The organism is SAR202 cluster bacterium (genome assembly GCA_009392515.1).
Lineage (GTDB): Bacteria > Chloroflexota > Dehalococcoidia > Lucifugimonadales > UBA6952 > UBA6952.
In genome coordinates this window covers 1-57,671 of sequence record VFGE01000033.1, presented here as the reverse complement: position 1 = coordinate 57,671, position 57,671 = coordinate 1, and the positions used below count along the sequence as shown (strand labels likewise).

Here is a 57,671-nt window from a genome sequence, read left to right as displayed (position 1 = left end):
AGATATACAAGATAATATTGTAGATATCTATATAGAGTCTGAAATTACACGATTATTCAATTTGAGAAACTATTGGCTTGCTCATGCCAACAAACAACGAACCTATGAAGGTCCTCAAAGTTCTTTCTACAGAAAAACATCTGCTTTAAGAATTGCAGAAAAGATATTAGATATCCTAGGCCCGTATGCAATAACAAACGACGAAAAATGGGGTTTGTATGATGGAGCAATAGAATTGCAACATCGTGGTGCAATAGTTGGATTACATCCAGGTGGTACTACAGATATACAAAGAGTCATTATGTCTAGAAGAATTGGTATAGGTCGTGAAATAAAAGAGCAAGCAGGAACATTATCCTAGGAGGATTCGAATGGATTTATCACTATCTCCCGATCAAGAATTAATAAAAAACACAGCAAGAGAATTTGTTAGTCAAGAATTTTCTAAAGAAACAATATTAGAATTAGATCTTACTGAATCAGGATTTAACAAAGATTTATGGGACAGCGTGTGTGAAATTGGATGGCTAGGAATTTTGGTTCCAGAAAAATATGGTGGATCAGAAAACTCTTTAACAGATGCAGCAGTTCTTTACGAAGAACTTGGACGAGGACCAGTTCCCGGACCTTTTTTTTCATCTGGAATATTGTCCGTAAATATTCTTCTTCAAACTGCAAATGAAAAACAAAAGGCCGAAATTTTGCCCAAAATTGCTTCTGGTGAATATATAGTCACTCCAGCAATTACTGAACCAAGTTATGGATGGGATAAAAAATATATAAACCTTTCCATAGAAAATAATTCTTTGACTGGCACAAAGCTTTTTGTACAAGACGGATTAAGTGCAACCCATATCCTATGTGCTGTTAGATCTGAAAAAAATAAAGATTCCATATCAATTGTTTTTATTGATGTCAATTCTGAAGGTATTGAAAGAAAACAATTAGAAGGTTTTCTTAGTGCATCTTCAGAAATCTCTTTTGAATCTGTCAAAATTACTGACGATATGATTTTGGGAGATATTAATACTGACCAATGGGATAGCCTATATACAGGTATCTTAAATTCTTTACCAATACTATGTTCATACCAAGTTGGTGGTTCTCAAGCAGTATTCGATCTCTCGGTCGAATATAGCAGAACTAGAAAACAATTTGGGCAATCTATTGGTAGATTTCAAAGAGTACAGGACCATATCATAGAAATAGTAAATCACCTGGATGCAGCTAGATGGACAACATATGAAGCTTTATGGAAACTTGAATCAAATATGGATTCAAATACAAGTATTCATCTTGCAAGTGCAGTTTCCAGTGAAGCCTATTTAAAAGCTTGTGACGGTGGGCATACAGTACATGCTGGAATAGGATCATTGCGAGAATATGGGCTTACCTTACACACACAAATGTCCAGAACTCTCTATCATTTCCTAGGTGATCCCAAATTCCACAAACGCAAAATTGCAAAAAGCTTAAATTTTTAATTACATATTTGAAATATATTTTCCTAAGAACTTTGCAGTCCTTTCGAGGGACTCCTCACGATTATCTCCTACAGTAAGTATGGAAAATAAAAGCTCTGATATTCCTGTATCAAACATTGCTTCAATTTTGGCAGAAGCTTGTTCTTCCGTACCAGATATGACTAAGTCGTCTGCCATTCTATCACTCCAGACTTTAGTATGCTCTACCTCCTCATAACCACAATCCATTAACATTCTGTTGTAGAAAGGTAAGGTAGGATATATTCCCATTTGGGATCTAAGAGCATCCCTGACCAATTCTTTCTCCTCTGATATACAAATTGGGGCATGCACGATTAATGGGGGAACACTATCACGATTAGCTTGTAAAGCTCCATTTTCAATTGAAGGTATTGCTACATTTTTTACATGAGACATTGGACAAACCCAAGTTATAATACCATCGGATATTTTTCCGCATAATTCAAAAGCTTTTTGTCGTAATGCGGAAGACATTATTGGAATATCTGCATGTAATCCATCTTGAGAATGTGCTTGATAATATTTCCCACTAAAATCAACTCCGTCACCCTGAATAATATCTTTGAGAATTATTAAGTACTCTTCTAAATGCCCTAATGGATCACGAAAATTAACGCCAAACATACCTTCCATATTTGGTTTGTGGCTGGGACCTATACCTAAACGAAATCGTGAAGGAGCAAGCTCAGATATCACTTTTACTTGTTGGAATATTGAAATAGGATGTCTCGGCCATGTAGGAATAATTGATGTCCCCATCAATATATTTTCTGTTTGAACAGCTGCAGCAGAAAAAACTGTCAAAGCATCAGCTCTTGCACCACCCGTAGTCAGCCATGCAGCATCAAGCCCAAAAATTTCTAATTGATTGATTCTTTGTAACACCCCATTTGCAGTAGATTCATTAACTGCAACACCAATACGATTATTAGATCTCATAAAACTTCCCCTCATTAAAATGTAGCTAATCCTAATTGACTAGCATATATGGTTAAAGTATATTGAAGCCACTAAAGTAACGCAACAAAATTAATTTACACAGGAGATAAAAAATGAAATGGTGTAGACTAGAAATTAATAACGAACCTTTATACGGTATAATTGAAAATAACAACATAACTCCTGTATTAGGAACCCCTTTTACAAATTATGAAAAAACTTCTCAAAGTATCCCATTTACGGAAGCAAAATTGCTTGTACCTGTGGTTCCATCAACATTTTATGCAGCTGGAATTAATTATATGGGTCATGTAATTAAAATGGCAGAAATTACAGGAAGAGAAGGATCTCCACCCCCAGCAGCAGATATAGGATATCGAGCTAATAATGCTTTAATTGCTCATAATGAAACAATAATTATCCCAAAAGATGCAACAGATAAAGTTCAATATGAAGGAGAGCTTGTTGTGGTTATAGGCAAAACTGCAAAAAACCTTACCCCAACGAATCTTTGGGATTATATTTTGGGATATACAATTGGTAATGATGTGAGTGAAAGAACATGGCAAGGTAATGATAGAACCCTTTGGAGAGCAAAAAATACGGACACATTCAAACCAATGGGGCCTTGGATAGAAACTGATGTTAACCCAGAAGATATGACCACTACTGTGAAAGTAAATAACGAAATTCAAGATCAATTTAAAACAAATAATATGATATTTGGAATTACAGAATATCTTTGCAATATGACAAAATACTTAACGTTACATCCAGGAGATGTTGTATGGATGGGAACAGATGATGTTCCTATCGATATAAAAGACGGCGATGTGGTAGATATAGAAATAACTGGAATTGGTACTTTAAGCAATCCTGTAAAAAGATCAACAGAGTAAGGAATCATATGGAACTCGGAATTAAAAATAAAACAGCACTTATTACTGGTGCTTCAAAAGGATTGGGGTTTTTTATTGCGTCAGCCCTTGCTAAAGAGGGATGTAATATAGGAATCTGTGCTCGTAATAAAGAAGAAATAAAATCTGCAGAAAAAAAGTTAACAAATCTAGGCGTAAAAGTATTAGGTATAGAAGCTGATGTTACGACTAACGAAGGTACAAATGAAGCATATAGCGCAACGGTCAAATCTATTGGCCCCATTGATATCCTTATAAATAATGTGGGAGGATCTACTGGAAGAACTTTTGATACAACTACAGATGAAGATTGGAAAAACACGTTTGATCTAAACCTTCTATCAGGAGTACAACTAATCCGCCTATGTTTACCAGATATGAAAAATAAATCTTGGGGAAGAATAATCAATATTTCTTCAATTTATGGACGCGAATATGGAGGTGGATTAACATATATGGCCACAAAGTCAGCTTTAATATCGATGTCAAAACACCTTGCTTTAGATTTAGCTGGCACAGGGATTACTGTAAACACTATCGCCCCAGGTTCAATTTATTTTGAAGGTGGACGATGGGAGCGATTTCAAAAAGAAAATACAAAAGAATTTGTTGAAGATTTTATTAAAAATAACCTCCCTATGGGAAAATTTGGCTGGCCTGAACCTGTAGCAGACTTGGCGACGTTCTTGGCATCAAATAATGCAGACCTAATTACTGGGACTTCGATAAACGTAGATGGTGGACAATCTAAAAGTTTATTTTAGCTAATAGAATAAACTATCCGTTTTAATTCATTCCTTATGTCATAAGTATATGAAGGTACAAACTGGGTCATAAATATACAAATCAAGTCTACCTGTGGATCTATCCAAAAATATGTGCTTGCAGCTCCACCCCATCCATATTGTCCTTTAGAACCTTCAGATGTATCAGCAGTCTGTGTTGAAAAACCTAAACCAAACCCAACGTCTTCGAAGCTGGACTCAGCCCAACGTATACCAGTCATCGCAAACTGGTTCAAATCGTTATTATTAGGAATATGATTCTGAGTCATTAATTCTACAGTTTCAGGATTTAGAATAAAAGCATCGCCTAACCCGCCCTTATTTAACAACATTCTTGAAAAATTCATATAATCATCTAAAGTAGAAACTAATCCTCCTCCTCCAGATAAATAAGCTGGCTTCTCTCCATAAATACTCTCTAAAGGATCATCTATTAATCGTAATCCTTCAGATTCAGAAAAATTTTCTTCCGAGGAGTAATTTGAAGGCACTGAAACATAATTTGCAGCCAACCTATGTATTTTTTCATCGGGGACATAAAAATCTGTATCTTTCATTTCTAAAGGATCAAAAATATATTTCTTTAAATAATCGTCAAAATCCATATCTGATATTATTGAAATTAAAAATCCTAAAACATCTGTTGATAAAGAATAATTCCATGCACTACCTGGGGTAAATAACAATGGGAGATTAGATAACACCTCAATAAGGTCTTCAAGCGTACCGGAGTTAGGATCTGATAAATTTATCAAAGTTCTATAGGCTTGATCTACCTTAGTATCACTCATAATCCCATAAGAAAGTCCTGATTGATGTGTTAGTAAATGCTTAATAGTCATTGGCTGGGAAGGAGGTATACCAAAGAAATTATTCAAATTTCCTGACTGGTATACAATTAGATCTTTCCATGATGGAATAAATTTATGTACAGGGTCATCTAGTGATACCAAACCTAATTCATAAAGTCGCATAAATGCAACAGATGTAATAGGTTTAGTCATCGAAAATATACGAAAAATGGTATCTCGTGTTACATGTTTGCCTCTCTCTATATCCATCAAGCCCAACAAAGGACCATCTATTACTTCACCCTTATGGTAATAAAGGGTAGCTCCACAAGAAAAACGCCCAGTTTGTATATAATTTTCCTGAATGTGATTTTCGATATAAGTTAATTTTTTTTCAGTCAATTCAAAATTCATATTAACTCATCATATCACAAAATCAATTTAGAATTGTTTTATCTTTAAGAAACTTTTTATCCAATCTAATTTGATTGTTTTTGGTTTCTTTAAGCAAAATACTTATAAATGTATCAATTTGAGATTTCAATGATGGATTTTCAAGTATTTTTTGCTTTTCTATATTTGGTATTTCTAGAATAGACATCCCATAAGTAAATAATGGATTTAATTCTAAAGGAGCCTTTCTATCAGATATCCATTCTCCTCTAAAACCTGCCACACTATTTATATAATCAGTTAAATATTTCATAACTTGTCTTTTTTCATTTAGAGTAAATTCAACTTCCAGATTACGATCTTTAAGCATAGATATTTTAGCCTTAAGATACAAATCATCATGAATTAATTTTATAATTTTGAAGGTATTAATACCTTCAACTTTTATATCATACCTCCCATCAGGCAATTCATATATTTCTGTGAATTCCACAAAGGTACCTATTTCAAAAGGAGTAGTCTCTGAGTCCCCTACCTCTTCTCCGTTTTTAATTAGACAAATTCCAAAACCAGTATTATTTTGAACACAATATTTCATCATTTGCCTATATCTTGGTTCAAATATATGTAAATTTATTTTACTACCTGGAAACACCACAAGATTGAGAGGGAAAATAGGTATTTCAATTTCTTCTTCCATGTTTTTTGCTCTAATTTATCTTATAAATATATGAAATGAATTTGCCTTAAGTGTATAATAGATATATTGAACCTATTACCCGCTTACTGTCAAATAATATAGAAACATCAAAATGAGCTATGCAAAGTATGACTTCGGTCAAATATCAAAATTAAGTGCAGAATCCGTAGGTGAGCCAGGTCAGCGTACTTTCCATATAATTATAGAGTCATCTAATGAAAGTTCTGCAATCATATGGTTAGAAAAAGAACAATTATTTAATATGGCTGTAGCTTTAAAACGAACTGTTTCTACTATTGAGGTTGAATCTCCTAGTAATTCAATAAAACATTTTGAAGATCAGCCTTTATCTAATATTGAACCATACTTAAAAGTTGAGTTTAAGGCAAGTGAACTAGAAGTAGGCTATGATAAAGATTCAGATCTCTATTTCGTTTCTTTTTATGATGCAAATGAATTTGATATTGATGCTCCAAAAGTGAATTTCTATACTGATGGCGACATAATTGATCAACTTGCTGAAGATAGTTTTGCTGTCTGTGCTGCAGGTAGGCCACTATGTCCTCTATGTTTAGTTCCTACTAAAGATAGTTCTTGTGTATGGGAAGAATGTTTTAGAAAAAATTAAACTCTAGAAACCTCAATATTGTAATGAAAAACAGCGAATTACCATTTGATGTAGTTTTAAGATTGTTATCATTTGGTGAAATAACAAAGTGTACTTCAACTGAAACTGGTTCCAATTATACATTTTATTTGAATTTGTCAGATAACAGCGGAAACAGTTGCGAGGCTGTATACAAACCAATGTTAGGTGAAGTACCTTTATGGGATTTCGAACCTGAAACTTTGTATCTAAGAGAATATGCAAGCTATCTTGTCAGTGAAGCATTAGATTGGAACCTAATACCCCCTACTACTATACGTATAGGGCCTTTTGGGATTGGATCAGTACAGTATCGGGTTGATTATCTTAATGATGAGAATTTCTTTACCTTACGAGACGACTATCCAGATATTATGAAAAAGATTTGTTTATTCGATATCATAACGAATAATGCAGACCGAAAAGGAAGTCATTGTATTCAAGATAGCAATAATTCAATTTGGTCTATAGATCACGGGATATGTTTTAATGAAGAATATAAGCTTAGAACAGTAATTTGGGACTATATGCTTGAAATAATCCCTACAGAGCTTTTAAAAGATATACAGGACCTAGATGACTCTTTCCATAATAAAAATGGGCTGAAGAGCATACTAAATACCTATTTATCTAAAAGTGAAGTAGATGCTTTTGAAATGAGACTAAAAAAAGTTTTAGAAGAAAAAGTTTATATTGAGCCTCAAGATGATCGAAGACCTTACCCATGGCCTTTACTATAATTACGTTAATCCTAATTTCCATCGGGTACGACGAATAAACATATCTAAAAAAGAACGTCTTTTAATATTCTTTGAAACATAGTCAATCAAATTAGATGGGCCAGCAAGTATTGAAAGATTCCAATTATATAAAGTGGGATACGTATCAAATTCAGAATTGAGAAATACAGTTGGTGAAGTAATCCATTTATTTGGTTTCACTTCCATCATAATCTCTCCTCCTGCTTCTTTTACAATAGTTATACCAGCTGCGATATCCCAGATTTTAGGATGATTAAAAACTGCTAATTGTAAGGAAGAAGTAGCAATCAGACTTATTTCATATGCTGTACTCCCTATACTTCTAAAATCACCTGTATTTTTTGCCAGCTCTCTCTTTGCTTTATAACGTGATCTTGCAAACCGTATGTTTGCCAAACCTGTTTGTAGAGGTTCATTATTAGACACTACATTAACTTTTTGATCATCCAAATATGCCCCATTTCCTTTACGAGCTCTGATAATTGAAGAAGATTGCCACGGTAGATTTCGTAGTAGTATGACTCCAACCACAGGTTCGCCCTTATAAAGAATTCCTATAGATATCGAATAAAATGGGAATTTGTTTAAAAAATTATTTGTACCATCCAAAGGATCAATTACCCAACAGTATTCAGAATTAGAAACAATGTGAGGATCATTTTCCTCTGAAATAATTGAATGTTCAGGAAACTTTTCTCTTATTAGGTTGCGTATTAAAAGATCTGCTTCTATATCAGCTGTTGTAACAGGATCTGAAGACCCCTCGGACTTATAGTTTATGTCAAATGTAGAATGAAAGTATTTTTCAACAAGTTCACCCGCTGAATTAGCAACTTTCACCGCATGATTTTCAACATCTTCTAATATTTGCGAATTTGTTTCCAAATTATTTCCTTTAAATAAAAACCATCTTGCCTATAAGACAAGATGGTTTGTTATTTCTTTTATGTTGTTAGAATTACTTAATTCTAGCTTCTGCTCTTCTTCTAAATATAAAGAATGAACTCATGATTATAAGCAATGTTCCAGCTAAACCTGTAACAATCAATAAATTGTTTGAAGGAGTTGTTCCACCAGCTTTAGGTAATTCTGGGACTGGTGTTGCTGTTGGAATTGCAGCTGGTGCTGCAGTCGCAGTTGTTGCAGAACTTGTAGTTTGATCGAGTTTAAATCCTACGTTAGCCATTGCATTCAATTCTGTAGTATTTGTTGGATTATTTGATTTAAATGTATCAACACTTGTACCACTTGTTGTTTTCACAACATGAATACCGACTTTAGTAGAAGCAGAAATAGCACCTGGACTACACTTTTCATCACATGTGAAGAGTAAGTCTAATTGATTCCCTGTAGGGAAGAAACCATTATTTCCCATTCTAAACGTTGCATTTGGCTTCTTGGAAGCAGCAGCTGTTTCACCAGTTTCTGCTACAGCAGGATTAACAAATACCTCAATTGCTGAAACTTCATTAGCCCAGCCAGAATTCAAACCAACGGTAACCTTCACTGTTCTACCAGCATTTGTCCAGTTCCATCCAAAATGTTTGTTAGGATCTTTACCCCAACCGTAACATAATTCGTAATTACCTGGTACTAATACTTGGCCAGCACCCATTGTAACTCTAAGTGTGTTTGTATCAACAACAGAAGTCGTAGTGTTTGCTACTGCATTAGAAGCACATGTACCAGCATCAGCAACAACTCTATGTAATCCATTTGCTGTTAACATTGGGACATGATCTGCGTTAGATATATCTATATCTGTTGTTGCGGCATCTGAATAGCCTCCATATGCATACACTAATTCATAATCTGTAGCATTTTCTAATCTACCACCTGACATAGTGATTCTCACTGTATTAGCGTCAACTTTAGTGACCGCTGAGTTAGCAACTGCTGCAGTAGAAACAGTTCCACCATCCGCAACGAGTTTCATACCTGAGTATGTACCAGCTGCAACAGCAAGTAGTGGTGTATGAGCAGCATTACTAATGTCTACATCAACAGTTCCACCATCTACAAGTCCTCCCCAGTCATAAACTAACTCAAAGTCAGTATTAACAGCCAAAGCTCCACCAGACATTGATATTCGAAGAGTTTGTGCGTCAACTCTCGTAACTGTAGAGTTTGCAATTGCTCCACTACCAGAATTTCCACCATTAGCAACTAGTTTATAAGCACCATTTAATGAACGATGCGCAGCATTAGATATTGTAACATCTTGAGAACCACCGTCTAATATTCCACCAACGGTTCTATAACAGAGTTCATAATCACCAGCAGTTAAAGCTCCACCACCCATAGTGATAGTTACTGTTCCATTAATTCTATGAGCAGCACTCGCGACAGTACCAGTAGAGTTTGCTACTGCTCCACTGTCACAATTTCCACCATCAGCTACAATCTTAGGGAAACCAGCTTCATGAGCTTTGAGCATTTTTACAGATGTTGTAATGGTCGTTGCAGCTCCATCTGCAACAGCTGGGAGTGTAACAGCTTGAACATTAGCGTTATTAAGGTTATCAGAAGTGAACGCTTGAGTTGCTCCATCAGCACCTAGACTTGCATAAGCTTGGGTCTGCCCAACGGCTCCAGCCACAGTAAGTGCTTGAGTTGAGTGTTCAAAATGATTTTGCTTGAAAGCAAATGTTGTATCATCAGTAATGGCTCCATCTGCATCACCAGCATACGCTGTACTATAGAATAGTCCAAATGTAGCGAGAGCAATTATTAGTGAAATCCCGATTATCGATCTACTGTTTCTTAGTAGCATGCGGGCTACCTCCATATTTGGCCTTTGAAGCCGTTTATCTATTATATGTGGTGCTCGAACGAGCATATAAGCGCGTGTATTCCAGCGCAACTCACCGAATCGTAGCATTGCTATGCTTGAGTGTCAAGTGCTATAAATAGGAAAAATATTAAATTTAAGTTAAGTATTTTGTCGTTTATTTATTCTAAATTACGTAATTCCGATAATATTCTGTTATTTTCTTCTATACTAAACCCATCAACAGAATATTGTTTTTTGGGTATTAATCCATCTACTGCACCTTGATCTACCATACGTATAATAAGGTTAGAATTTTCTTCTTCTGTAGGAAGGAGATCTTTATTTGTGATTTTAGCTAATGCATATATAAGACCATAACAACCCCAGTTTGAAACACTAGCAATAATTAAATCATCAGTTGGTGTTATGCATGGCTTATCAGGTAATTTATCGTATCCAGCCACTTCTTTAGCAAGTTTGCCCATACCAATTTCATTACCGCCGTCCCCTACACCGATAGTATATATGTTGTTTGTATTACCATATTCATAGAGACTGTCTAGTCGCGCAGTATATTCTCCAACATCTACACCTCTCATATTAAGAAATGAGCCATCTTCAGTAAGACCGCAGCGCTCAACACTTATAAGTGTATCTGGTTTTCTGTCAACTATTACTTGTGTTGCAAAAATGTCGCTATCTTCCTTATTGGTAATAGGAAAATTTATTATTTGATTAGTATCAAATAATTCTTCAAACAAAAAGCAACCATATTTATCGCTAACAATCGAAACATCAAACCCTAGAGTTTGTAATGCTTTAGCTAAAAACGCTACACCAACAGGTCCATCAGTTTCTGGAGCATCGAGGCTATAAATATAGAAACCTGTTCCTATAATCACTTTGGAACCATTATTTAATAACTTTTGTGCAGTTTCCATGCAAAAATTTTCTGGAAGATGTTTACGTAATTGAGAAACACCTCTATTGTCATTTTGCAAAATAATATCTTCTATCGACATATAACCCTACTTTATATCATCAGAAACTAAATCTGTAACAAACATATGACCGGGACTATGAGTAATCATTAAAGATGGTTTACTATCTAGTGCTACTGCTTGAGGAGTAACTCCACATGCCCAAAAAACTGGTTCTTCATCATCCGCAATATCTACAAATTCTCCGTAGTCAGGATTTGCAATATCTTTTATTCCAATTTCTTCAGGACTACCAATATGAAGAGGAGCACCGTGTGCTCTTTCTAATTTTGAAGTAATAACAACTGAATCAATAATTCTATCTTTCTTTATTGGTCTCATAGATACAACCAAAGGACCATGAAATTTTCCTGAGGTTTCAGTAGAGATATTTGTCTTATACATGGCAACATTTTTACTTTGTTCAATATGCCTAAGATGTATTCCTGACTGTAAAAGTGCATGCTCGAATGTAAAGCTGCACCCCAGAAGAAATGTCACCAAATCATCAGTCCAATACTTTTCTATAGAAAACACTTCTTCTATGAATACTCCATCTCTATATATATTATATCTAGGAATATCAGTTCTTATATCAGCCTGTGGTGCTGAATTTATTGGTTCAAATTGACCTGGATTTAAGACTTCTATAATCGGACAAGATTTTGGATTTCTTTGGCAGAAGAGTAAAAAGTCAAATGCATACTCCTTGGGTAAAATCACAACATTCGTTTGCACTATGTCATATTCAACACCAGATGTCTGGCTTACCCATTCCCCTGTCCTGACTTTTTGGCGAAATTCTTTAGTCGATTGCATATATTGACCTCTTACTATATGAATATAGTGTATAATTTACGAATTGTAACAATATTCTTTTATCAATACAATTATCAAAATTTATTACAATATTAACCTAAAGAGGAAATATGAAAAACCAAAAGGAATTAATAGATAAAATACTAGATGAATCCAAAAATATTGCTGTTGTTGGTATATCAAAAAATACCGAAAAAGATAGTTATAAAGTTGCGTGGTATCTAGAAAATGCTGGATACAATGTTATACCTGTAAACCCTGCGGTTTCTGAAGTACTCAATAAAAAATGTTACCCATCATTAACTGATATCCCTGACGATATACAAATCGATCTTGTTGATATTTTTCGAAGACCTGAATTCGTTGCCCCAATAGTTGATGATGCAATCAAAATAGGAACCAAAACAATCTGGATGCAAGATACTATTGAAGATCAAGAATCTGCTGAAAAAGCTTCACAAAAAGGGATCCAGGTAATTATGAATAATTGCACGATGCGTGAGCACAAAAAGCGCAATAATATATTAGATTCCTGAATATCAAATTTGTACTCTTTTCATATTTACGTTACTATATGATTTTTCTTAATTCTATATTTAGAAAACAAAGAGGTATATTATGGATTTGGAATTAAATGGTAAAGTTGCAATTATTACAGGTGGTAGTGAAGGAATTGGGAAAGCATCTGCCAAAATAATGTGTGAAGAAGGTGCTAATGTTGTTATCTGTGCAAGAAGGCAAGAACTTCTAGACAGTGCAGTAAATGAAATTAAAGCCACTGCTAAAGGTGAAATTATTGGAATTTCAGCTGACGTGACAAATCCAGATGACATAAAAAATGTCGTAGAATCATGCATAACCAAATTTGGTAGAATTGATATCCTTGTAAATAATGCAGGAACATCTAATGCTAACAATTTTGAAACTGTAGATGATGATGTCTGGCAACACGACCTTGACCTCAAATTTTTTGCAGCAATACGATTTTCACGACTAGCAATAGAACAAATGAAAAAAGTCGGTGGTGGAAGAATCATCAATGTTACAAATCTAGGGGCAAAACAGCCTGGAGCTAATTCTGTCCCTACTTCTGTAAGTAGAGCCGCTGGAATTGCATTAACAAAAGCTATGTCAAAAGATTTAGCTCAATATAATATATTAGTGAACACTGTACTTATCGGATTAATTAAAAGTGGACAACATCAAAATCGGTTTCATAATGAAAAAGGTGTAGATATTGAACAGTATTATGAGGAAAGAAGTGGGAATATACCCTTAAAGCGATTCGGTGAAGCAGAAGAAGCAGGAAACATCATTTCCTTCTTAGCTTCCGGTAAAGCAAGTTATATAACAGGAACATCAATGAACATAGATGGTGGAACATCAGGAGTACTTTAGTGAGCAACAATAAGTTTTCAAAATTAAACATAACCCCAAAACTCCTTTTAGGAGCTGGCCCCAGTAATCCTAATCCTGAAGTCTTAGAAGCTATGACACAGCCAGTGGTAGGTCATTTAGACCCCACTTTTCTAGGAATAATGGATGATGTGCATGAAATGTTGAAATTTGCATTCCAAACATCAAATCCTATGACATTACCATTATCAGGAACTGGAACAGCCGGCATGGAATCATGTATTCTTAACGTGGTAGAACCAGGAGATACTGTTCTCGGAATAGAAAACGGTTATTTTGGACATAGAATGATAGAAGTTGCAAAACGAAGTAGAGCAAATATTATCCCATTAGCTTTCGAATGGGGTAAACCTGTTGAATTAGAAGTTATAGAAGAGGCTTTGAAAAATAATCCAAGTATTAATGTCGTCCTCGCTGTTCATGCAGAAACCTCAACTGGAGTGCTTAATCCAATAAAAGATATTGCTGATTTAGCTCATAAATATGACAGTTTGATTGTTGCAGATACAGTTACTTCTCTAGGAGGAGTTGACTTACAAATAGACAATTGGAATATCGATTTATCCTACAGTGTCACTCAAAAATGTCTGGGTTGCCCTCCAGGACTGGCCCCAGTCACTGCCAACCAAGCAAGTATAGAAAAAATTGAACGAAGATCTGTCCCCCCAAATACTTGGTACTATGATTTATTACTACTTCAAAAAACCTATTGGGGCGCAACGCAAAGAACATATCATCATACCGCCCCTATCACTATGATTTATGGTTTACGTGAAGGTTTACGGCTTTTAGTCGAAGAAGGAATAGAAGAAAGAATACAAAAACATACGGATAACTGTAATACTCTTCGCAAAGGTTTAGAAATTATGGGTTTAGAAATGCTTGTACCAGAAGGCAATAATGTTTCAAGCCTTACAACAGTTAAGATACCAGAAAAAATTAATGATCAACAATTAAGATCTTCGTTATTAACAAATCACAATATCGAAATATCTGCTGGTCTTGGCACATTATCTGGACAAGTTTGGAGAATAGGCCTTATGGGCGAAAATTCAAAAAGAGAAAATGTATTCAGATTCTTAGAAGCTTTAGAAATAGAGCTTAAAGCTCAAGGTATGAATGTTTCAGCAAAAGAAGCAATTAATCAACTAGGATAAGTATACGCTTCATCTAAAATATCAACTAAATGCATAACTTTAATCGAAGATTTTCTCTTACTAGCCTCACCATTAATTTGTATCATGCATCCAGGATTACCGCTTATAACAACATCTGCTCTTGTAGATTCTATAGAATCCATTTTCGATCCTGCGAGAACTGATGACATTTCTTTATGAAATAGTGAATAAACTCCAGCTGCTCCACAACATTTATTATCTTCCATCTCAATAATGGTTATACCTTCTATTTCTTCTAAAAGTTTTCTGGGTGGCGTAGTTATCTTTTGAACATTAGATAGATGACATGAATCTTGATAGGTAACATTATAATTTAATTTTTTTTCAGGCTTTATTATAGGTATTTCTATAAGGTATTCTGCTATGTCTTTCACTTTGCTTGAAAACTTAATAGCCTTCTCTAAGTAATCTGGATCATTTTGGAATAGATCATAATATTCTTTCATTATCGCACCACAACCACCAGATACTACAATTATTGCTTCAATATCTAACTCTATGAATGCATCTATATTAGCCTTGGCTAATGATTTTGCTCCTTCTAGATCGCCTCCATGAATATTCAAAGCACCACAACATTTCTGTAGTTCGGGCACAAATACGTCACATCCGTTTTTATTCAAAACACGCACAGTAGCTCTCATGGTGTCAGATTGGACAATAGGCATGACACATCCAGACAATAATGCAACACTTTTCTTATTATCAGTTGTACTTGAATAAAAAACAGATCCTTCAGCCCGAAATACTTCTTTAGGTGTATCTGTAATCATTTTATCCAAAGGGGTCATAAAAGTAGGTTTTATTATTCTAATTTTGTGTATTTGAAGAGATTTATAAACTTTTATTGCAATAGAAGTTAACGAAAGTATAAATGGTTTTGGAAAAACAATTTTATAAAGAAATTTATTGATAACAGAACGGAAAAATGAATATTTTTTTTGATTAACTATATATGATTTTGTGTGCTCCATAAGTCGTCCGAATGGTACTCCTGATGGGCAAACTGACTCACAGGCTCTACATTGCAAACAAGAGTCTAAATGAGAAACAATACGTGGAGTAAGGTCAGTCTTTTCTTCATATATTGCCTTCATGTAAGCAATTCTACCTCTAGGAGAGTCAGTTTCTTTACCCAGAACCGTATAAGTCGGACAAGAACTTAAACATAATCCACAATGAACGCATTTATATAAATCTTGGATATCCATTTGCGTACCAGTGAATATTGTGTTTTTTCGTTTAATTTCCATCCCCATATTTATATACCACCAATAAATCGACCTGAATTTAAAATATGAACTGGATCAAATTCAGACTTCAATTTTTTCATCAAAGGAAATGATTCAGGAATATCTCCCCATATATTTAATTTACCTTTATCAAAAGTTGTAGAATTTTCTATTACAGTATAGCCATTATATTTTCGAACTTTCTCTCTGATATTCTGAATCATTTGAATTATATCTTCAATATTATCTGTACTTATTTTATATTTGATCACTCCTCGTTTAGGATTCGTAAGAGTGTCAATTGTTTGGTTTTTACTCTTGGGAACATCGTGTTTTAGTTGCTGCAATATCTTTATGGTATCTGTTGGCAAACAATTTATTCTACCCAAAACAAAATCACCTCTATCTATCCACCCAAAATCTTGAATATTTAACCACTCTTCCTCTTCAATTTCATTAAGAGAAAGATCCTGATCGTGATCAAATAAAACAGTTTTAATCTCTAATAGTTTTTCATTAACAATCTTATCTGTTCCCACACAAGTCATATAAATGCGAGTAGCTCCACAATTGTCTATTAATAACTCAGAAACCCCATAAGACTGTAAAATAGTATTTAATGACGAAATCAAATCAATCAACACATCGGTATTTTCATTATCTATTTTAAAATACATCTGACACTCTGGTAGAGGAATAATCTTAAATGATGCCTCTGTTATAATCCCAAGAGTACCAAGTGCCCCAACGTGCAATCTAGTAAGATCAAACCCAGTAACATTTTTTACAACTGTCCCTCCACTCTTTGTGATTTGCCCAAATGGCGTGGCTGTCTTCATTCCTATGACGTAGTCTCGAATGTAACCGAAACAAGCATTTAAAGATCCGGGTAAATTACAAGCTAATAATCCACCAATACTTTGTTCATCAATTCGAGGTGAATCTAATGGTAAACATTGTTTTTTTTCCTTTAATTTTAAACTTAATTCTCTAAAGCTGATATTACTACTACAAGTAACAGTTAGATCTTCTGAATTATGTTCAATATATTTTGGCATCTCGTTTAAATCTAAAGCTATATCATAACCATTTGGAATCGAGCCAATATTCATCATGTTACCAAAGCCAAAGGGAATAACATTCCACCTGTTTTCTGATGCGATTCTTAAGAGATCTGCAAGTGATTCAGGAGATTTTGGTGATATTTTTTTTGACGGTATAAAACCATCCACCTTATATTTTTCTAAATCATAATCAATTGATACCATCAAAACTACCTTAAGATTTAAAACTGTTGTAGTTACCCATATCAAAACATTTAGGGCCTCCTGGGAACACTTTACCAGGGTTAAGGCGACCATTAGGTGCAAAAGAACTTTTTAACCGTAACATTTGATCTAAATCTGAATTAGAGAAAATTTTATACATAAACTCTTTTTTTTCAAATCCCACACCATGTTCTCCTGTTAATGTCCCACCAACATCCACACATGCCTGTAAGATTTCTCCTCCAGCTCCTAAAACTTTTTCAGCCATACCAGTCTCTTGTTCATCAAACAAAATGCAAGGGTGCAAATTACCATCTCCTGCATGAAAAACATTTGCAATAGGTAAATCAATTTTTTCACTTATTTTAGAAATTGTTTGTAATGTTTCCGGCAACTTGGTTCTGGGAACCACTCCATCAACTAAAAAGTAATTTGGTGCTAAAGAACCTAAAGCTCCTAACGCACCTTTGCGACCTCGCCATAATGCATTTCGTTCTTCCAGACTAGCTGCCACGCTAATGTCTTGACATTCCAAGCTATTACATATGTCCATAATTTGTTTAGATTGCTCATTTACCTCTTCATTTCCTCCATCTAATTCAATCAACAAAACAGCTCCAGCTGTATCTGGATAACCACATTTAACAACATTTTCAACAGCTTCTATTGTTAATTTATCCATCATTTCTATAGCACTTGGAATTAAACCTGAAGATATAACACTACTGACTGCAAAACTAGCTTGTTCTATAGTTGCAAAAGATGCTAAATGTGTTTTTACAGATTGAGGAATAGGTAATAAATTAACAATAATTTTTGTGGCAATACCCATCATCCCTTCTGAACCAACAAATCCCCCAAGCAAATCATACCCAGGAACATTACGAAATCTATCGCCTAGCCAAATTATGTCTCCACTTTCTGTAACAATTTCACATGCTAAAACATGATTAGTTGTTACCCCATATTTTAAACAATGAGGCCCCCCTGAATTTTCTGCTATATTACCTCCAATGGTACAGGAAATCTGACTAGAAGGGTCTGGTGCATAAAACAAGCCCATTGAATAAACGTATTTCGATAAGTCTAAATTAACCACCCCTGGCTCAACTAGCGCCAATCTATTTTCGACATCAATAGATAATATTGAATTCATTCGTGTGAGAACTAATTCTATTCCTCCATACATTGGAACAGCACCCCCTGACAAACCTGTACCTGCACCTCGAGGAATTATATATTGGTCGTACTTATTAGCTAATTTGACAATCGAACTTATGTCTTCTGAAGATTTTGGAAAAACCACAACATCCGGTAAAGATTTATCAGTAGATCCATCGTACTGAAAAACCAATAATTCATCTGGATGATGCATGACATAATCATCACCAACTATTTTTTTTAATTCTTTAATGAGTCCGGAGTTAATCATAGAATACAGCTCAATTGATTTTCAAATACATAAAATTGTTACGTTTCATAAAATTTTACCATATAATACTTATAAATTATCACATCTAATATTTAAGGTAACTATGAACTTTGTAGAGTCAATTTATAAAGAAACAAAAAATATTCAAACTGCTATTATGAACCATCCTTTTACCCAAGGTATAGGAGATGGAACTTTAAATAAGGATAGTTTCAAGTTTTTTATTGAACAAGATTATCTCTTTTTAATCGAATACAGTAAAATTCTTGCTTTAGCAACCGCAAAGTCTCCAGACTATAAAACAATGAGTAGTTTTAGTAAATTACTAGAAGAAACACTAAATAATGAAATCACCCTTCACATAGGATATTGTGAAAAATTCGAAATAACTTTGTCAGATTTACAAAACACTCAACCTGCTCCTGCAATGGAATCGTATACTAATTTCTTAGTAAAGGTTGCTTATGAAGGAGAATTTCCAGAGATAATAGCTGCCCTATTACCATGTATGTTAACCTATGCAGAAATAGGTTTGGAATTAAAAAGAAACAAAATAAAAAACAACGATCCTTTATATAATGAATGGATCGAAATGTATTCGAATCCAGAATTTGTTGATTTAGCTCACTGGCTTAGAGACTTGGTTAATACCATAGCATCCAATTCTAGTGATTTCCAAATTAAAAAAATGAAAAAAGCTTATATTGACAGCTGTAGGTTTGAATTAGACTTCTGGACAATGTCTTTAAACCGAACAAGTTGGTCTGTGTAATTTATGACCAAAGACCAAAATTATCACTACCGGTAATTGAGGCTACTGCCTTTCCTGTTCTATCTCTTCCCGCACTACAATGAATTAATACTGGCTTTTCAAGCTCAGAATATGTCTTTACAACTTTATCAACCTCTGATTGGTTTAAAGGTGGATTTTTGTAGTCCTCAACATTCATATGATGTACTGTTAAACCATTGTTTTTATAAAAACTAAAAAGACCATCCTCAATATTATCTATGCCATTATATTTATTTACTTGGTTTTGATCCATTATACATATGATACTTTTAATTCCTAATGATAAAACTGTTTCCATCCATTCATTCATAAGTGAAAAAGAAGGTTTATCTTTTGGGTAACCAGGTCGTTGTGAACGCGCAAGTTCCCCTTCTATAACCCATTCAGGTTTATATAATTCAGGTGGTGATGGTCGATTATACATTTTGTACTCTTTCGTAATTTAGATAAACAAATAGATATTTTAAATAAAAACTCTAATCAAATCAAATATTGTTTGAATATACTATAAAACCTCTGGGGGAAATTACATTTCCAATATTAAATAGAGGGTGATAGGATAAATTAATTGAAATATAAATTTCACACCTGACATTTTTATCTTTTGTTCGTTTAAAGCTATGTAACTAGAAGTGTGATAAATATAATTGGTTCATTGTAGGTTCTTATGGCAAACAATTTTACCGAAAATGATATAGCAAATCTGTTTGAAAACAACTACGAAAAAGTAGTTAATTATATAGCAGTAAGAATCTCAAATTTTAGCGAGGCAGAAGAGTTAGCGTCCGATGTATTCATCAAAGCTCTAGAACATATAGATGGGTTTAAAAATAAGGGGATACCTCTTGAAGTATGGATTTATAAAATTGCCCATAATATTACTATTGATTACTACAGAAAGAAAAAATATCCAACGATTAATATAGAAGATGTTATTAATATGGAAAGTTTTAATAATACCGAAAAAAAAGTTTTAGAAAACCTAGATAAAGAAGAAATCAAATTAGCTTTAACTAAACTTTCCACATTACAGCAACAAGTCATACAACTCCGACTTGTAAGTGGATTACGTTCAAAAGAAGTAGCGCAAATTATGGAAAAATCTGACGGAGCAATTAGAGAATTACAACGAAGTGGTTTAAAAGCACTTCGTGAAATTTTACAGACAAACAACTTATATATAACAGAAGACTTGGGGCGTTGAAATGCAAAATTACAACAAAATCCTGGATGAATGTATCGATCTAATATTAAATCAAAACTATAGTATCAAAGATTGTCTGGTAAAGTATCCTGAATTACAAAACGATTTATCACAAGACTTGCTTCTGGCAACTAGTGTTAATGAAAAATTCAAACGCACAATAAATGAAGAAACAAAGACAAAATCAAAAACACTTTTGCTTAAAAAATTTAATGATAAAGAAAAATACCAATCAATATCTCTGAATAAAATTTCAGGTAAATTTGTTAAAGCTATTCCATCAATAATTTCCCGATGGAGTTCTATTGCTGCAGCAATACTTATATTTTCAACCATTGGAACTACAACTTTAGTGTCTGCGTCTTCAGATAGTAATCCAGATGAAAATTTATACCCTGTTAAAAGAGCTGTCGAAAACATGCGATTAACACTTACTTTCAATTCTGAAAAGAAAAATGAACTTCGAATGGGATATTCAAATAAACGAATCGAAGAAATGACTAGCATGGCCAACAAAGGTGTTTTTGAAAAGATAGAAATATTGCAACAAGACCTTGAAAAAAATATCGAAATAATATCTAACAATGATAGTGAAACAGTCAAAGAAAAAATATTTCAAGAATTAAAAGAGGGGTTTCTAACGAAAGAAGAAGCCGAAACATTCTTACAACAAGAAAATATTAACTATGAAATCACTGCAAAAGAAAATAATCAAACAGATATAACTTACCCTAGAAAAGAAAGAATAATGAAGCTCAAGCATTATATAGAAAATAAAGAATTAAAAATAAAAGAACTTTGTGAAAAAATGGAAAAATTTGATAGTCCAGAATTTCAAGAAAAGATGAATAAAATTGAAAAAAACAATCCTGAACGATGGAACAAAATGAAAAATAGACAAGAAACCTTGTTATTAAATTGTCAAAAACACATAGAAAAACATGCGATTTACAAAGAAAAGTTAGCCAACTTAATGTCAGAAAAAGTAACTAAGAAGTATATCTTGCCTTAATTCTAACTATTGACCGTGTCCCCCTACTATGCTAACGTTCGTTTTTTATAGAGTTATCCTATGAGAAAGGCAGCAAATGACACAAGTCTATCTTTATGACACTACCTTAAGGGATGGCGCACAACAAGAAGGCATTTCTCTTTCTTTAGATGATAAGTTAAAGATTACAAAAAAACTTGATGAAGCAGGTATCTCCTATATAGAGGGTGGATGGCCTGGCTCCAATCCAAAAGATGAAGAATATTTCAAAGAAGTCAGAAAACTCAAATTAAACAATTCTATCGTTACATCTTTTGGATCAACAAGAAAAGTACAATCACAAGCACATAATGACTCCAATCTACTTTCTTTGGTAGATTCGGAAACAAAAGTTGCAACCATTGTTGGGAAAACTTGGGACCTCCATGTCACAGATATCCTAAATACAGATTTGACGGAAGGTTTAAATATGATTTCTGAATCTATTGCATTTCTGAAATCGAAAGGTCAAAGAGTATTTTTAGACGCAGAACATTTTTTTGATGGTTTTAAATCAAATAAAGATTTCACATTACAGTGCCTTAAGAAAGCAGTTGAATCTGGAGTTGAATGTATCGTACTTTGCGATACAAATGGTGGATCAATGCCATTTGAAATTCAAAAAATTATCCAAGAAGTGAAAAATAATCTAGATACAGAACTAGGTATCCATACACACAATGATTGTGAACTAGCTGTAGCTAACAGCTTAATTGCAGTAGATTCAGGTGTAACCCAAGTTCAAGGAACACTAAATGGATATGGTGAAAGATGCGGTAATGCTAATATTCTTAGCATTGCAGCAAATCTTTCTTTAAAGTTAAATAGAGCAGTTTTAAATCAATCAGAATTAAGCAAACTTACTGAATTACATAAATTTGCAAGCGAAATTATAAATATTCCTCCTAATAATTTTCAACCGTATGTTGGAGCTAATGCTTTTAATCATAAAGGTGGACTACATGCATCTGCGGTAATGAAACTCGCTGACAGTTACCAACATATCAAGCCAGAATTAGTAGGAAACACAACTGGGATGACTGTTTCTGAGCTTTCAGGTAGAGGTAACATTGCCTTCAAATTACAGGAACTTGGATTTCCTTCAAACAAAATATCTGAAAATGTAGCTGAATTATCAAAAGAAATTAAATTTCGCGAAAGTAAAGGTCATCAATATGAAGGAGCTGAGGCATCTTTTGAATTGCTTGCACATAGGAAAATAAATGATGTTGTGCCAATGTTCGAACTGATTGACTATAGAGTAATTGTTGAAAGTAAAAGTTCCTTGATTGAAGACACTCTAACAGAAGCCACTGTTAAATTGAGAATAGGATCTGAAATTAGACATACTGCATCGGTAGGAAATGGCCCTGTAAATGCTATTGACCTTGCATTGAGAAAAGCTTTAATAGAAGATTATCCTAACTTAAATACTGTACGGCTTACTGACTATAAAGTCAGGGTCATTGACCAAGGATCAGGCACAGAAGCTTTTGTTCGAGTATTAATTGATTCAACTGATGGCAATCAGTCTTGGCAAACAATGGGGGCATCAACTAATATTATAGAGGCAAGCTGGATTGCTGTTGTAGATAGTCTTGAATATTGGAATTTATATTTCAATAAATAAAAATGCCAGCTTATAATTCTTATTCACCATATATCAAAGGAGTGTAATGAGTACCTCAATTGAAAAAAACAAACCTTATCGAGTTATTGGAACAACACCTATAAGACATGATGGTTATGAAAAAGTAACAGGTAAAGCAAAATATGGTGCTGATATCGACCTTCCAGGAATGTTGTACGGTAAAATACTACGAAGTCCTCATGCGCATGCAAAAATTTTATCAATCGATACAAAGAAGGCAGAAGCTATACCTGGAGTTAAAGCGGTCACCACAGCAAATGATTTTCCACTACTCACAAATGCCGATATTGATTTTTCGCAAGTTCAAAGAAATCCACGTATGATTGCAGAAAACACATTAGCAAAAAATAAGGTGCTTTACATTGGCCATGCAATAGCTGCTGTAGCAGCTAATAACCCAGCAATAGCAGAAGAAGCTCTTAAAGCTATTGAAGTTAAATATGAAATTTTACCTGCAGTTGTTAGTCTAAAAGAAGCAATGGCAGAAAATGCCCCTCTTCTTCATGATAGCCTTACTACTGTTTTTAGAGAAGATAGGTTTTCAGCAGGTGAAGATACTGGGAAAAATAGTAATATTGCGGGGCATATTCAATTTCAAAGAGGAGACTTAGAAAAAGGTTTTGAAGAAGCTGACCTCATTATAGAAAGAGAATTCAATACCGAAACTGTACATCAGGGATACATAGAACCTTTTGCAGCAACCGCTGATTGGAATAATGAGGGTAGATTAACTATTTGGACATGCACACAAGGGAGTTTTAATGTCCGATCTATTACTGCAAATATACTTGATATTCCAGAATCCACAGTTAAAGTCATTCCAACCGAAATTGGAGGAGGATTTGGTGGAAAGGGAGTAGGATATTTAGAACCTGTCGTAGCTATATTGTCAAAAAAATCAGGGCTCCCAGTCAAAATTATTATGAGCAGAAAAGAAGTTTTTGAAGGTACAGGGCCAACATCTGCAACCTATAGTAAGTGTAAAATTGGAGTAACTTCGAATGGTATAATAACTGCAGGATACCATTATATGGCATATGAAGCTGGTGCTTTCCCTGGTTCTCCAGTTGGAGGTGGCGCTATGACAAGTTTTGGACCATATAAAATAGAGAATTTTTTAGTAGATGGGTACGATGTAGTTTGTAACAAACAAAAAGTCCAAGCATATAGAGCTCCGGGACAACCAACTGCCGCTTTTGCCGTTGAATGCATAATTGATGAAATCGCTGAAAAACTAGATATGGACCCTCTTGAACTAAGATTACTAAACGTTGCCCGCAAAGGCGACAGAATGCCAAGTGGTCCTATATTGCCTGAAGTAGGAACCGAAGAAATAGAAAAGGCTATGAAAAACCACCCTCATTATAATACTCCACTAGAAGGCCCTAATCGAGGGCGAGGTATAGCCGTAGGATTTCGTTCACAGGCAGGAGGAACTGGATCTTCAGCCACTCTAAATGTCAACTCAAATGGGACTGTAAATCTAATCACTGGGTCAATTGATTTATCTGGCACTCGACTAAGCTTAGCAATGCAAGCTGCTGAAATATTAGGGATAAATGCAGAAGATATTAATCCCTCTGTAGTTGATACCGACTCTGTAGGTTGGACTGGAGGAACAGGGGGAAGCAGGATTACTTTTGATACAGGATTAGCAGTAATAAGTGCATCGTATGAAATTATAAAACAGATGAGTCAAAGAGCTGCAATTTTATGGGAGGCTAAACCAGAAGATATTAAGTTTGAAAACGGTGTATTTTCTTTTGGCAATGACTCATATACCTTCAAAGAATTATCAGGAAAATTAATGGCCACTGGAGGGCCAATAACTTGCTCTGCTTCAGATACCCAAGGCGGTCTAGGGCCAATCGTTGCTGGAAACATTATTGATGTTGAAGTTGATCCAGAAACTGGGAAAGTAGATATAATCAGATGTACTGCATTTATTGATGCTGGAACCGCAATGCAACCCGCTTATGTAGATGGGCAAGTTCAAGGTGCTACAGTACAGGGTATCGGATGGGCTTTAAATGAAGAGTTCTTTTATACACCTGATGGAACAATTGCCAATTCGACTTTGTTAGACTACAGAATGCCCACAACTCTTGATTTACCTATGATTGACAGTGTTATTGTTGAGGTTCCAAATCCACGTCACCCTTTTGGTGTAAGAGGAGTTGGCGAAGCACCCATTATTCCTCCATTAGCAGCTATAGCCAATGCTATATCTAATGCTACTAATGTCAGAATGACTAACCTCCCTCTAACTCCTTCTTCAATATTAAAAACGTTAAATAAAATATAAATCACACTTAAAATATGACATTTATTACGGATATTATTGCTAATGTACCAGAACTTTCTACATTAGAATTTTTCCTTCTTTGTTTAGCAAGTTTTTTCACTTCAACAATTACTGCCTCTTTTGGGCTGGGTGGTGGAGCAATGTTAATTATTATAATGGTTTCATTTATGAATCCATTAGTAATCATACCTATCCATGCTGTAATACAAATGAGTTCAAATATATCTAGAGCATTAATGTTGTGGCGACACATAACAGTTGCTTATATGGCTCCATTTATCATAGGAACTATTATAGGCGTGGCTATTGGAGGCCAAATAATTGTTGATTTACCCAAATATTTACTTCAATCATTTATTGGGGTATTTATTCTATATTCCCTTTATGGACCAATTGCAAAAAATGTTAAAGCAAGTAATATAAAATTCATTGGGCTTGGTGCATTTTCATCATTTGTAACAATGTTTGTAGGTGGAACAGGTCCAATAATTGCCCCATTTATCCGTGCAATTACAAAAGAAAGAAAATCAACAGTAGCGACACATGCAGCATTTATGACGTGGAAGCATGGTGTGAAAATTATAACTTTTGGATTATTGGGATTTTCCTTTTCCAATTATATCCCTTTAATAATTGGTATGATTATTTTTGGGATAATTGGAACATGGTCAGGTAAGATTATTCTTTTCTGGATGCCAGAAAAAGTATTTTCAAAAGCCTTTAACATTGTCCTTACAATTTTGGCATTAAGACTCCTATTTGAAGGTTTAATGCAAATAATATAGCTCTTGATAAGTACATGGGTAGTTATTGTTAAATAATATCAGCAAAATAAAGTTTTATTGACTTGCTAGTTTGTTGTTTATTTGTTAGCATCTCACCGTTTGAATAGAAATAACTTTTCTTGAGGTTGCTATGGCTATAGAAAAACAAAACGAACAGCGTTTAGAAGACTTGCATAAGAGAAGAGCAAGAGGGAAACGCGGTGGTGGAAGAAATAAAATTGCAAGTCAGCACGAAAAAGGTAAACTAACTGCACGTGAGCGAATAGATTTTTTTCTCGATCCTGACACTTTCGAAGAACTAGACCCATTTGTAACACATTGGTCCGGCGACACGGGCCCAGAAGGTAGAAAATATGATGGAGACTCCGTAGTCACTGGATTTGGCAAAGTTGGCGGGAGATTAACCTATGTTTATGCACAAGACTTTACCGTATTTGGAGGGTCTCTATCAGAAGCTTCTGCAGAAAAGATTTGCAAAGTAATGGATCTATCAATTAAAAATGGTGCTCCAGTTATCGGTTTAACTGATTCTGGAGGTGCAAGGATACAAGAAGGAGTAGTAAGCCTTGCAGGTTATGGAGATATATTTCTAAGAAATACCCTGGCCTCAGGTGTTGTACCACAAATTTCCGTTGTACTAGGTCCTTGTGCTGGAGGAGCAGTATATTCTCCAGCAATAACGGACTTCATTTTTATGGTTGAAGAAATTGGCCAAATGTATATAACTGGACCTTCAGTTGTTGAAGCTGCAACTGGTGAGGTTGTCACTCATGAACAGCTTGGGGGAGCATCTACCCACGCAACTACTAGTGGTGTTGCTCACTTTGCTTATTCCTCAGAACAAGAATGTTTAGAACAAGTTCGAAGATTATTAAGCTTTCTTCCTCAAAACAATATGGATGACGTACCTAATAATGGTGCAATTGATGATATTAATAGAATGGACCCAGAGCTACAAAATATTGTTCCTGATGATCATGTCAAACCATACAATATGAAACAAATAATTGCCAGAATTATTGATAATGGTGACTTTATGGAAATACAGGAAAAGTTTGCAGAAAATATTATTATCGGATTGGCTAGAATGAACGGAAAATCTGTAGGTATTGTTGCCCAACAGCCAATGATTAAAGCTGGTGTTTTAGATATTGATGCTTCCGAAAAAGCTGCAAGATTTGTTAGATTCTGCGATTGTTTCAACATACCTGTCATAACTCTAGTTGATGTTTCAGGATTTTTACCAGGTTTAGATCAAGAGCATAGAGGAATTATCAGGCATGGAGCCAAATTGATATATGCTTATGCTGAAGCCACTGTCCCCAAAATAACAATTCTTACAAGAAAAGCTTATGGTGGCGCATATTTAGTTATGGGTAGTAAACATTTAAGAGCAGATATTAACTATGCATGGCCATCTGCTGAAATAGCAGTTATGGGGCCAGAAGGTGCTGTTAATATTTTACAAAGAGCTGCTCTTTCTAAAAGTGAAAATCCTGACGAACTACGTTCTCAACTTGTACAAGAATATAGGAATAAATGGGCTAACCCATATTTGGCAGCTGGGCGAGGTTATATTGATGATATCATTGATCCCATCGAAACTCGTCCAAAAATCATAAAAGCACTTGAAATGTTACAAAATAAACGTGACTCGACTCCACCTAAAAAGCATGGTAATATTCCTCTGTGATACAACCTATGTTAAGGATATAATTACTCCAACACAATAGAGCAGATATCTTATAATTAGACTACCTTTATGCCTTTTTTGTCTAATTAAATAAATAAATAAACACAAGTGAGGAAATGGATGAGAAAGAAAGTTTCTATAGTTGGCGCTGGCCAAGTTGGTGCAACAACTGCTCAGAGAATTTTTGAAAAACAGTATGCAGATGTAGTATTGATTGATATCGTTGAAGGTTTACCTCAAGGTAAAGCTCTAGATATGCTTGAATCAGGCCCCGTAGTCGGAAGCGATGCACAAGTAATAGGCACAAACGATTATAAAGATACTAGTAATTCAGATATTGTAGTAATAACTTCAGGTGTTGCAAGAAAACCAGGAATGAGCCGAGATGATTTACTATTTACAAATATGAAAATTATGGATTCAGTCACATCAGAAATAGTAAAATATTCTCCCGATACCATAATTATTGTTGTTACTAATCCCCTAGATGCTATGGCCCAAAGGGTATATCAATCGAGTGGTCTTCCACGCGAAAAAGTTATAGGCCAATCTGGTGTACTTGATACAGCAAGATTCAGAACTTTTCTAGCTCAAGAATTGAATGTTTCCATACGAGATATTCAAGCATATGTCCTAGGTGGACACGGAGATACTATGGTTCCTGTTCTTGGCTACACAACTGTTGGAGGTGTACCGGTTAGTGAACTAATTTCAAAAGAAAAATTAGACGAAATAATCAAACGAACTCAAGACGGAGGAGCTGAAATAGTGTCTCTTCTCAAAACTGGTTCTGCTTATTATGCACCTTCTGCAGGCGTTGCAGAAATGGTTGATTCAATTATATTAGACCAGCATAGAATATTACCTTGTGCTGCCTATTTGACCGGAGAATATGGAATCAATGACTTATATGTTGGTGTTCCAGTAAAGATTGGGGCATCAGGAATAGAAGAAATAATTCAAATTGAACTGTCCAATGAAGAACAATCAAGCCTCAATGCATCAGCTAATGCAGTCCAAGAACTTATTGACGTAATGAGCAAGCAATAGTAACTTAGTAATATGTATAACAGAAAACCACAAAGTAAACAGGAACAAATATCAGAAGAATTAGCTAATAAATACATGCCTGCTGGTAATCTCGGCAACATGTCGAGTAAGTTTGAGCAGGGCTTTATTGTAAGTCATGGCAAAGGTTCGAAGATATATGATTTAAGTGGAAACGAGTATATAGATTACCTTATTGGTTCTGGCCCAATGATACTTGGACATGCAAATGAATCTGTTGTTAAAGCTGTACAAACGCAAATGGAAAAAGGTTCTACATTCTTCCTAAACAACGAATCTATCATTGAGTTAGCTGAGGAAGTATGTTCAGCAGTACCTTGCGCTGAAATGATAAGATTCACCACTAGTGGTACTGATGCTACATTCCAATGTTTACGTGTTGCAAGAGCATATACTGGCAAAGATAAGATATTAAAATTTGAGGGTGGCTACCATGGTTCCCATGATTATGCTCTCATGAGCCAAGTTCCAACTTTAGATAAAGAATTCCCAGAACCTGAACCTGACTCAGCTGGAATACCAAAAGTAATAGCTGAAACAGTTTTAATTGCCCCATACAATGATATTGAAACCACTGAATCTATTATCAAAAAAGAAAAAGATAATATAGCTGCAGTTATTGTTGAACCAGTACAAAGAATTATTTCCCCAACTGAAGGGTTTCTAAAACAGTTGAGAGAATTAACGATCAAATATAATATACCTTTAATTTTTGATGAAGTTGTTACTGGGTTCAGACTATCATACGGAGGTGCTCAAGAATTCTTTGGCGTAGTTCCTGACTTGGCATCATTTGGCAAAATTGTCGGAGGTGGTTTTCCACTTGCAGCAGTGGCTGGGAAAAAAGAAATTATGGAACACTATGATGGTGCGTTACATCAAAACAACTATATTCCGCAAACTGGTACCCTAAATGGAAACCCTATTGCAGCTGTTGCTGGTTTAGCTACATTAAAACAATTAAAAGATCCTTCTGCTTATAATAGACTGCATGAAATTGGTACTAAGCTCAAAAAAGCTTTAGCAGACTCCATGCAACAATATGAAATAGAAGCACAGATTACTGGGGACAATACGGTATTTGATATTGTATTTACCAATAAAGAAATAAATAACTACCGTGATCTCGCCACAGGGAATAGTGCCCTATTAAGTAAATTCAATAATTTAATGTTGAATCAAGGGATACTGAAACCAGGGAACAAGTTGTATATGTCATTGGCTTTAACAGATGAGGATATAGAAAAAACAATTAAAGCTTTCTCATATTCTGCATCAAAGCTACGTGACTAAACAGCGTTAGTTTCTTTAAGAACCTTATTGATAGCTTCTGTCGAAACTATATGTCGTTCTAATCCCATCTCTTTAGGGCTAAACCCTAAAGCAATTCCTATCATTTGTGGGAGATGCAATATCGGCATATGTATTGAAACTCCTGATTGTTTTCTTGCTTTAGGTTGATATCCGTCTAAATTTAGATGACAAAGAGGACAAGGGGTTACCATAGCGTCTGCACCTAATTCTTGAACAGTTGATGTATGTTTGGCAACCATCGATACAGAATTCTTTTCATTTATCGTTAAAATAGGAAATCCACAACAACGAGTCTTACCTTCAAAGTCTACAACTTCAGCTCCTACAGCTTCGATTAATATTTCTAGTGATTGCTGTCGATCAGGATTATCTTCAAAATCTAAAGCCCAAGAGGGTCTTACAATATAACATCCATAGAAAGGTGCGATTTTTAAGTCACTCAATTTTCTAACAAATAGAGATTTTACATGTTCCACACCGAAATCTTCTACTAATATCCATAAAATATGTTTAATTACAGTTGTACCTTTATATTCAAGTCCTTCTTCTTTTAGAAATGTATTAACCTCTTCTAAATACTGTGGATTATCAGGATCTGTTAAACGTTTATTTGCTTGAGCCATTACACCTTGGCATGTTGAACAAATGGTCATTATAGGAAGATTTTTTTGTTCTGCCATTGCAAATGTACGTGCGTTTAAAACATCACCAAGCAATCTATCTTTCTCTTGAAGTACGCCAGAACCAGTACATGATGCGCCTTCAAGTTCATCTAATTCAATTCCTAATTTTTCACAAATTTTCAAAGTGGCAGGATACAATTCAGGGCATCCGCCCTTTGAAACACAACCTGGATAAAAAGCAACTTTCATCTTATGCACCCAATTTCTTAAATATATTTTTTATGTATGAAACTCCAGCAATCTTATGATGGAATACCGGTGGTAGTTTATTTTTTCTCAATGCTCTAAAAGCAACAGGCAATAAACCAAATAATGCTTTAATGTTCTTTAATGCAACAATAGGATTGAAGACACCAAATGTTTTAATAACTAACTGAGTTTCATCCAATGTCCCATATTTTTTCACAATAGATGCAAATCCTTCAGCATGCCTTGCACCATTAGTATTCTTTATTCCAGCATTTATTATTTGGTCTCTAATAGACATTATGCGATCCATAGGAGCAACACCCTTCGGACATACTTGAACACAAGCCATACATCTTGTACAATCCCATACGCCTGTATATTGATTAAGTTGAGCAAAGCGTTCTGAATTCATTTCATCACGAGGATCGTCTATAAAACGTGAAGCTTTTGCTAATGCTGCAGGACCTATAAAATTACTATCAACTTCAAGAACTGTACAATCAGAAACACATGCTCCACACATTATACAACCAACCGGTTTTACTAAATCTAGCATAGCTTGTTGTGGTGCAATATATTCATCTTCAGGTTCAGGACCTTTAGTTTGTAAAAAAGGTTTTATCTCTCGAACCTTACTCCAAAAAGGTTGCATATCTACTACTAAATCTTTCACTACTGGTAAATTACCAGCAGGGTCGACTTTTACCGAACCATCTTTCTTTATAACGTCCACAATTTTTGTGTTACACCCTAAACCAGATGTCCCATTAATTTTCATCGCACAAGATCCACAAATAGAAGCTCTACATGAACATCTCATAGCAAGGGAAGGATCTTCATAATCTCTAACTTGCATTAAAGCATCTAAAACGGTGTAATATTCTTCTACTTCTAAATCAAATTCCTGTCGAAAACTTTTATCTCCTTCAGATTCAGGATTAAAACGACCAACATCTAATTTTACTTTCATATTAATAACTCCTAATCTGTGGTTCCCAACGAGTGATAGTAACTGGAGAGAAATCTACTGCAGGCATATCTTCGCCTGTATTTTGTACTAAAATATGTTTCATCCAATTTTCATCATCACGTTCAGGCATATCAGTTCTGTAATGTGCTCCCCTACTTTCTTTTCTAGCCAAAGCACTTACACAAATAGTTTCTGCAGTATCTAGCATAAAACCTAATTCAAATGCAAATAATAAGTTAGTATTAAATATTTTCCCACTATCATGAACACCTAATCGCTTATATCTATCTTTTAATTCTAAAATAGTTTTATATGCTGCTTGCATTCCTTCTTCATCTCTAAAAACTGCAACTCCTTCGTTCATAGCTTGCCCCATGGCTAATCTAATCGTTGCTGGAGTATCTGTATTATCTTTTTTATCAAAAAAGGATTTAATTCTGCCTTCGTCTAGAGAAACTATAGAGTCAGGAACATTAATTTGTTCGATTTGTTTAGAATAATCTGCCGCATGGATCCCTGCTCTTTTACCAAATACAACGGTATCTAGTAAAGAATTTGCACCCAGTCTATTTCCACCATGAACGCTAACATTCGCACATTCTCCGGCTGCATACAATCCAGGCATACTAGTTACACCATGGACATCAGTTTTTATTCCTCCCATTTCGTAATGATTACCTGGTCGTATCGGACATGGTTCTTCAGCCAAATTTACATTAGCAAAATCCATTGCAACTTCATTAATATATGCAAGTTTTGTTTCAATCAATTCTCGACCTAGGTGTCTCAAATCAAGAAGAACACAACCATCAATTCCTCTACCTTCATTAATTTCAGTTTGTTCAGATCTTGAAACTACATCTCTCGAAGCAAGCTCCATAAAATTTGGAGCATATGTCTTCATGAATCTTTCACCTTCGGAATTAAGAAGATAACCGCCTTCTCCTCGAGCACCCTCTGTCATTAATACCCCATTACCTTTGAGTGTAGTAGGATGATATTGAACCATTTCCATATCCATAAGAGGAACTCCTACTTGATAAGCCAAACCTTGACCATCAGCAGTAACTACGAGGCCATTTGTGCTAGGTTCAAAACATCTTCCTGTACCTCCAGTAGCTAGTATTACTGCCTTAGCTTTTATTAGATGTATTTGCCCTGTCATTAGCTCTAAAGCTACTACTCCACAACATTTACCATCTTCAACTACAAGAGAGGTTACAAACCATTCTTCATACACACGTGGATTATATTTCATAATTTGTTCATATAAGGCATGCAAAAGAGCCTGCCCAGTAATATCTGCTACAAAAAATGTTCGTGCCACTTCCTGTCCACCAAAATGCCTAGTACCTAATCGCCCGTTTTCATCTCGATTAAATACAACACCCATATGTTCAAGTTCAACAACTGCAGGTCCAGCTTCTTGACACATAATTTCTATTGCATCTTGGTCTCCTAGATAATCACTACCCTTCACAGTGTTATATGCATGGTCATCCCAATCATCACCACGACTCTCAAGGGCAGCATTTATACCGCCTTGAGCTGCATTAGAATGACTACGTACAGGATGGACTTTAGTAATCATTGCTACATCTGCACCAGCTTCTTGAGCAGCTAAGGTAGCTCTCATACCAGCAAGACCAGCTCCCACTACTAAAACATCGTGTTGATATACTGCCATATTAATCTCCAGATCACTTTTGTTTATTAATCAAAAAACACACTAACTTTATTCTAACATGAAAAATAAAAATCTTATATAGAAATTTTGCCCTTCTGAATAGCATAATGCATTGCAGCAATAGTCATAGCATCAGTTACAATTTCTCTATTTATCAGTTCAAGTATTTCTTTAATAGAATATTTTTCTACCAGCAAAATCTCATCTTCATCTAGATTGATATTGCTAAATGTTAAATCCTTTGCAAAATATATATCTGTTTTTTCGTTTAGAAAACCAGGACTTATCATAATAGAACCAATTTTTTCCATATGTTTTGCAATGTAGCCTGTTTCTTCTTCCAGTTCTCTATAAGCGCAATCCAAAGGATCTTCATCTAACTCCAAAGTTCCAGAAGGAACTTCTAATATTGCTTCTTCAACCGCTTTTCGATATTGTCTCACCATAAGTAGTGAGACTTTATCATTATCAAGAGCAACTATAGCTACAGAACCATTGTGATTTATTATCTCTCGTGTGGTAATGATACCGTTAGTTAATTTAACAGTATCAACTTTCATTTTGATAACTTCACCATCATAAATCAATTTACTAGATATGGTTTTCTCATCCAAAATCTACCCCAATCTAATTTGATGAATCATTCATACCAAAAAATTTCATAATATTGCGATAACTATGAAAAGATTTGCTTCGGCGCAAAAATTTAACTTTTTTATCACTCAATTTAACTAAAACTTTATCGTTTTTTGTAAGTTTATTCGTAACAATACCATCAGCACTAATTGCTGCAGAACCATTTGAAATGACTTTAAGTTCAACTAAACTATTTGATGGTAAAACCAAACCGCTACCAAAACCCAAATGAGCTGCAACAGGTTGTAATAATATATCAGAAGAGGTTGGATACAATATTGGACCGCCGGCTGATAATGAATACCCTGTGCTGCCTGTCGCTGTAGAAACAATAACGGAATCAGACCTATATTCAGTTAGCCATTGACCGTCTACTTTAACTTCAATTCGGGCCATCTTTGCAACAGATCCACTCCCTACCACTATTTCATTTAGTGCAAGAAAGGTAAAATTAGATGAAGTGTCTTCAGAGAAATGAACTATTGCAGCCTCTACCATACTTCGTTCTTCAATATGGGTATGGTCTATAAATTCGTCGTTAATATTTAAAAGTGCCTCTTCGACATTAAGTTCAGTCATGAAACCCAAGGTCCCCATATTAACACCTAAAATAGATGTTTCTGAGTTATATACCTTATGCGCAGCTGCTAATATTGTTCCATCTCCACCTACAACTATCAAAACATTTACATCAGAATTTGCAGGTAGATTTTCCAAATCACAAACGAAACCTATAGACTTTGACTGAAATTTTTCACTCAAATCTCTTGCTACCTCTTTAGTACCTTGTATTAAATTATTGTAAACAACACCAATATTTTTCATATTAACTCCAAATAAATAGTAACATTAAACTCATTTGATTACTATTTATATGTAAATCAGATATTAAATGAATGACCTTTTCAGATGTTAAGTTTTTTATATTTTGGTATATTAAGTAAGTGTTTATATAAATTAACTTATCTTTAGGTGGCAAAATGGCTGGAGATGAAATAGAAATTAATATATTTTGCTCTAAAAACGAATGTAGGGCAAAAATAGAAACAATTTCGGTAAAAAAAGAAAACATGATGTTAACATCGTCGGAAACTATATTTTGTCCATCGTGCAATCAAGATGTCACAGAATATCGAGAGATTACTGGAAGAAATGAATCGAGAGAAGAAGAACTTGACACACTTCCTGCAAGCGACTACATGAATTTATAAAACCCCTAAAATCATAAATCTAGATAATAGAAACATGGAAAAATCCTCAAATCATTCAATGATAATTGTAAACAAAATTTCTGAAACATTTAGTTGTAATAATTGTGCTACACGCTTAAGATTTGGTGACACAGAATGTCCTCACTGCGGAAAGGATATGTGGCATTTACTTGAATTGTGGGCTGAAGACTTATTACAGCGTTTAAACTGTATCGAGAGTTAAAATGCTGCCCGACCTGGATTCGAACCAGGGATTTCAGCTCCAAAGGCTGACGTGCTACCGCTACACTATCGGGCAATGAACAGAGTATCTACCATACTATAAAACCATGTAGATATTCAACAATTCATAGAAAAGAGGCAATAATGGAATATGGAATTGGACTAGATACTAGCTTAGGAATTAGTTATGACCAAGACCTAGAAATGAGTAAATATGCTTCACAATATGGGTATACTAGCATTTGGACACCGGAACATCGAGTATATGATAGTTTTGTTTTATGCTTGGAAAGATGGAATGCCACAAGAGAGCATACAGATGCTGGTTTAAGTACAGGAATCGGCGTTTCACCAGTAAACTTACGAAGTCCATTTGCCTTGGCAATGACCGCCTCTACTATTTCCAAAAGAACACATGGACAATTTATTCTTGGAATTGGTTCAGGCGGAGTTTACAGAGAAGCTACAAGAAATTCTTTAGGATTGAGTAAAGTTTCTGTCTTGAGTTTAATGACAGATTATCTTTCTATAATTAAACCATTAGTACACAATCAAACAGTTAACTATACTGGTGATACTGTAAGCCTACACAACGCAAATTTAGGTACTGGAAATGAATATCCTACACCAATATATCTTGCCGCCTTAGGACCTAAAATGCTCGGTGTTGGGGCAAAATTAGCCGATGGCATTGCATTAAATTGGTGTTCTACAGAACAGATTGCCTGGAGCAGAGAGATAATTAAAACAGAAGCAGAAAAAAATAACAGAAATCCTGATGAGATAAAAGTTGTCCAGTATATACGTATGTGTATTGATAATGATGTAGATCTTGCAAGAAAAGCTTTTATTCAATCTATGTTAGGGTATGCTCTTGGAAGTCCAAATGCAAGCCCTTCAGAAAAAAGAATGGGATACAGAGGACATTTTGAACGTATGGGTTTTGCTGAAGAATTGAATAAATTAGATACAATGCGATCAGAAGGAGCAAGTCAAGATAAACTTATAGATAGTTTCCCTGATGAATTGGCTCTCAAAGTTGGATATTTCGGGGCACCAGATGGAGCAAAAGACCATTTTATAAAACTATCTGAAGGATTAGATACTGCTATAGTAAGAGTAGTTGCAGCAAGACCAATAATCGATTCGACAAAACTTGTCATTGATACATGCAAACCCTAATCTAAGGACAATAAAATTTCAGCTGTTTCTAAACCAGATTTTATAGCGTCATTAACTGAAGCACCATATAAATAATCACCGCAAAAATACACACCATTCTCTCCTTGTGGTATGTTTCTCATTCTATTAAATTCTGACGGAGTATGCTTGGGTAGTGCATTTGGAATTTCATATAACTTTATAAAATCAAAATCAATTTTAGGAAACCAAGATCGTAGTTCTAATTTTATAGAATCAACAATTTCATCGTGCGTAATGTCAGGTATAATTTTATTTACGTTTACCGATATCAGATTTTGGGAAGAGTACAAATGATTCACATTGGTCAAACAACATATGGTATCTATAAAACCCTCTCCAGCATTAGTGATAATCATCGGTTCTTTTATTAATTGACTAGATGTAACGAAATACAAACAAGTAGTGCCGCAATAGAGTGGAGATTCAAATGATTGAGTAAGATTTGAAGCAGTGGTAGCGTCTGTTGCGATTACAATTGATTTAGAAGATGTTGAAGAACCGTCTGCGAATGTAACCACATGATTGTCTATAGCTATCACTTCTGCATTAAAACAAAATTGATCTTTTGGCAATTGGTTATATATGCTTTTTGGGAAATCCACAATACCATTTTCTGGTAAACATATATTGTCTGAAGACATTGCTTTATATACCGTTTCAAAAGTACTTTTTACCGTAGATAAATCTTTATCTAATAAAACTGAACCAAAAAAAGGAACAAAGAAATTATTAATCATTTCTTCACTAAAACCATTTTTTTTCAAATAATTATATGTAGAAATATTGTTCTTTAAATTACCCGATGTTTTTAACAACAAACTTATACGAAGTTTTAATATTTTTAATTTATCTAGTAATGAACCAATAGGTGTAAAAATGGATTTAAAACCTTCAATAATATTTCTAAATGGATCTACCACCTTATAAAAACGATTATTCAGGCGAATTAGTGCCCCAGGTAGAAAAGAATGTAAAGAAAGTTGATCAACATCAAATACACCTTCATATAAAGGATATCCTTTGATAAAAACTTGAAACCCTCTATCAAGTTTGTGTTCACCTACAAGATCCGTGGACATGCGCCCACCAACTTGAGTTTGTGATTCATAAAGAACAAATTTTTTATTATTGTCATTCAAAATTTTGGCACAGGATAAACCTGAAACACCTGAACCTATGATGATAATATCGTGATCAAACATAGTATTATATTAACGATATTTACTTATATGTAATAATTTTAATTTTCTGATTTTTCTTGTTCTGTTGTAGTCGGTGTGGGTTCAACAACAGGAGCAGGATCAGAAGTCGAAGTTTGTTCAGCAACAGGTTTGGAATCATCTTTTTTACCACCGAATGGCAAAGAAAAACGCGATTTCTTTGGGCTGCTAGCAGCTAGTAAATCAAGAGTTTCTGCTTCAACTTCTGGAGTCTTTTTATAAGCCAAAAATATCATCACTCCGGCCAAAACTATTCCAAGAAGTACGACTAAATTACTCATGACATAAATATTAAAACTAGCTACAAGAACAGCAACTCTACCTAAACCTTCTGTTCCTTCAGCTGGAGAGACAATAGAGATACCTTTCCCTATTTCTTCTCCGGAATCACTAATTTGACTGGTTTCAGTAGAAGTAGCTTCAAATGACACTCCTGAACCAAATATTAAACTACCGAAAAACATTATATTCCCAATTAATAACGCTCCAGCAAAAATAGAAATTCCTAATCTCCATCCTTCCGATATTGCTGAACGTTTCCGTTCTTCAACAACTTGCTCTTCTCTAACAACCTCTTGATTTAGTTGTTCTTGAAGTCTTTGCTCGGCAGCTTTTGATTGCTCAGAAGCCAATTTTACTCGTTCCTCACTAATAGCCCGAAGGTCTTCAAGTTGTTGTTTTAACCGATTAATTTCAACATCTTTTCTAGCTGAGGTTGCGCTTTGGACCCTCCAAGCTGCTGCAGCTAAAGCACCCACAACACCAATAGCACCTGGAACAAACATGAAACCTAATAAATTTCCAGCGTCCATATTTACCTTCCTATGATTTTTTATATTTAAATACTCTTTTAATAAATTTAAAACAATTGTTCAATTAAAATACCATTTTGTAATGAAACAAGCTAGATGGGAAATATGAATTTAAAATCATGATGTGTAATATTACACGCCATCTACAAAAACAAGATCAGAATCCGCATACATATTTCTAATTTTTTTCCAGGGAGCATATTCAGCTCCTTCATAAAAATTCATAGCATCTTTTCTTGTAGGAAATTCAATTATTACCATTCTTGTTGGTGCCCAATCCCCTTCATTTAAAGTAAGTTCTCCACCTCGAACCAAATATTTACCCCCATGTTTTGCAGCAATTTTTGGAACTTCGACCAGGTATTCTTTGTATTTATCAGGCTCGCGCACACGAACATCCCCCACTAAATAAGTTGCCATGATTTACCTCTTCCTCTTTATTTAATTACTAATAAATTGATACAATAATATTGTAAATAAAATTATTATCAATTTCTAATATTAAAACAACAATATAATGGTATAGACATGATGGAAAGTATTACAGTTACTGCAGTAACTGGTCTAACAGTAGTTACCCTAGCATGGATAATTAGTATTTATCTTAAAGATTCATCTATTGTTGATATTGTATGGGGACTAGGTTTTATAGTTATAGCAATAACAAATTCACTTTACTTTGAAATTAATTCTATTCGTCAATTATTAATTCTTATAGTCGTAACTATATGGGGAGCAAGACTCTCAGGATATTTAGCTATAAGAAATGCTAACAAACCTGAGGATTGGAGATATCAAAAATTTAGACAAAATGCTGGGGATATATATTGGCTTACAAGCTACTTTAAAGTATTTCTCTTACAAGGCGGCATAATGTGTATCATTTCTTTACCTATGATAGTTATATTTAGTGATAACAATCCTTCTTCATTAACTATAATTGATTTTATTGGAGTTTCTATTTTCTTCACAGGGCTGCTAACTGAAGGTATAGCTGATGCTCAGATGTATATTTTTAAGAAAAACCACTCATCATCAACTAATAAAGAAACTGTTTTGGATACCGGATTATGGAAATATTCTAGACATCCTAACTATCTTGGAGAAATAGTATTGTGGTTTGGCATTGGAATTATTGGACTCTCTTCTGAATATGGATATCTAAGTTTGATTAGCCCTCTATTACTAACATTCATCATGATAAAAATTTCAGGGGTATCTATGTTAGAATCTGAACTCATCAATACTAAACCTAAATACAACAAATATATATCCAAAACCCCAAGTTTATTTCCTAATTTACTCAAAAGAAATAAATAGTCAATAAATATTAGAATTTGGCATATTTATATAATAGCTATATAATAACCTAAAACTTACGATCTAAATTGGATAATCTATGTACAAGATAGAGCCGTTTCAATTCTCATTTGAAAATTGCAGGATATGTGGACATCCTCCACGAGGTAAACGTTTTTGTTACTGGTGTGGAGCTTCATTAGACATCGATGATAAAGAACCTTACGACAAACGATCCCTTGAAGAACAACATGGTGGACTAAGTTGTAGTGTTGTCCATGGACGTGGCAAACACAAGCAAAGTCATGAAGAATGGATCAACGAAGGCAGAGACTGGGAAATTCCTACACTCTGTCTCAATTGCGATAATGTTATAAGATTCCCTCTCACTTTAAAGAGATACTGTAGTAGTTGTGGTATTAATTTATCTCACTCTTCATCATCGTATTCTGAGGATATTAAATCCAACCAAAAAGGTAATATACATACCTTGCCAGTAAGATATTAATTTATAGCTCTAGCAACCAATATACCAATTAAACCAGCTAGTAGCCCAAAAAATATATTCCCTGTGATATTCATAAATCCTATTAAATATTGCCCACGAATAAATAGTTGATCAGTAGCAACGGCTATTGTTGAAAAAGTTGTAAATGATGCTAAGAATCCAACTATAAAAAATGTTTGAAAAAACTTAGATTCAACATTTAACTCTAATGTTGTTATACAAAAACCAGCAACCAAGGCTCCTAAAATATTAACAACAAAAATTGATACTTGGTTGTTATATCCCCATGATTCTATATATGTCGCTAATAGATAACGAGAGATTGCCCCTAAAGCTCCACCTAAACCTACTTGAAATAAAACTATCACATGGTCGTCCTTTTTATATATTTTCACTATTGTACTACAAAGAACATTATCATAAATTAGGTCGATATTGCTTAGTGATCGAAAATCTTATAGACTTTATCGAGGATAGGAAATGAGAACATGGCAAGCGCAATTAAAATTGAAAATCTTACTAAATATTATGGTAAATTCAAAGCTTTATCTTCATTAAATCTTGAAGTCAATACAAATACAATATATGCATTTATTGGACCAAATGGAGCCGGCAAAACGACAACAATTCGTACACTGCTTGGCATGCTCAACCCCACTGAAGGCACAGTAAGCGTATTGGGGCAGCAACCCACACAAAAAAATATTGGAATGTTTAACAAAATAGGATATCTACCTGGTGAATTATCAATGTATGATAAATTAACTGGGAATGAATTACTAAAATTTTTTGGTAACTTAAAAAAGATAACTGATTGGAACTATGTCAATGAACTAGTCGAAAGATTAAATTGTGAGCCGACAAAAAAAATAAAAACTTTATCTAAGGGCAATAAGCAAAAATTTGGATTAGTTCTAGCTTTTATGCATAAACCTGAATTATTAATTCTCGATGAACCAACGAGTGGTTTAGATCCATTTTTGCAGCAAACTACAATTGAGTTGGTCCAAGAATCAAAAAATAACGGAGCAACTGTTTTCCTTTCATCTCATATTTTTTCAGAAATTGATAAAGTTGCTGAAACTGTAGGATTTATAAAAGAGGGTGAATTAATTGTTGAAGAAGAACTAGAAGTATTAAAATCAAATGCTATTAAAACCATTGAAATTGAATTTAAGAGCGCTCCTCCAACTACCCTCTTTGATACTATGGGAAATGTACAAAAAATTGACTCAGAAAATAGCTCAATAAAATTAAATGTTACTGGATCACTTGATTCAGTAATCAAAGAAATAAGTAAATACGAAGTTCTTAACATAATTAGTGAAGAACCCTCATTAGAAGATCTATTTATGAACTACTACGAGAGAAAATAAAAATGTTATCTAGAATATTAACTAAAGTAATATATGATCAAAAGCGTTCCTTAATTTACTGGAACCTCGGTACTGTACTTTTGGTTTTCCTTGTCATGACAATGTATCCTGCAGTGCAAGAAGCGGGTGAAGGTTTTAATGACCTAATGGATGCGCTTCCTGAAGAAATGAAAGCTCTTTTCTATGGTGGTTCCTCTGACGTTGGTATTTCCACCCCAGCTGGATGGTTAAATATCGAAGTATATGGATTAATGCTTCCATTCATACTAATTATTTATGGAATTATAAATGCAGTTAATTCAATTGCTGGTGAAGAAAGTAATGGAACTTTAGAATTACTAGTAACAACACCAATTTCTCGAGTACAAATAGCTATTGAGAAATTCATTGCAATCCTTTTAGGAATGATTGTGATTTCATCACTCTATACACTTACCGTTATTTTATTTAAAAATTCATTTGAGATGAATAGTCTACAATCATCTGTAATTATCAGTGCAGGATTTGAAGTTTTCACGTTAGCTATCGGATATACAGCAATTAGTTTTGCTATAGGTGCAATTACTGGGAATAAAGGCCTGACTTTAGGCTTAAGTTTTCTTATAACAATAGTCTCGTATCTATGGAACGGATTTCATAAATTTTTACCTGAAGTATTAGAATCAACTAATAATCTATCTTTATTTAAATACTATTCTTCTATTGACACTAGTAATACAAGTATTGATATAACAGAACTCCTAGTTGTTAGCGGGCTATCATTAATTGTTGTATCTCTATCAATAGCAATATTTAAAAACCGCGACCTTACTACCTAAAACAATATTGGAATATAACTATGCAAGATAACCCAAAATCTATTTTTGTCGATATAAATGAAAACCTTACCTATTGCGCATATGAGTGGGAAGGCGATGGCCCTCCTATCTTATTCTGTCATGCAACAGGATTCCACGGCAGAATTTGGGATAATGTTATTAGAAAACTAAATAACAAACACGTTATATCTTTAGATCTTAGAGGGCATGGCTATAGTACAAAATCCCCACCCCCCTACCCTTGGGAATCTTTTGCACCTGATATTATTTCATTAATCGAAAAAATGAACCTAAAAAATGTTATTGGGGTTGGACACTCAATGGGTGGGTATATTATCACAAGGGTAGCAGGATTAATCCCAGATCGTTTTGGCGGATTAGTTTTGTGCGACCCAAGCTTATTTAATCGACAAAGATATGAAGAAACCTCGAAAAGACCCAAAATGCCTGGAACTCATCCTTCGGCAAAAAGAAGAAATAGCTGGGATTCACCTCAACAAATGGTTGACCGTTTAAGAACACATTTTAATTTTGCAAATTGGGAAGAAGAAGCATTACAAGATTATTGTACCCATGGACTTGTAAAAGATGAAGGAGAAGAAACCTATCATCTAACTTGTCCTCCTCCAATAGAAGCTAGCATGTATGGTGCTTATATTAGTCCTTCGGTATTGGATAATATTGCAAAGATTGAATGCCCAGTAAAAATATTACGTTCTAGAAAACAAGGGACTACACCTAATCCTACAGGAGAACCTTTTCGTGACTCTGTGACATGGCCAGAAATTTGGAAGGAATTTCCAAATGCAGAGGATTTTCAATATAACCATTGCAGTCATTTTCTTCCTCAAGAAGACTCACAAATAGTAGCAGATCAAATTAATTCACTTTCAGACTCAATTATTGAACAAATTTAAGCATATTTAGGCATTACTTCATTAATGAATAATTCGATACTTTGTTCTGCTTCTTTATTAGAAATAGACCCCCATTGAAATGAGCACACAAAATAGTTCGCGCCGCTTTGTATATATTCGTCCATATATTCCATCATTGATGCAGGGGAACCAGCCATCGCAACTCCGCCTAACCGTCCAGGATTTTGAACTTTTTTTCCGTCATCAAATTTTTCAAGTTCTGCGGAAATATCCTTCCTCAGTTCGCGATCAGGTGCATTTTTCGGCCTTTCTCCTACGAAACCAAATTGATTAGGATTACTTGATTTAAACTGATCGAGATTGCGTTTTTCTGCTTCCATTCTTCTTGGTGCTTCTAAATTCCAACGATATTGTTCCCATGCAGGTTGTGCTATTTTTATTGCCTCTTCATCAGTTTCCGCTAAAGTCATATGAACAACCAATCCTATTTTGGGATCTTCTCCTTGTAAAGTTTTAGTTCCTTTACCTTGATATTCTTCCCATTTCTCTTTATACTTTTCAGCTTCTTTATGAATACTGTCTAAGGAGCCTACAACCATAGTATTCATTCCTTCCATCGCTGCAGTTTCAGCATTTCTCATGTACCATAATGGAGGATAAGGTTTTTGTAATGAATGCATTCGCATAGGTAACTCTTCAAACTCATAAAAATCACCCTGAAAATTAAGATATTCGTTCGATAAACCGCGTCTCATAATTTCTAAAGTTTCAAGATATCTTTGATAATTACTTTCAGAATCAGCTTCCTGCCCCCAGAAAAATGCTTCCATAACTCCACCACGACCAACGCCTATTTCCATTCTTCCTTTTGAAAGCGTATCTAACATACTAATTTCTTCAATGAGTCTTAGTGGATGATGAAGAGGTAGTACATACACACATGGTGCAAGCTTAATATTGCTAGTCAGTTGAGATGCTGCAGATAAAAAAACATTTTGTGATGGAGCTAAACTATGAACTGCAGGAGTATGATGTTCAGCCAAGTGATAACAATAAAAACCAGCTTTATCCAATTTTTGTATTTGTTCTAGTCTTGATTCATATACATCTTGTAAAGAAGCATCTTCAACTGGTTCTATATGATCAAAAACACCGAATTGCAATCCCATATAAACTCCTTATAAAACTTTGAATAATAATTGATGTTGACGTAGCACATTTTCAGCAAAATCATTTTCTACATCCCTAAGAACTGAATGTGTATGATTTGCATCATTTTGACGATTATCATATTCAATAAATAAATTACCACAATGGATTCTATAATAATGTTGCTGGCCCAGTTTATTACCGCCAGCCCATACAAAATACATATCATCTAATCCTTTTGACTGAATGTTTTCCATTTTATCTTGGTATATATCCTGTGGAAAAACTGAATGATATTCGTCAATTAAAGATAGTAGTATTTCTTGTTGAACACCAGTCATTTCTTTTCCAGATATACCTTCTTCTTTCATTAACACAGCTTTAGTGGAATTATAAGTTAAAATATCGAAAGGGGGATCATCTGCAATTTTAGCAATTGCTTGTTGATCAATATCCAAACTATTAAATAATTCTAATCCTAAGTCTTCTCTCTTATTAAGAATTCTCAATCCTTTTGAATCTCCTTCTTTAACCTCTGCAGGATTTGCTCCAAGGAAAAAAGGAGTTGCAGATATTACCGTGTCTCCCCATATGCTAAAGTGAAATGAAATGTGATGCCCTTCTACTCGCCATCCCCAAGGTTCATCATTCGCTGAAGGGTTGCCAAAAATTGTAAAATAATACAATTCACAATCTCTCACAAAAGAAATAATCCCTTTTGATTTTTCTATCGGGCCTAATATTGCTTCATGATCAATTATTTGTTGCATATATTTGTATGCATTTGAAGAAAGAGAAGCTTCAGCAAGTGACATCGCTGCTTTTCGTTGATCATCTGTCATATCCCTCAAAGCCAAACCATGCCTATTCATAGGTGGATAATACCAAAACTGCCTTTCTCCATCCATGTATTCAAAAGTAGATTTATTTTTTTGATCTGCGGATAAGGTAGATAAATAAGCTAAAGCAGTCTCTCTCATAGCTTTCGTAGTATTAATATGCTTATGTTCATCTATCATTTGTTTATATGTATTTGCCATAAACTCCCCCCTACTTTTAACAAGTATTCATTATAGTATACAAAAATTTTCTTGTTTAAAAATTCAATAAACGATATCTGCAAAGTTTTTTTCTATTAAACTGATAAATACACGAATTAACGTATTAACTCTTAAAACTTTATTAGCTAGAATGATCAGGTTTACTATACAAATTTGAACCTCTATGATTAACAATAATTCAAATAATTCAAAACCTTGGGCAGTTTTCAAACACCGTGACTACACCTTTCTATGGTCTGGTTTAGCATTTCAATCTATCACTATGGTCCTACGATTACTTATTAGCGGACAATGGATATATGATCAGACAGGTTCAATTGCCAAAGTAGGAGCATTGGGTGCCATTCAATTAATTCAACTTCCATTAGCGTTATACGGTGGAACCCTTGCTGACAGAGTAAATAGAAAAAAGCTTATGATTATGACACAAAGTGTAGTGTTTATTTCACTGGCCATTTTAGCTTCTCTAGCTTATTCAGAAAAATTAGAAGTCTGGCATATATGGTCGGTTACGTTTGCTTGCACTATTGTACAAATGCTTGGAAATGCTGCTAGACCAGCAATGTTACCAAGAGTAATACCTAGAGAATTATTACCTCACGGCGTCACCGTTCAAGTTTCAACAAGACAAATCGCTATGGTAATTGCTCCATTGTTATTCGGAATAGTTTATGAAACATATGGAGCTTCTGGCGCTTTTCTCATTGCATCAACAACAGCCTTTTTTAGTATTTTATCACCTGCATTAATTAGAGCATCTGGCGAGCCTAATATGGAAGAAAATCGCAAAGGTACTATTTCTTCTCTTGTCGAAGGATTAGGATTTGTAAAGCGACATAGATTATTACCAGGCCTGTACCTTTTAGATATAGGAGTTGTGATTTTTTCATTTTACAGGGAATTATTTCCAGTATTTGCAGATAAGCTATATGGTTTGGGAGCACAAGGAACTGCTATGCTAGCATCAGCAGATTCTATTGGAGGAATAATAGGAACATTTATAGTATTCTATATGAACAAATGGCCACGAAAAGGATTTATAGTTCTTATAGGTACATTAATGTATGCTATTCTCCTTATCCTTTTTGGAATCAACCCTATATTCATAGTAGGTTTAATTATTATTGCCCTATTGGGATTATTAGACTCAATTAGTATGGTTATGAGACAAACACTCGTTCAACTGACTACTCCTGATCAACTATTAGGTCGAGCTAGTAGTGTACATTCTTTTGCAGCAATGGGAGCAAACCACTTAGGTACAGTGCAAGTTACTTTAGTATCTTCGATAATTGGAGCAAGTTACACTATGGTTATGGGAGGATTTATATCTATTTTTGTTGTTGCAGGTATATGGTACTTTATTCCTAATATTGCAAAGTATAAATATGATCCTGAAAATCCTTTAGAAAAATAAATATTTATGATCGGAAGTAAAACATGATTTCTCTAGGAACACCACATAGTAAGTCTTCAACAAAATTAATGTTACTAGGTTCTGGAGAACTTGGTAAAGAAGTAGCTATTGAGGCTCAAAGGTTCGGAATTGAAGTTATAGCTGTAGATCGTTATGCAAATGCGCCAGCAATGCAAGTCGCTCACAAGAGTCATATTCTATCAATGACTGACCCAAATGCACTTGAATCAATTATTAAAAAAGAAAATCCAAATTTTGTAGTACCAGAAGTTGAAGCGATCGCCACCGATGTTTTATTAAGACTCGAATCAGAAGGTTATAATATTATTCCAACAGCAAAAGCTACTTTTCTAACAATGAATCGTGAAGGAATTAGAGATCTAGCATCCAAAGAACTAGGAATACCTACAAGCAAATACTACTTTGCATCCTCTCCAGAAGAACTTAAAAAAGCTACAAATAAATTAGGATTTCCTTGTGTAATTAAACCTATTATGAGCTCATCAGGTAAAGGCCAAAAAATCTTATATTCTGAAGAAGAAATTCTCGAATCCTGGGATTATGCTATTAGTAATTCTCGTGGGAAATCACAAAAAATAATTGTTGAAGAATTTTTAGATTTTGATTATGAAATAACTTTATTAACTGTGCGACATAGTAAAGGAACATCCTTTTGTCCACCTATAGGCCATGTACAAATAGATGGAGATTATAGAGAATCATGGCAACCTCATCCAATGTCTAAAAAAGCTTTGAATCAAGCACAAGATATTGCTAAAAGTATTACTGAAGCTCTGGGAGGTAAAGGGTTATTTGGTGTAGAATTTTTTATCAAAAATGACTCAGTGATATTTAGTGAGTTATCACCAAGACCACACGATACGGGATTGGTGACTCTTATATCACAAGACCTATCTGAATTTGCTTTACATGTAAGAGCGATATTGGGATTTCCAATTCATAAAATACATCAAATTGGCCCTTCTGCTTCTTGTGCAATTCTATCAGAAGGAAAATCTCAAAATATTCAATACAAAGGAATTGAAGATGCTTTATCTTTGCCTAATACTAGTTTAAGACTTTTTGGCAAACCAAATATAGATGGTCATAGAAGGCTTGGAGTCGGATTAGCAATTGGAGAAAATATCGAAGATGCAAGAGAAAAAGCACGACTAGTCGTATCTAAAATAAATATCATAATGTAAATTTTGTAATATTAAATTTAGTGGTGTAAAATTCATATATCTAAATGAGGGTAAATATGAGTAAAACTAGTAATAAAGAATCCAATAATACTGGAGCAAATAAGATATTAGCAAATTCTCCCTACCACAGCCAAAAAAGGCTCTCAATGGTGGCTGAAAATTACCTTCTTTCTATTTATTATCTACAAGAAAATAATGAAAATAAAATTTCATTGACTGAGCTTGCTGAATATCTAAAAAATGCCCCTGTATCAGAAAACCTTGGATCTTCCTTGCCATCAGTAAGTGCCATGATAAAGCGTCTAATTAAAGAAGGATTACTTACCCCAAATCCAAAAGACTTAGAATTATCAAGTGCGGGAAAACAATCTGCTGAATTTATCGTACGAAGACATAGGTTAGCAGAAAGATTGGTTGTGGATATTTTAGGATTAGATTTAGAACATGCCTACGAGGAAGCTCATTTATTAGAACATGCAATTTCACCAAAAGTCGAAAAACGATTAATAGAATTACTTGACCATCCCACTACCGGAGCATTTGGACAAAAAATACCTGGTAGTAATAAACATAAACCAACACTAACCTTACGCCTTCTAAATACACAGGTTGATAATGAATATAGTATTATATCAATCCCCCCTGAGGATAATGATCTTCTGGTATATCTAGTTCGTAATGGTTTAGTTCCTGGTGCAAAAATTACAATTGTTGATATCTCCAAAACTCGAGGAGTTACAACAATTCGTTCTAACGATCAAGATATTACTTTCAGTAACACCGTTGCCCACAACATTTTTGTCAGCTCGATAATAAACTAACTTTTTACCTTTTTAGTGTTGACATATTCATTTATTAGTATATACTAATTTTCAGCTTTGTTAGTAAATTAGTACGTACTAATATTTTTTACTAGCCCTTACTAAATACACTTTAAAGGGGAAAAATGGAAATTTTTAAAAGTATATCTCGATTAGGCCTTCTTATAGGGTTACTTGCAGTAGTTGCATGTACTGCCGAGGCAGAAGAAGTAATAGTTGAGGTTGAAAAAGAAGTTATTAAGGAAGTTGAAGTTATTAAAGAGGTCGAAAAGGATCCTGGAAACCTTGTTATATATTCAGGTAGAAAAGAATCTTTAGTTGGACCAATAATTGAGCAGTTTGAAGATTCCACAGGTATTAACGTAGAAGTTAAATACGGATCATCTGCACCAATGGCAGCACTACTAATGGAAGAAGGAGATAAAACTCCTGCTGATATTTTCTATGCTCAAGATCCTGGTGCTATAGGCTCAGTAGAAAATATGCTTCAACCGTTACACGATCATATCTTAATGAAAGAAGTCACTGACGATGATGGTAAAAAAACCATGGTTGATGTTGTTCCTACATGGGCAAAATCACCTCAAGGGCTTTGGACAGGTATCACTGGTCGTGCAAGAGTCGTTGTATATAATACAGCAACTGTTAACGAATCAGATCTACCAGCTACTATGCAAGGATTCTGTGATTCTAAATGGAACGGAAGAATAGGTTGGGCTCCAAGTAATTCTTCATTCCAGACTATGATTACAGCCATGCGTGCCGAATGGGGTGACGCTGAAACCAAAAAATGGATTGAATGTATCCGAGACAATGGTGCAAAAGTATATCCAAAAAACACACCTCAAGTTGAAGCTGCTGATAAAGGTGAAATCGATGTAGGGTTTGTTAACCACTACTACCTCTACAAATTCACTCTAGATAAAGCTGCAGGTGATGCATTCAAAGCTAGAAACTATCATCCAACAGGTGGAGGGCCAGGTTCTATGGTCATGGTTTCAGCTGCTGGAATACTTAAATCAGCTGCAAATACTGAAAATGCAGAAAAGTTCATTGAGTTTATGACTTCTAAAGTTGCTCAAAGCTACTTCGCAAATTCAACTAGAGAATATCCTTTAGTTAGTGGCGTAAAGAAACATCCAATGATCACACCTTTTGATGATATAAATAAACCAGCGATATCACTTGCTTCATTAAGTGATATTGAGGGCAGTGCTCAAATGCTAAAAGATGCAGGAGTGTTAGAATAATTATCGTAAGGAAAATAAAAAAAATCAGGGGTATGAATTCAATTCATGCCTCTGATAATAATTTAATAATGTGCAATGTTGAGCCTGTTGAGAAAAATTTTATCCGTTCAAGCAAAATAGATAAGCAAAAGTGATTTGCACCCACATGATTCCCGACACATTATAACTAGAAAACACCAATTCAATATATGTTTAAATCATCTCAATCAATATTGCAAATTATTGCCACAATGGTACTGCTATTAGTAGCAGTACCGTTGTGCTATGTCGCAATAAATTTATTATCAAACCCAAATGATTTTTACGAATATTTACTTGAAACTAAAACTCTACGTCTTGCTTGGAATACAATATTACTCGCTGTTACAGTAACTTTAGCTTCTATATGCATCTCAGTTCCATTAGCAATTCTCACAATTCGATCAAACTTACCTTTGAAAAATATATTTAGAGTTTTATTATGCCTACCATTAGTGTTCCCAAGTTACATATATGGATTTTTGTTTATTATCCTTTTTGGTCCAAAGGGAGTTTTATATGACACTTTACAAATAATTGGTATCGAAAAAATACCTGATTTATATGGATATTGGGGAGCCTTTCTATGTTTAACATTACTTAGCTATCCATATATATTTATTAGTGTCACTTCATCATTAACAAAATTAGATTATAGCTACGAAGAAGCTTCATACAGCTTAGGTAAATCTTTTTGGGATACATATATACGAGTCATAATTCCTATACTAAAACCATCAATAATAGTAGGAGCTATATTAGTAACTCTCTATGTAGTAAGTGATTTCGGGGCAGTATCTCTATTACAATATAAATCCTTTAGTTATGTTATTTATAATCAATATCAAACTATACAAAGAGCAGCAGCAGCAAGTACTTCCACTATACTAATATTGATTGGACTATTAACAATTTGGTTTTATAAACCTGAATCTGCAAACTCCAATCTATATAGATCTACAGCTTCAGTATCAAAAAACACAAAACTGATTGACCTCGGTAAATTCAAATGGGTTATAGTATTACTAATCAGCCTTCTAATCTTTATAAGTGTAATATTACCAATATCGGTATTAATTAATTGGGGTTACAGTTTTACTATCAACTATGATGATTTTTTCAAAATTGAAGTAATAACAAACTCTATATATGCTTCATTTATAGGTACTTTCGCTACAGTATTACTTGCAGTACCTATAGCTTTATTAATTGCAAAGCATAAAAATACCTTTAGTAAAACAATAGAAAAAATATCCTATATTGGGTTTGTTTTGCCAGGTATTGTAGTAGCATTAGCTGTTGTTTATTTCGGAATAAATTTTGCTATGCCCATATATCAAACCATGATTTTATTAGCAATAGGATACATTATATTATTTATTCCAGTTGCGATTGGAATTATAAAACCTGTAGTTTCTCAGATTAACCCTAAACTAGAAGAATCGGCTAAAAGTTTAGGAGCATCAAATTTCAAAATATGGCAAAAAATTAATTTCCCTTCTATGGCTCCAGGAATCACAGGTGCTTTTATTTTAGTATTTATTCTTATAATGAAAGAATTACCAGCTACACTTATTCTGGCTCCACTTAGCTTCAATACACTAGCTACTTCTATATGGACACATGCAACAGAAGCTGGATTTGGTATGGCTGCTGTATATTCTGGTATACTATTGTTATTTACTGGATTACCAATGTTTATAATGTTTGATAAAGGTATCCAAGAATAACTAAATAAAAGATATGCTAAATCAAATAAACAATAAAAACTTTCCAGTAATTAGATGTATTGGAATAGGCAAAACGTATTCAAAAACAACAGACGCTGTAAAAAATGTAACTCTTACTGTTAATCATGGTGAGATTTTAGTTTTACTAGGTCCTAGTGGGTGTGGAAAAACCACCTTATTACGATTGATAGCTGGTTTTGAAGAACCATCAAACGGTACTTTATCGGTTGGTGGGCAATTAGTTTCAATGCCAGGTAAATTTGTAAAACCTGAAAATAGAAAAGTGGGAATGGTTTTTCAAGATTATGCTTTATTTCCTCACTTGAATGTTGAAAAAAATATTGAATTTGGGTTAGACAAATCAAACAAATCCACTGAACGAGTTGAAAAGATAATTAGTTTAGTTGGTCTTGAAAACTTATTAAAAAGAATGCCAAATGAGCTTTCTGGTGGAGAACAACAAAGAACTGCTCTTGCCCGTGCATTAGTCCCCAATCCTACTGTTATGCTATTTGATGAACCTTTATCTAATCTGGATGCTGCTTTACGAATTAAGATTAGAGAAGAAATAAAAGAAATTGTTAAACAAGCTGAAGCAACAACTATTTTTGTCACTCATGACAAAGAAGAAGCCATGTTTCTTGGCGATAGAATTGCAATCATGAATAATGGCAAAATTGAACAAATTGATACACCTGAATATATATATAATCAGCCTTTAACAAAATTTGTTGCAGAGTTTATGGATCCTGCTTCATTTATTGATGTGACTATCACTGATCCTCAAACATTACATACTGAAATCGGAGAAATTAAAGTCAAAGAAGCAATAATTACTGATAAGCAAAATTTACAAATCCTAATACGAGGAAATAATATTGATCTATCACAAGAAAAAGGATCTTGTATCGTTGAGTCCATAGAATTTAAGGGATCTCATTATTCCTACATAATTAAATTACCTTCAGGGAAGGTTATAGAATATATTTCACAAGAGAATATTCTTGAAGTTTCTAATAATGTTTCGCTCAGTATTAAAAAAAATATTCCAATACATATCTATCAAGATGAAAAATATTTGATGTCGACAAAGATAGAAGGTAAATAATTAAAAATACTTGATAAAATATGTTAATATGTCAAAGTGAATTTAGATTCCATTCGTTACTAGAGGATTATGAATGAAATTTAATAATACAAATAAAGAAACTAAGGTAACAAGAAAAAAAATCTTGATTGCAACAGATGCATGGTACCCTCAAACAAATGGGGAAGTTACTACCTTGGCTGAGCTAGCCAAACAACTTGAAAAATTAGGCCATGAAATATTAATGGTAACCCCTCAGGATTTTATAAGAATCCCTTGCCCAACCTATTCAGAAATTTCTTTAGCACTCAATGCATGGTTTAAATTCAAAAAAATAGTAAAAAAATTCAATCCAAACTATATTTATATTGCAACTGAAGGTCCAATTGGGCATGCTGCTAGAAAATATTGTAAAAACAACAATGTTCCATTTGTTAGTAATTACGGAACCAAACTTCCTGAGTATATTAATATGAGATTTGGTATTCCCAAAACATGGATTTATGCATATTTGAAGAATTTTCACAAAGCGGCCACTCATACACTAGTTGGGACACAGTCGTTGAAACAAGAACTTTCCAATAAAGGATTTACGAATCTAAAACTTTGGACAAGAGGAGTAGACACAGAATTATTCAATCCAAATACACCTAAGTTATCTACCCATTATAAAAATCCGATGTGGCTTTATGTTGGAAGGATTGCTAAAGAAAAAAATATAGAAGCATTTCTGAATTTAGAAATAGAAGGTAGTAAAGTACTAGTTGGTGACGGTCCTCAATTAAAAAAATTGAAAAAAAACTATCCGAACGCAATATTTGTTGGAAAGTTAAAAGGAAAAGAATTAGCTAAATATTACGCCTCAGCAACAGCCTTAGTTTTCCCAAGCAAAACTGATACGTTTGGGTTAGTGACATTAGAATCTTTAGCCTCAGGGACCCCTGTAGTCGGATATCCTGTAACTGGGCCTAAAGATATTATAGAAAACCAAGAAGTTGGGGTTCTCGATAATGACTTAAAAAAAGCAACCAATAGGGTCATGGATATAGATAGAGATAAATGTCGGGAATATGCTCTAGAATACACTTGGGATAAAAGTGCAAAATCTTTTTATAAAATGTTAGTTTAATACGATGAGCTTGATTGATTTCCACATAAGGAATATGCAAGATTCTGATGCTAAGAATATATTAGAGATATATCAACAAGGAATTGATTCTGATAATGCATCTTTTCTAGAAAAAGCCCCCAGCTGGGAACAGTTTAATAATTCACACATTAAAAAACCACGCTTGACTGCAACAGATCAAAACATAATAGTAGGTTGGGCAGCTTTATCAACAATAGAAACTACTGGGCAATTTGGTGGAGTATGTGAAGTCAGTATATACATAGCAGAAAATTATAGAAATAATGGTGTTGGTAGTACTTTATTAAAGAATTTAATTGAATTATCTGAAAAGCAAAACATATGGACTTTAGAAGCAAATATTTTTCCTGAAAATATTGCAAGTATTAAATTGCACAAAAAATTTGGATTTAGAATTGTTGGCACTCGAGAAAAAGTTTCCATTATGAAACGAGGAGTCTACAAGGGTAAATGGAGAGATGTAACTTTAATGGAAAGAAGAAGTTCAGTCGCAGGGATTTAGTTATTCTCCTTTAAATATTGGGGAACGCTTTTCCTTGAAGGCATCAACAGCCTCTACACTATCTTTTGTCTTTCGTAACAAAGCAGTTGCTTCTACTTCTAGCTTCACGATCCTATTCATATCAGGGTCTTCGTTATTCAACATTTTTTTAATACTTTGCACTGCTAACGGAGGATTAGATAAAATATCTTGAGCCATATTGTTTGCTTCAGCCATCAAGTTGTCAGAGGGTACCACCTTATTGACTAAACCAACTCGAAACGCCCATTCAGAATCATAAACATTCCCCGTTAAAGACATTTCTGAGGCAATTCCTGGGCCTACGAGTTTTGGTAATAAATAAGAAGCACCTGTATCTAAAACAATTGATCTTTTGACAAAAATACTTGAAAACCGAGCATCAGAGGAAGCAATGCGCATATCAGATGAAATTGCTATAGTTAAACCAGCGCCTGCTGCAATCCCATTTATAGCCGCAATGACAGGCTGCGGTGTTTCTCGTATGTGAATTCCTAATTCTACCAATGGTCTTGTTGGAACAGGTCTATCTGATTTCCCCCATTCTGAAACATCTGCGCCACTACAAAATCCTCGCCCTGATCCTGTTAAAATTATGACCCATACATTTTTGTTCGCACCTAATTCATCTAGTGCTTGATGTAGTTCTGATGTCAAATTAGCACTTAAAGCGTTCAGTACGCTGGGACGATTTAGGGTAATAGTTGCAATATGTTTATCAATTTGTATTTGTAAATTGTTGTAGTCCATTTTATCCTCCAACCAATAATGCTATAATAATACACAAATATTTGACCAGAGGAAATCAATTAAGGAGACTGATGAAAGTTTATTGGAAAATTCATCCTAAAGGATTAAATTTGATCTTACAAACCGATGAAATGGAAGAAATAAATCTTGGTGGAGTGCGCTCAATGCCTTCAGGAATTCAAGCAATCGCAGTAACTAGAGGATATGACCCAGGACGAGCAATCAAAGGACTAACTTCTATAGAGGCTGGACAAGAATTTGTTGCTCAATTCGAACCTTGGAGAGAATTTACAAATGTCCCTCTTTCTATAGAGCCAGACATTGTTGAATAACAACAAAGAATAATGGTTAATGTGCAAACTAACATAGATGCCCTCTTACAAGTACTTTTGGAATATAGTTTAGCACTCGATAATAAAAACAAACCTTTAACAACCAATCAAATTACTAAAATTTTACGTAATGAATTCTCGGTATTAATTCAGGATTTTGACACTCTTCAATTTCCAAATTTAATTAAAAACATCCGAAAAAATAGAAATCATTTAGATAACCAAATTAATTGGGATGACAAAGAGACACTAATTCAAAATGGGATAAAAGACCAATGGATAAATGCGTTACATCACCAATCTGAATGGGTTTTACAAACCTTTAGCCACTCATTTAATGTTCCAGCACTCGTATCAAACAAAAGTTGTTTATATTTCAATAAAACAACTTACGAAGAAGCTCTCTCATGGCAATATATTTTAGACAATGGAGGGATTGAAATAGATAAACCAGTCGATGTATTCGTTTTGGGAAGTAAATTTTATTTACGAAAATTATTTGCAAAATTATATGAAAAAAAACCAGTCCTTAAAGATATAGAACAACACTTAGAATTAAAACCTTGGGAATCAAATAGCAAAGAACAAATCTATATTGAACAATTACAAAAAGGTAAAACTGAAGCATTAATACAATATGACGATTTTTTTAAAAACAAACTTGGGACAAAATTTTCGATAGTATATAGATTAGGTTCATTAATTACTAATAAAGAATACCTTTTACCTAGTGAGCAAATGAATATCTTAAATCGTCAAAATAACAATCGATTTAAGTTAGTATTACCAACTGCTTCAAATACAATAAATCATGAAATAGAGTTTTAATGCCGAAGGTGAGATTCGAACTCACACGTCCTTTAGGGACAATGGTGTTTGAGACCACCGCGTCTACCGTTCCGCCACTTCGGCCCAAGAAAAATACGCTTGAATTAGCATTATACTTTTTTTCTATAAAAAATGTTAACCCCCTTCCTTGACCTAGACCACAGACTTAGTTATATTAATTGAATCGCCGAGGTAGCTCAGGGGTAGAGCAGTGGACTGAAAATCCTCGTGTCGGTGGTTCAAATCCGCCCCTCGGCATAATT

Annotated in this window: 59 protein-coding genes and 3 tRNA genes (1 of these 62 running past the window's edge); 37 read left to right on the top strand and 25 right to left on the bottom strand. The window is 34.3% G+C overall.

The genetic code is table 11. The features are described from left to right. Together FI695_05355 and FI695_05350 are read left to right on the top strand one after the other, a co-directional pair. Nucleotides 1-361, top strand: the final stretch of a protein-coding gene (locus FI695_05355) for a hypothetical protein (protein MQG51387.1). Its footprint begins 872 nt before the window's first position; the window shows 361 of its 1,233 coding nt (coding positions 873-1,233); its start codon lies beyond the left edge, outside the window; its stop codon occupies nucleotides 359-361. 10 nt (nucleotides 362-371) lie between these two features. Beyond that, complete coding sequence (locus FI695_05350) at nucleotides 372-1,484, top strand: acyl-CoA dehydrogenase (GenBank protein ID MQG51386.1); 1,113 nt, start codon at nucleotides 372-374, stop codon at nucleotides 1,482-1,484. Here the strand turns inward: FI695_05350 and FI695_05345 are convergent, their stop codons facing one another. Continuing rightward, entirely contained in the window at nucleotides 1,485-2,459 is a 975-nt protein-coding gene (locus FI695_05345; protein ID MQG51385.1) for an LLM class flavin-dependent oxidoreductase, read from the bottom strand. It lies immediately after the preceding gene. A 98-nt stretch (nucleotides 2,460-2,557) separates the two neighbouring features. Here FI695_05345 and FI695_05340 point away from each other — a divergent pair, with 98 nt between their 5' ends. Further along, nucleotides 2,558-3,343, top strand: coding sequence for a DUF2437 domain-containing protein (locus FI695_05340; protein MQG51384.1), 786 nt, complete (start codon nucleotides 2,558-2,560; stop codon nucleotides 3,341-3,343). An 8-nt stretch (nucleotides 3,344-3,351) separates the two neighbouring features. Further along, nucleotides 3,352-4,125, top strand: a complete 774-nt coding sequence (locus FI695_05335) for an SDR family oxidoreductase (protein MQG51383.1) — start codon at nucleotides 3,352-3,354, stop codon at nucleotides 4,123-4,125. Here FI695_05335 and FI695_05330 read toward each other — a convergent pair. Further along, nucleotides 4,122-5,351, bottom strand: coding sequence for a beta-lactamase family protein (locus FI695_05330; GenBank protein ID MQG51382.1), 1,230 nt, complete (start codon nucleotides 5,349-5,351; stop codon nucleotides 4,122-4,124). The genes FI695_05335 and FI695_05330 overlap by 4 nt on opposite strands. Nucleotides 5,352-5,373: 22 nt before the next feature. Beyond that, nucleotides 5,374-6,030: a hypothetical protein gene (locus FI695_05325; GenBank protein MQG51381.1), complete on the bottom strand. Its 657-nt coding sequence runs from the start codon at nucleotides 6,028-6,030 to the stop codon at nucleotides 5,374-5,376. 112 nt (nucleotides 6,031-6,142) lie between these two features. On the opposite strand from FI695_05325, the gene FI695_05320 reads away from it, so the two are divergent. Both FI695_05320 and FI695_05315 read left to right on the top strand, forming a co-directional pair. Next, the gene (locus tag FI695_05320) at nucleotides 6,143-6,658 is read left to right on the top strand and encodes a DUF3090 family protein (protein ID MQG51380.1); all 516 of its coding nucleotides are present in this window, start codon (nucleotides 6,143-6,145) and stop codon (nucleotides 6,656-6,658) included. Between the two features lie 23 nt (nucleotides 6,659-6,681). Beyond that, on the top strand, nucleotides 6,682-7,416 hold the full coding sequence (locus tag FI695_05315; protein MQG51379.1) for a hypothetical protein: 735 nt from the start codon (nucleotides 6,682-6,684) through the stop codon (nucleotides 7,414-7,416). Here FI695_05315 and FI695_05310 read toward each other — a convergent pair whose 3' ends face one another. The 4 genes from FI695_05310 to FI695_05295 form a co-directional block, all read right to left on the bottom strand. Then, nucleotides 7,417-8,322, bottom strand: coding sequence for an inositol monophosphatase (locus FI695_05310; GenBank protein ID MQG51378.1), 906 nt, complete (start codon nucleotides 8,320-8,322; stop codon nucleotides 7,417-7,419). Between the two features lie 73 nt (nucleotides 8,323-8,395). Then, nucleotides 8,396-10,210, bottom strand: a complete 1,815-nt coding sequence (locus FI695_05305) for a hypothetical protein (GenBank protein ID MQG51377.1) — start codon at nucleotides 10,208-10,210, stop codon at nucleotides 8,396-8,398. A 179-nt stretch (nucleotides 10,211-10,389) separates the two neighbouring features. After that, nucleotides 10,390-11,232: a DUF4392 domain-containing protein gene (locus FI695_05300; protein MQG51376.1), complete on the bottom strand. Its 843-nt coding sequence runs from the start codon at nucleotides 11,230-11,232 to the stop codon at nucleotides 10,390-10,392. A 6-nt stretch (nucleotides 11,233-11,238) separates the two neighbouring features. Next, nucleotides 11,239-12,009 (bottom strand): putative hydro-lyase, encoded by a 771-nt coding sequence (locus tag FI695_05295; GenBank protein MQG51375.1) that lies wholly within the window; start codon nucleotides 12,007-12,009, stop codon nucleotides 11,239-11,241. A 110-nt stretch (nucleotides 12,010-12,119) separates the two neighbouring features. On the opposite strand from FI695_05295, the gene FI695_05290 reads away from it, so the two are divergent. The 3 genes from FI695_05290 to FI695_05280 all read left to right on the top strand — a co-directional run bounded on the left by FI695_05290 (nucleotide 12,120) and on the right by FI695_05280 (nucleotide 14,582). Then, a complete protein-coding gene (locus tag FI695_05290; GenBank protein MQG51374.1) occupies nucleotides 12,120-12,545 on the top strand; it encodes a CoA-binding protein in 426 nt (141 codons plus the stop codon). A gap of 82 nt (nucleotides 12,546-12,627) precedes the next feature. Beyond that, nucleotides 12,628-13,407, top strand: coding sequence for an SDR family oxidoreductase (locus tag FI695_05285; GenBank protein ID MQG51373.1), 780 nt, complete (start codon nucleotides 12,628-12,630; stop codon nucleotides 13,405-13,407). Continuing rightward, nucleotides 13,392-14,582 (top strand): alanine--glyoxylate aminotransferase family protein, encoded by a 1,191-nt coding sequence (locus FI695_05280; protein MQG51372.1) that lies wholly within the window; start codon nucleotides 13,392-13,394, stop codon nucleotides 14,580-14,582. The genes FI695_05285 and FI695_05280 overlap by 16 nt, the downstream gene beginning before the upstream one ends. Here the strand turns inward: FI695_05280 and FI695_05275 are convergent. Genes FI695_05275 through FI695_05265 form a run of 3 tightly spaced genes read right to left on the bottom strand, consistent with a single transcriptional unit; the run spans nucleotide 14,570 to nucleotide 18,535 of the window. After that, nucleotides 14,570-15,862: a (Fe-S)-binding protein gene (locus tag FI695_05275; GenBank protein ID MQG51371.1), complete on the bottom strand. Its 1,293-nt coding sequence runs from the start codon at nucleotides 15,860-15,862 to the stop codon at nucleotides 14,570-14,572. The genes FI695_05280 and FI695_05275 overlap by 13 nt on opposite strands. A gap of 2 nt (nucleotides 15,863-15,864) precedes the next feature. Further along, the gene (locus tag FI695_05270; protein ID MQG51370.1) at nucleotides 15,865-17,196 is read right to left on the bottom strand and encodes an FAD-binding oxidoreductase; all 1,332 of its coding nucleotides are present in this window, start codon (nucleotides 17,194-17,196) and stop codon (nucleotides 15,865-15,867) included. Further along, the gene (locus tag FI695_05265; protein ID MQG51369.1) at nucleotides 17,114-18,535 is read right to left on the bottom strand and encodes an FAD-binding protein; all 1,422 of its coding nucleotides are present in this window, start codon (nucleotides 18,533-18,535) and stop codon (nucleotides 17,114-17,116) included. Before FI695_05265 ends, FI695_05270 begins: the two co-directional genes overlap by 83 nt. Between FI695_05265 and tenA the strand changes: the two genes are divergently transcribed. Continuing rightward, nucleotides 18,516-19,307 carry a thiaminase II gene (gene tenA, locus FI695_05260; protein ID MQG51368.1) on the top strand — a complete coding sequence of 264 codons (792 nt, stop codon included), beginning with the start codon at nucleotides 18,516-18,518 and terminating at the stop codon, nucleotides 19,305-19,307. The two genes, FI695_05265 and tenA, sit on opposite strands and share 20 nt — an antisense overlap. A 1-nt stretch (nucleotide 19,308) precedes the next feature. Here the strand turns inward: tenA and FI695_05255 are convergent, their stop codons facing one another. Next, a complete protein-coding gene (locus FI695_05255) occupies nucleotides 19,309-19,752 on the bottom strand; it encodes a hypothetical protein (GenBank protein MQG51367.1) in 444 nt (147 codons plus the stop codon). A gap of 243 nt (nucleotides 19,753-19,995) precedes the next feature. Between FI695_05255 and FI695_05250 the strand changes: the two genes are divergently transcribed. The 8 genes from FI695_05250 to FI695_05215 all read left to right on the top strand — a co-directional run bounded on the left by FI695_05250 (nucleotide 19,996) and on the right by FI695_05215 (nucleotide 30,357). After that, entirely contained in the window at nucleotides 19,996-20,532 is a 537-nt protein-coding gene (locus FI695_05250) for a sigma-70 family RNA polymerase sigma factor (GenBank protein ID MQG51366.1), read from the top strand. A gap of 1 nt (nucleotide 20,533) precedes the next feature. Further along, entirely contained in the window at nucleotides 20,534-21,544 is a 1,011-nt protein-coding gene (locus FI695_05245; protein ID MQG51365.1) for a hypothetical protein, read from the top strand. Between the two features lie 76 nt (nucleotides 21,545-21,620). Then, on the top strand, nucleotides 21,621-23,192 hold the full coding sequence (locus FI695_05240) for a citramalate synthase (protein MQG51364.1): 1,572 nt from the start codon (nucleotides 21,621-21,623) through the stop codon (nucleotides 23,190-23,192). A gap of 46 nt (nucleotides 23,193-23,238) precedes the next feature. After that, nucleotides 23,239-25,518, top strand: coding sequence for a xanthine dehydrogenase family protein molybdopterin-binding subunit (locus FI695_05235; GenBank protein MQG51363.1), 2,280 nt, complete (start codon nucleotides 23,239-23,241; stop codon nucleotides 25,516-25,518). Between the two features lie 14 nt (nucleotides 25,519-25,532). After that, nucleotides 25,533-26,303, top strand: coding sequence for a sulfite exporter TauE/SafE family protein (locus tag FI695_05230; GenBank protein MQG51362.1), 771 nt, complete (start codon nucleotides 25,533-25,535; stop codon nucleotides 26,301-26,303). Nucleotides 26,304-26,433: 130 nt separating this feature from the next. After that, nucleotides 26,434-27,996: an acyl-CoA carboxylase subunit beta gene (locus tag FI695_05225; protein ID MQG51361.1), complete on the top strand. Its 1,563-nt coding sequence runs from the start codon at nucleotides 26,434-26,436 to the stop codon at nucleotides 27,994-27,996. A 120-nt stretch (nucleotides 27,997-28,116) separates the two neighbouring features. Continuing rightward, a complete protein-coding gene (gene mdh / locus FI695_05220; GenBank protein MQG51360.1) occupies nucleotides 28,117-29,046 on the top strand; it encodes a malate dehydrogenase in 930 nt (309 codons plus the stop codon). Nucleotides 29,047-29,058: 12 nt separating this feature from the next. Then, nucleotides 29,059-30,357: an aminotransferase class III-fold pyridoxal phosphate-dependent enzyme gene (locus FI695_05215; protein ID MQG51359.1), complete on the top strand. Its 1,299-nt coding sequence runs from the start codon at nucleotides 29,059-29,061 to the stop codon at nucleotides 30,355-30,357. Here FI695_05215 and FI695_05210 read toward each other — a convergent pair. The 5 genes from FI695_05210 to FI695_05190 all read right to left on the bottom strand — a co-directional run bounded on the left by FI695_05210 (nucleotide 30,354) and on the right by FI695_05190 (nucleotide 35,368). After that, nucleotides 30,354-31,250 carry a heterodisulfide reductase gene (locus FI695_05210; protein ID MQG51358.1) on the bottom strand — a complete coding sequence of 299 codons (897 nt, stop codon included), beginning with the start codon at nucleotides 31,248-31,250 and terminating at the stop codon, nucleotides 30,354-30,356. The two genes, FI695_05215 and FI695_05210, sit on opposite strands and share 4 nt — an antisense overlap. A 1-nt stretch (nucleotide 31,251) precedes the next feature. Beyond that, nucleotides 31,252-32,220 (bottom strand): succinate dehydrogenase iron-sulfur subunit, encoded by a 969-nt coding sequence (gene sdhB, locus FI695_05205; protein ID MQG51357.1) that lies wholly within the window; start codon nucleotides 32,218-32,220, stop codon nucleotides 31,252-31,254. Between the two features lies 1 nt (nucleotide 32,221). Continuing rightward, the gene (locus tag FI695_05200) at nucleotides 32,222-33,907 is read right to left on the bottom strand and encodes an FAD-binding protein (GenBank protein ID MQG51356.1); all 1,686 of its coding nucleotides are present in this window, start codon (nucleotides 33,905-33,907) and stop codon (nucleotides 32,222-32,224) included. Nucleotides 33,908-33,981: 74 nt separating this feature from the next. Then, on the bottom strand, nucleotides 33,982-34,521 hold the full coding sequence (locus FI695_05195; protein MQG51355.1) for an NUDIX hydrolase: 540 nt from the start codon (nucleotides 34,519-34,521) through the stop codon (nucleotides 33,982-33,984). A gap of 13 nt (nucleotides 34,522-34,534) precedes the next feature. Further along, nucleotides 34,535-35,368 (bottom strand): NAD(+)/NADH kinase, encoded by an 834-nt coding sequence (locus FI695_05190; GenBank protein ID MQG51354.1) that lies wholly within the window; start codon nucleotides 35,366-35,368, stop codon nucleotides 34,535-34,537. 155 nt (nucleotides 35,369-35,523) lie between these two features. Between FI695_05190 and FI695_05185 the strand changes: the two genes are divergently transcribed. Together FI695_05185 and FI695_05180 are read left to right on the top strand one after the other, a co-directional pair. After that, complete coding sequence (locus tag FI695_05185) at nucleotides 35,524-35,754, top strand: hypothetical protein (GenBank protein ID MQG51353.1); 231 nt, start codon at nucleotides 35,524-35,526, stop codon at nucleotides 35,752-35,754. A gap of 34 nt (nucleotides 35,755-35,788) precedes the next feature. Continuing rightward, nucleotides 35,789-35,977 carry a hypothetical protein gene (locus FI695_05180; protein MQG51352.1) on the top strand — a complete coding sequence of 63 codons (189 nt, stop codon included), beginning with the start codon at nucleotides 35,789-35,791 and terminating at the stop codon, nucleotides 35,975-35,977. 4 nt (nucleotides 35,978-35,981) lie between these two features. Here the strand turns inward: FI695_05180 and FI695_05175 are convergent. Continuing rightward, nucleotides 35,982-36,052, bottom strand: a tRNA-Gln gene (locus tag FI695_05175). Between the two features lie 68 nt (nucleotides 36,053-36,120). On the opposite strand from FI695_05175, the gene FI695_05170 reads away from it, so the two are divergent. Next, entirely contained in the window at nucleotides 36,121-37,158 is a 1,038-nt protein-coding gene (locus FI695_05170) for an LLM class flavin-dependent oxidoreductase (protein MQG51351.1), read from the top strand. Here the strand turns inward: FI695_05170 and FI695_05165 are convergent. The 3 genes from FI695_05165 to FI695_05155 all read right to left on the bottom strand — a co-directional run bounded on the left by FI695_05165 (nucleotide 37,155) and on the right by FI695_05155 (nucleotide 39,631). Next, the gene (locus tag FI695_05165; protein ID MQG51350.1) at nucleotides 37,155-38,381 is read right to left on the bottom strand and encodes an FAD-dependent oxidoreductase; all 1,227 of its coding nucleotides are present in this window, start codon (nucleotides 38,379-38,381) and stop codon (nucleotides 37,155-37,157) included. The two genes, FI695_05170 and FI695_05165, sit on opposite strands and share 4 nt — an antisense overlap. 38 nt (nucleotides 38,382-38,419) lie before the next feature. Beyond that, nucleotides 38,420-39,211, bottom strand: a complete 792-nt coding sequence (locus tag FI695_05160; protein ID MQG51349.1) for a hypothetical protein — start codon at nucleotides 39,209-39,211, stop codon at nucleotides 38,420-38,422. 132 nt (nucleotides 39,212-39,343) lie between these two features. After that, entirely contained in the window at nucleotides 39,344-39,631 is a 288-nt protein-coding gene (locus FI695_05155; GenBank protein MQG51348.1) for a DUF1330 domain-containing protein, read from the bottom strand. A gap of 108 nt (nucleotides 39,632-39,739) precedes the next feature. Between FI695_05155 and FI695_05150 the strand changes: the two genes are divergently transcribed. Both FI695_05150 and FI695_05145 read left to right on the top strand, forming a co-directional pair. Further along, nucleotides 39,740-40,531, top strand: a complete 792-nt coding sequence (locus FI695_05150) for a DUF1295 domain-containing protein (protein ID MQG51347.1) — start codon at nucleotides 39,740-39,742, stop codon at nucleotides 40,529-40,531. A 79-nt stretch (nucleotides 40,532-40,610) separates the two neighbouring features. Next, nucleotides 40,611-41,018 carry a hypothetical protein gene (locus FI695_05145; protein MQG51346.1) on the top strand — a complete coding sequence of 136 codons (408 nt, stop codon included), beginning with the start codon at nucleotides 40,611-40,613 and terminating at the stop codon, nucleotides 41,016-41,018. On the opposite strand, the gene FI695_05140 is transcribed toward FI695_05145, so the two are convergent. After that, a complete protein-coding gene (locus FI695_05140; GenBank protein ID MQG51345.1) occupies nucleotides 41,015-41,452 on the bottom strand; it encodes a CrcB family protein in 438 nt (145 codons plus the stop codon). The genes FI695_05145 and FI695_05140 overlap by 4 nt on opposite strands. 54 nt (nucleotides 41,453-41,506) lie before the next feature. Here FI695_05140 and FI695_05135 point away from each other — a divergent pair, with 54 nt between their 5' ends. The 3 genes from FI695_05135 to FI695_05125 are packed head-to-tail and all read left to right on the top strand — an operon-like array spanning nucleotide 41,507 to nucleotide 44,129. Beyond that, nucleotides 41,507-42,394 (top strand): ABC transporter ATP-binding protein, encoded by an 888-nt coding sequence (locus FI695_05135; GenBank protein MQG51344.1) that lies wholly within the window; start codon nucleotides 41,507-41,509, stop codon nucleotides 42,392-42,394. A gap of 2 nt (nucleotides 42,395-42,396) precedes the next feature. Beyond that, nucleotides 42,397-43,212, top strand: coding sequence for a hypothetical protein (locus tag FI695_05130; protein ID MQG51343.1), 816 nt, complete (start codon nucleotides 42,397-42,399; stop codon nucleotides 43,210-43,212). 20 nt (nucleotides 43,213-43,232) lie between these two features. Continuing rightward, the gene (locus FI695_05125; protein ID MQG51342.1) at nucleotides 43,233-44,129 is read left to right on the top strand and encodes an alpha/beta hydrolase; all 897 of its coding nucleotides are present in this window, start codon (nucleotides 43,233-43,235) and stop codon (nucleotides 44,127-44,129) included. On the opposite strand, the gene FI695_05120 is transcribed toward FI695_05125, so the two are convergent. Beyond that, a complete protein-coding gene (locus FI695_05120; GenBank protein ID MQG51341.1) occupies nucleotides 44,126-45,259 on the bottom strand; it encodes an LLM class flavin-dependent oxidoreductase in 1,134 nt (377 codons plus the stop codon). The two genes, FI695_05125 and FI695_05120, sit on opposite strands and share 4 nt — an antisense overlap. 9 nt (nucleotides 45,260-45,268) lie before the next feature. Then, nucleotides 45,269-46,258: a DUF3500 domain-containing protein gene (locus FI695_05115; GenBank protein ID MQG51340.1), complete on the bottom strand. Its 990-nt coding sequence runs from the start codon at nucleotides 46,256-46,258 to the stop codon at nucleotides 45,269-45,271. 205 nt (nucleotides 46,259-46,463) lie between these two features. Here FI695_05115 and FI695_05110 point away from each other — a divergent pair, with 205 nt between their 5' ends. The 8 genes from FI695_05110 to FI695_05075 all read left to right on the top strand — a co-directional run bounded on the left by FI695_05110 (nucleotide 46,464) and on the right by FI695_05075 (nucleotide 55,480). Beyond that, nucleotides 46,464-47,717 (top strand): MFS transporter, encoded by a 1,254-nt coding sequence (locus FI695_05110; protein MQG51339.1) that lies wholly within the window; start codon nucleotides 46,464-46,466, stop codon nucleotides 47,715-47,717. A gap of 23 nt (nucleotides 47,718-47,740) precedes the next feature. Continuing rightward, nucleotides 47,741-48,922, top strand: coding sequence for a formate-dependent phosphoribosylglycinamide formyltransferase (purT, locus tag FI695_05105; protein ID MQG51338.1), 1,182 nt, complete (start codon nucleotides 47,741-47,743; stop codon nucleotides 48,920-48,922). A 44-nt stretch (nucleotides 48,923-48,966) separates the two neighbouring features. Then, nucleotides 48,967-49,743 (top strand): metal-dependent transcriptional regulator, encoded by a 777-nt coding sequence (locus FI695_05100; GenBank protein ID MQG51337.1) that lies wholly within the window; start codon nucleotides 48,967-48,969, stop codon nucleotides 49,741-49,743. Nucleotides 49,744-49,868: 125 nt separating this feature from the next. After that, nucleotides 49,869-50,993 (top strand): extracellular solute-binding protein, encoded by a 1,125-nt coding sequence (locus FI695_05095; protein ID MQG51336.1) that lies wholly within the window; start codon nucleotides 49,869-49,871, stop codon nucleotides 50,991-50,993. A gap of 188 nt (nucleotides 50,994-51,181) precedes the next feature. Next, entirely contained in the window at nucleotides 51,182-52,741 is a 1,560-nt protein-coding gene (locus FI695_05090) for an iron ABC transporter permease (GenBank protein MQG51335.1), read from the top strand. Between the two features lie 13 nt (nucleotides 52,742-52,754). Further along, nucleotides 52,755-53,849: an ABC transporter ATP-binding protein gene (locus FI695_05085; protein ID MQG51334.1), complete on the top strand. Its 1,095-nt coding sequence runs from the start codon at nucleotides 52,755-52,757 to the stop codon at nucleotides 53,847-53,849. 73 nt (nucleotides 53,850-53,922) lie between these two features. Further along, nucleotides 53,923-54,957 carry a glycosyltransferase family 1 protein gene (locus tag FI695_05080; protein ID MQG51333.1) on the top strand — a complete coding sequence of 345 codons (1,035 nt, stop codon included), beginning with the start codon at nucleotides 53,923-53,925 and terminating at the stop codon, nucleotides 54,955-54,957. A 10-nt stretch (nucleotides 54,958-54,967) separates the two neighbouring features. After that, nucleotides 54,968-55,480: an N-acetyltransferase family protein gene (locus FI695_05075; protein MQG51332.1), complete on the top strand. Its 513-nt coding sequence runs from the start codon at nucleotides 54,968-54,970 to the stop codon at nucleotides 55,478-55,480. Here FI695_05075 and FI695_05070 read toward each other — a convergent pair whose 3' ends face one another. Then, nucleotides 55,481-56,248 carry an enoyl-CoA hydratase/isomerase family protein gene (locus FI695_05070; GenBank protein ID MQG51331.1) on the bottom strand — a complete coding sequence of 256 codons (768 nt, stop codon included), beginning with the start codon at nucleotides 56,246-56,248 and terminating at the stop codon, nucleotides 55,481-55,483. It abuts the gene before it with no gap. Nucleotides 56,249-56,319: 71 nt separating this feature from the next. Here FI695_05070 and FI695_05065 point away from each other — a divergent pair, with 71 nt between their 5' ends. Together FI695_05065 and FI695_05060 are read left to right on the top strand one after the other, a co-directional pair. After that, nucleotides 56,320-56,580: a hypothetical protein gene (locus FI695_05065; protein MQG51330.1), complete on the top strand. Its 261-nt coding sequence runs from the start codon at nucleotides 56,320-56,322 to the stop codon at nucleotides 56,578-56,580. Between the two features lie 21 nt (nucleotides 56,581-56,601). After that, the gene (locus FI695_05060; GenBank protein MQG51329.1) at nucleotides 56,602-57,408 is read left to right on the top strand and encodes a hypothetical protein; all 807 of its coding nucleotides are present in this window, start codon (nucleotides 56,602-56,604) and stop codon (nucleotides 57,406-57,408) included. On the opposite strand, the gene FI695_05055 is transcribed toward FI695_05060, so the two are convergent. Then, nucleotides 57,409-57,492 (bottom strand) — tRNA-Leu (locus FI695_05055). It lies immediately after the preceding gene. 102 nt (nucleotides 57,493-57,594) lie between these two features. Between FI695_05055 and FI695_05050 the strand changes: the two genes are divergently transcribed. Beyond that, nucleotides 57,595-57,666, top strand: a tRNA-Phe gene (locus FI695_05050). Nucleotides 57,667-57,671 lie beyond the last annotated feature (5 nt).

Bases quoted from the DNA above. Each gene is read 5' to 3' on its own strand.
- FI695_05115 (MQG51340.1), bottom strand. From the start codon at position 46,258: ATGATAGATGAACATAAGCATATTAATACTACGAAAGCTATGAGAGAG.
- FI695_05325 (MQG51381.1), bottom strand. From the start codon at position 6,030: ATGGAAGAAGAAATTGAAATACCTATTTTCCCTCTCAATCTTGTGGTG.
- FI695_05145 (MQG51346.1), top strand. From the start codon at position 40,611: ATGTACAAGATAGAGCCGTTTCAATTCTCATTTGAAAATTGCAGGATA.
- sdhB (MQG51357.1), bottom strand. From the start codon at position 32,220: ATGAAAGTAAAATTAGATGTTGGTCGTTTTAATCCTGAATCTGAAGGA.
- FI695_05180 (MQG51352.1), top strand. From the start codon at position 35,789: ATGGAAAAATCCTCAAATCATTCAATGATAATTGTAAACAAAATTTCT.
- FI695_05225 (MQG51361.1), top strand. From the start codon at position 26,434: ATGGCTATAGAAAAACAAAACGAACAGCGTTTAGAAGACTTGCATAAG.
- FI695_05265 (MQG51369.1), bottom strand. From the start codon at position 18,535: ATGATTAACTCCGGACTCATTAAAGAATTAAAAAAAATAGTTGGTGAT.
- FI695_05135 (MQG51344.1), top strand. From the start codon at position 41,507: ATGGCAAGCGCAATTAAAATTGAAAATCTTACTAAATATTATGGTAAA.
- FI695_05250 (MQG51366.1), top strand. From the start codon at position 19,996: ATGGCAAACAATTTTACCGAAAATGATATAGCAAATCTGTTTGAAAAC.
- FI695_05170 (MQG51351.1), top strand. From the start codon at position 36,121: ATGGAATATGGAATTGGACTAGATACTAGCTTAGGAATTAGTTATGAC.
- FI695_05305 (MQG51377.1), bottom strand. From the start codon at position 10,210: ATGCTACTAAGAAACAGTAGATCGATAATCGGGATTTCACTAATAATT.
- FI695_05340 (MQG51384.1), top strand. From the start codon at position 2,558: ATGAAATGGTGTAGACTAGAAATTAATAACGAACCTTTATACGGTATA.
- FI695_05295 (MQG51375.1), bottom strand. From the start codon at position 12,009: ATGCAATCGACTAAAGAATTTCGCCAAAAAGTCAGGACAGGGGAATGG.
- FI695_05185 (MQG51353.1), top strand. From the start codon at position 35,524: ATGGCTGGAGATGAAATAGAAATTAATATATTTTGCTCTAAAAACGAA.
- FI695_05150 (MQG51347.1), top strand. From the start codon at position 39,740: ATGATGGAAAGTATTACAGTTACTGCAGTAACTGGTCTAACAGTAGTT.
- FI695_05320 (MQG51380.1), top strand. From the start codon at position 6,143: ATGAGCTATGCAAAGTATGACTTCGGTCAAATATCAAAATTAAGTGCA.
- FI695_05160 (MQG51349.1), bottom strand. From the start codon at position 39,211: ATGGACGCTGGAAATTTATTAGGTTTCATGTTTGTTCCAGGTGCTATT.
- FI695_05285 (MQG51373.1), top strand. From the start codon at position 12,628: ATGGATTTGGAATTAAATGGTAAAGTTGCAATTATTACAGGTGGTAGT.
- FI695_05330 (MQG51382.1), bottom strand. From the start codon at position 5,351: ATGAATTTTGAATTGACTGAAAAAAAATTAACTTATATCGAAAATCAC.
- FI695_05275 (MQG51371.1), bottom strand. From the start codon at position 15,862: ATGGGGATGGAAATTAAACGAAAAAACACAATATTCACTGGTACGCAA.
- FI695_05070 (MQG51331.1), bottom strand. From the start codon at position 56,248: ATGGACTACAACAATTTACAAATACAAATTGATAAACATATTGCAACT.
- FI695_05235 (MQG51363.1), top strand. From the start codon at position 23,239: ATGAGTACCTCAATTGAAAAAAACAAACCTTATCGAGTTATTGGAACA.
- FI695_05240 (MQG51364.1), top strand. From the start codon at position 21,621: ATGACACAAGTCTATCTTTATGACACTACCTTAAGGGATGGCGCACAA.
- FI695_05245 (MQG51365.1), top strand. From the start codon at position 20,534: ATGCAAAATTACAACAAAATCCTGGATGAATGTATCGATCTAATATTA.
- FI695_05255 (MQG51367.1), bottom strand. From the start codon at position 19,752: ATGTATAATCGACCATCACCACCTGAATTATATAAACCTGAATGGGTT.
- FI695_05155 (MQG51348.1), bottom strand. From the start codon at position 39,631: ATGGCAACTTATTTAGTGGGGGATGTTCGTGTGCGCGAGCCTGATAAA.
- FI695_05190 (MQG51354.1), bottom strand. From the start codon at position 35,368: ATGAAAAATATTGGTGTTGTTTACAATAATTTAATACAAGGTACTAAA.
- FI695_05100 (MQG51337.1), top strand. From the start codon at position 48,967: ATGAGGGTAAATATGAGTAAAACTAGTAATAAAGAATCCAATAATACT.
- mdh (MQG51360.1), top strand. From the start codon at position 28,117: ATGAGAAAGAAAGTTTCTATAGTTGGCGCTGGCCAAGTTGGTGCAACA.
- FI695_05065 (MQG51330.1), top strand. From the start codon at position 56,320: ATGAAAGTTTATTGGAAAATTCATCCTAAAGGATTAAATTTGATCTTA.
- FI695_05090 (MQG51335.1), top strand. From the start codon at position 51,182: ATGTTTAAATCATCTCAATCAATATTGCAAATTATTGCCACAATGGTA.
- FI695_05085 (MQG51334.1), top strand. From the start codon at position 52,755: ATGCTAAATCAAATAAACAATAAAAACTTTCCAGTAATTAGATGTATT.
- FI695_05200 (MQG51356.1), bottom strand. From the start codon at position 33,907: ATGGCAGTATATCAACACGATGTTTTAGTAGTGGGAGCTGGTCTTGCT.
- FI695_05080 (MQG51333.1), top strand. From the start codon at position 53,923: ATGAAATTTAATAATACAAATAAAGAAACTAAGGTAACAAGAAAAAAA.
- FI695_05270 (MQG51370.1), bottom strand. From the start codon at position 17,196: ATGGTCGCCTTAACCCTGGTAAAGTGTTCCCAGGAGGCCCTAAATGTT.
- FI695_05300 (MQG51376.1), bottom strand. From the start codon at position 11,232: ATGTCGATAGAAGATATTATTTTGCAAAATGACAATAGAGGTGTTTCT.
- FI695_05165 (MQG51350.1), bottom strand. From the start codon at position 38,381: ATGTTTGATCACGATATTATCATCATAGGTTCAGGTGTTTCAGGTTTA.
- FI695_05210 (MQG51358.1), bottom strand. From the start codon at position 31,250: ATGAAAGTTGCTTTTTATCCAGGTTGTGTTTCAAAGGGCGGATGCCCT.
- FI695_05125 (MQG51342.1), top strand. From the start codon at position 43,233: ATGCAAGATAACCCAAAATCTATTTTTGTCGATATAAATGAAAACCTT.
- FI695_05095 (MQG51336.1), top strand. From the start codon at position 49,869: ATGGAAATTTTTAAAAGTATATCTCGATTAGGCCTTCTTATAGGGTTA.
- FI695_05345 (MQG51385.1), bottom strand. From the start codon at position 2,459: ATGAGGGGAAGTTTTATGAGATCTAATAATCGTATTGGTGTTGCAGTT.
- FI695_05215 (MQG51359.1), top strand. From the start codon at position 29,059: ATGTATAACAGAAAACCACAAAGTAAACAGGAACAAATATCAGAAGAA.
- FI695_05350 (MQG51386.1), top strand. From the start codon at position 372: ATGGATTTATCACTATCTCCCGATCAAGAATTAATAAAAAACACAGCA.
- FI695_05230 (MQG51362.1), top strand. From the start codon at position 25,533: ATGACATTTATTACGGATATTATTGCTAATGTACCAGAACTTTCTACA.
- tenA (MQG51368.1), top strand. From the start codon at position 18,516: ATGAGTCCGGAGTTAATCATAGAATACAGCTCAATTGATTTTCAAATA.
- FI695_05130 (MQG51343.1), top strand. From the start codon at position 42,397: ATGTTATCTAGAATATTAACTAAAGTAATATATGATCAAAAGCGTTCC.
- FI695_05120 (MQG51341.1), bottom strand. From the start codon at position 45,259: ATGGGATTGCAATTCGGTGTTTTTGATCATATAGAACCAGTTGAAGAT.
- FI695_05110 (MQG51339.1), top strand. From the start codon at position 46,464: ATGATTAACAATAATTCAAATAATTCAAAACCTTGGGCAGTTTTCAAA.
- FI695_05315 (MQG51379.1), top strand. From the start codon at position 6,682: ATGAAAAACAGCGAATTACCATTTGATGTAGTTTTAAGATTGTTATCA.
- purT (MQG51338.1), top strand. From the start codon at position 47,741: ATGATTTCTCTAGGAACACCACATAGTAAGTCTTCAACAAAATTAATG.
- FI695_05290 (MQG51374.1), top strand. From the start codon at position 12,120: ATGAAAAACCAAAAGGAATTAATAGATAAAATACTAGATGAATCCAAA.
- FI695_05335 (MQG51383.1), top strand. From the start codon at position 3,352: ATGGAACTCGGAATTAAAAATAAAACAGCACTTATTACTGGTGCTTCA.